This is a genomic window from Klebsiella sp. JN_Kp122 (genome assembly GCF_040062085.1).
Lineage (GTDB): Bacteria > Pseudomonadota > Gammaproteobacteria > Enterobacterales > Enterobacteriaceae > Klebsiella > Klebsiella aerogenes.
Map to the genome: position 1 here is coordinate 1 of NZ_JBEAHW010000029.1, position 45,281 is coordinate 45,281.

Below are 45,281 nucleotides of genomic sequence, written 5' to 3' on the forward strand. Positions count from 1 at the left end.
GGGAAGTGTTGATGGTGATACCACGAGCTTTTTCTTCCGGCGCGTTATCGATCTGGTCGAATGCGCGAGCAGCACCGCCGTAGGTTTTAGCCAGTACGGTGGTGATTGCAGCGGTCAGAGTAGTTTTACCATGGTCAACGTGGCCGATAGTACCAACGTTGACGTGCGGTTTTGTACGTTCAAATTTTTCTTTAGACACGGCTATATTCCTTACTATAGTGCTCTCCCCTCAGGAGAGAGCACGGGACTTAGGTTTTAATCCTGTGGATTATTTACCACGGGCTTCAATAACGGCCTGAGCAACGTTGTTCGGCGCATCATCATACTTCAGGAATTCCATGGTGTATGATGCACGACCTTTGGTCAGAGAACGCAGCTGAGTTGCATATCCGAACATTTCAGACAGCGGAACTTCAGCGTGGATCTTAACGCCAGTTACTTCAGATTCTTGACCGCGCAGCATGCCGCGACGACGGCTCAAGTCACCGATTACGTCACCGGTGTTCTCTTCCGGAGTTTCTACTTCAACCTTCATGATCGGCTCAAGCAGAACTGGTTTCGCTTTCTTAAAGCCTTCTTTAAAGGCGATAGAAGCGGCCAGTTTAAACGCCAGCTCAGAGGAGTCAACGTCGTGGTAAGAACCGAAGTGCAGACGGATACCCATATCAACTACCGGGTAGCCAGCCAGCGGACCAGCTTTCAGCTGTTCCTGGATGCCTTTATCAACGGCCGGGATGTATTCGCCAGGGATTACACCACCTTTAATGTCGTTGATGAACTCGTAACCTTTCGGGTTAGAGCCCGGCTCCAGCGGGTACATGTCGATCACAACGTGACCGTACTGACCACGACCACCAGACTGCTTGGCGTGTTTACCTTCAACATCGGTAACTTTCTGGCGAATCGCTTCGCGGTAAGCAACCTGAGGTTTACCGACGTTCGCTTCAACGTTGAATTCACGCTTCATACGGTCAACGATGATGTCGAGGTGCAGTTCACCCATACCGGCGATGATGGTCTGGTTAGACTCTTCGTCAGTCCATACGCGGAATGACGGGTCTTCTTTAGCCAGACGACCCAGAGCCAGACCCATTTTTTCCTGGTCAGCTTTGGTTTTCGGCTCAACGGCGATGGAGATTACCGGCTCAGGGAATTCCATACGCTCCAGAATGATCGGCGCATCCGGGTCACACAGGGTGTCACCAGTGGTTACGTCTTTCAGACCGATAGCGGCAGCGATATCGCCCGCGCGAACTTCTTTGATCTCTTCACGTTTGTTAGCGTGCATCTGAACGATACGACCGAAACGCTCACGTGCAGCTTTCACGGAGTTCAGTACGGTATCACCAGAGTTAACCACACCGGAGTACACACGGAAGAAGGTCAGGTTACCAACGAACGGGTCGGTAGCGATTTTGAACGCCAGTGCAGAGAACGGCTCTTCGTCGCTTGCGTGACGCTCAGCCGGGGTATCTTTACCGTCGTCCAGGATGCCGTTGATTGCCGGAACATCGATCGGGGATGGCAGGTAATCAATTACCGCATCCAGCATCGCCTGAACACCTTTGTTCTTGAACGCAGAACCACAGGTTACCAGGATGATTTCGTTGTTCAGAACGCGCTGACGCAGAGCTTTTTTGATCTCTTCTTCAGTCAGTTCTTCGCCACCCAGGTATTTTTCCATCAGCTCTTCGGAAGCTTCCGCAGCGGACTCGATCAGGTTCTGGTGCCATTCGTCAGCCAGTTCCTGCATGTCAGCCGGGATATCTTCGTATTCAAAGGTAACGCCTGCATCAGCTTCGTTCCAGTTGATGGCTTTCATTTTCACCAGGTCAACAACACCGGTGAAACCTTCTTCAGCACCAATTGCCAGCTGCAGCGGAACCGGGTTCGCGCCCAGACGGGTTTTGATCTGACCAACAACTTTCAGGAAGTTCGCACCCATGCGGTCCATTTTGTTAACGAACGCAATGCGTGGAACTTTATATTTGTTTGCCTGACGCCATACGGTTTCAGACTGCGGCTGAACACCACCAACTGCGCAGTAAACCATTACCGCACCATCAAGAACACGCATGGAACGTTCTACTTCGATAGTGAAGTCAACGTGCCCCGGGGTGTCGATGATGTTTACACGGTGCGGTTCATACTGTTTAGCCATACCAGACCAGAATGCAGTAGTCGCAGCGGAAGTGATGGTGATACCACGTTCCTGCTCCTGCTCCATCCAGTCCATGGTAGCGGCGCCGTCATGAACTTCACCGATTTTGTGGTTTACACCGGTGTAGAACAGAATACGTTCGGTAGTAGTGGTTTTACCGGCGTCGATGTGCGCACTGATACCGATGTTACGGTAGCGTGCGATGGGTGTTGTACGAGCCATTTGATTCCTCGTTTATTTCTTTAGGCGTTCAGTTAAGTTATCCAGAGCGGGCGACTCATCTGAAACGCCCGCCTGGTGACTATGACTCCGAAGGGATTACCAACGGTAGTGTGCGAACGCCTTGTTGGCTTCGGCCATACGGTGAACGTCTTCACGTTTCTTAACTGCAGTACCTTTGTTGTCTGCAGCGTCAGTGAGTTCGTTCGCCAGGCGCAGAGCCATGGATTTATCACCGCGTTTACGAGCAGCTTCAACGATCCAACGCATTGCCAGGGCATTACGACGAACCGGACGTACTTCAACTGGAACCTGATAAGTAGAACCACCTACGCGGCGGGACTTAACTTCGACAGTCGGGCGCACGTTTTCGAGCGCAACTTCGAAGGCTTCCAGTTCAGTTTTACCAGAGCGCTGAGCCAGGGTCTCCAGCGCGCTGTATACGATAGTTTCTGCAGTAGATTTTTTACCATCTACCATCAGGATATTTACAAATTTAGCCAGCAGTTCTGATCCGAACTTCGGATCCGGCAGAATTTTACGCTGACCAATGACGCGACGACGTGGCATGGAAATACTCCGTTGTTAATTCAGGATTGTCCAAAACTCAAAGAGTTTAGTTTGACATTAATATAAAACGTTTGGCCTTACTTAACGGAGAACCATTAAGCCTTAGGACGCTTCACGCCGTACTTGGAGCGAGCCTGCTTACGGTCTTTAACGCCGGAGCAGTCAAGCGCACCACGAACGGTGTGGTAACGAACACCCGGAAGGTCTTTAACACGACCGCCACGGATCAGGATCACGGAGTGCTCCTGCAGGTTGTGACCTTCACCACCGATGTAGGAGGTGACTTCGAAACCGTTAGTCAGACGCACACGGCAAACTTTACGCAGTGCGGAGTTCGGTTTCTTAGGAGTGGTGGTATATACGCGAGTACATACGCCACGTTTCTGCGGGCAGGCTTCCAGCGCCGGCACGTTGCTCTTTGCAACTTTGCGCGCGCGTGGTTTGCGTACCAGCTGGTTAACTGTTGCCATTAAATAGCTCCTGGTTTTAGCTTTTGCTTCGTAAACACGTAATAAATCGCCTCATATAATATGAGGACGCAGAATTTTAGGGCGGTGCCGAAAAGGTGTCAAGAAATATACAACGATCCCGCCATTACCAGGCCAACTGACCTTCATGTTTGACCGTAAGACTGACGAAATCAGTATAGCCAACCCTGACGACACTGTCCGCAATTTGACCAGCCAGCCCGCGGGCTTCGATATCGTCTTGCAGAGCATGTAGGGTTATGGGGGCGGATTGCAGGATTTCAAGGAAACGGCCGCCGTCAATCGCCGCGACCACGCCATCGGAGAGCAGGAGCAGATCGTCGCCTGGCTTCACCAGACGCAGCATCGCGTCGATATCGACATGCCAGGGAGAGACGCTTAGAGTGTGGAGCATCTGGGCCTCAGAATCGTAGAATCACGTTGAACTCATCAAGCCGGGCGCGCAGCGCTTCTGGCTCGAGGCTTTCTACATCCACCACCCACGGCGTATCGGCGGCCAGGCCGCGCTCGCGGGCAGACGCCGCGCATAACCAACACTGTTCGATGTCATACAGCGATAACAGCTTGAAGGTGGCGATATAATCACGGGCGAGGATTTTTCCCGGCTGCTGGCCAGGGATAATCTGAAACACGCCGTCGCCGACAAAAAAGACGCCGAGGTCGTCGGTAAGCGCCGAGGTCGCCAGTAAGGCGTCCAGCCCTTCCCTGCCGGCTGCGCTGCCGTGCGGCGCGGAAGAAAATACGAAAGCCACGCGTTTCATCAGAACTGCACCATTCTATCGCAGGTTAACGACGCTTCAGCCAGCGCGCCTAACCCGCTTAAGGTAAATCCCGTCTGCAGATTATGCGCCGGCAAACCAAGCTGCTGCGCTTCGCGTTCATCGGTCACGCCGCGGCGTAGCGCCGCTGCCACGCAAATGTGCAGCGCAACGGCATGTTCATCATGCAGGCGCTGCCAGTGACGCACCAGGTCTACCTCATCGCTGGCGGGAGCCGTCAGCTGATTGGCGTTGTAGACTCCTTCACGATAGAAAAATACGCAGGCCAGTTCATGTCCTGCGTTAATAACCGCCTGCGCAAACTGCCACGCGCTACTGGCCTGCTGAGTACCGTAGGCAGGCCCGGTTACGGTGATGGCAAAACGCATTACTTATCGAGCCCCTGGAAATCTCCGCTTTTAAACTGGCGGATGTAGAGGTACACCGTGTGTTTAGAGATATTCAGGCGATCGGCTACCTGGTTAATCGCATCTTTGATATCGAAGATGCCTTTCTCGTATAGATTCAGTACGATTTGGCGGTTTTTCGCGTTATTCGATACGTTGCGATCGGCATTCACCTCTTCAATGGTGAACTCCAGCGTTTGCGCCACCAGATCATCCACCGACGAGGCGAAGTTGACCTGCGAGTTGACTTCCGGCGTCTCCGGCGGAATGAAAGTGCTCATAATCTGCGAGAACGGAACATCAAGGTTCATGTTGATACAAAGCAGACCAATCACCCGATGTTCCCGGTTGCGAATGGCGATAGTCACCGATTTCATCAGCACACCGCTTTTCGCGCGGGTAAAATAGCACTTCGATACGCTGCTATCCGCTCCCGTCATATCGTGCAGCATACGTAACGCCAGATCGGTAATCGGCGAGCCAATTTGGCGGCCGGTGTGTTCACCGTTAGCGATACGAATAGCGGAGCATTTTAAATCCTGCAGTGAGTGCAGCACGATTTCACAGTGGGAACCAATGAGCATCGCTAACCCGTCCACCACCGCTTCATAGGATTTTAGGATATCGAAGTCGGTCTGGTCGAAAGGACGTTGATCCAGCAGGTCAAGCTCGCTGGTTTCGTTGGTTAAAAGCGACCTGGACATGTAAAAAAGCACTCCTTTTCAGGAGCCTGTCGTTATCGTCAGGGCAGGCTCATCATCATTATTAAGCTATCTAAAGTAATACAGCGCCTGAGGAATTTTCCAGTTTTAATTATATCTGCAGCCAATAAAAAAGCCGCCGCCCCTGAAGGCGGCGGCTTATAGCAGATTACTTCTTAGCGTCTGCAGCCGGTGCTTCGGCAGCGGCTTCTGGCTTAGCATCAGCCTTCGGAGCCGGTTTGATGTCCAGCAGTTCTACATCGAATACCAGCGTAGAGTTAGCCGGGATACCCGGAACGCCAGTTTTGCCGTAGGCCAGATCTGGTGGGATAACCAGCTTGATTTTGCCGCCTTTTTTGATGTTTTTCAGGCCTTCGGTCCAGCCAGGAATAACGCCATCAAGACGGAAAGAGAGCGGCTCGCCGCGGGTGTAAGAGTTATCGAACTCTTTACCGTCGATCAGCGTACCTTTGTAGTTCACCACGACGGTATCGCTGTCTTTCGGCGCATCGCCAGTACCGGCTTTCTCGACTTTATACATCAGGCCGGATTTAGAGGTTTTCACGCCCTTCTCTTTAGCGAAGGCGTCACGGAACGCTTTGCCTTTGGCATCGTTCTCGGTCGCATCTTTTTCCATCTTCTGCTGAGCGGCGGTTTTCACGCGGGTCTCAAAGGACTGCAGAGTGGTTTCAATTTCTTTGTCGGACAGTTTGCTCTTATCGGCAAACGCATCCTGCACACCGGCGATCAGCTGGTCTTTATCCAGTTTGATACCCAGCTTCTCTTGTTCTTTCAGGGAGTTTTCCATGTAACGGCCGAGGGATGCACCCAGCGCATAAGCGGATTTTTGATCGTCATTTTTAAATGCCGATTTGCTGTCCGCCGCCGGTGCAGCTTTCGCTGCGGTATCGGCAGCAAAGGTCAGCGGTGCATTCAGGGCAACGGCCATCGTGGTCGCCAGCAGCGTTACTTTAAACAGTGATTTCATCCATTTCTCCAGGGCCGGGGCATCTCACCCCAGGGTTATCATAAAAAGCAAAAAACGTACTATAGAACGTTGCAGAACAAATCTACATACAGACCTACCTGAATATCGCCTCATTTCAGACTATTTTTGTATGAATTAGTTTCCTCTCTGACGTTACGATGCTGCGTTAACGCGGAAACTTGAGTAGAATCCGCCCGCAAACAAGACAGAAGAGGCGACCTATGAACGATAGCACAATGGAGACGCGTCTGGCGGAACTGGAAAGCCGACTGGCGTTTCAGGAGATCACCATCGAGGACCTCAACAAAACCGTCACGGCGCATGAAATAGAAATGGCCAAAATGCGCGAACATATGCGCTTGGTAATCGAAAAATTGAAAGCGACACAGCCGTCGCACATCGCGTCACAGTCTGAAGAGACGCCGCCTCCGCATTATTGAGACGTAAAAAAAGCGGGTTTCCCCGCTTTTTTGGCTATTCGCGCGAACGCGACGCCATTAGTGGCAACCGCAACCACCGTTACCGCAACCACCTTTGCCGTGTTCATGGTCGTGACCATGATCGTGGCCGTGGCCGCCGCAGCAACCGTCATGACCGTGGTCATGATCGTGATCGTGGCCATGAGCGCCGTGTACGTGACCGTGCTCCAGCTCTTCTGCAGTGGCTTCGCGCAGGGCGACAACTTCTACGTTGAACTTCAGATTCTGGCCAGCCAGCATGTGGTTGCCGTCAACCACCACGAAATCGTCGCCGACTTCGGTGATTTCTACCGGTACCGGACCCTGGTCGGTTTCAGCCAGGAAGCGCATGCCAACCTGCAGTTCGTCAACGCCCATGAAAACGTCTTTAGGAACGCGCTGAACCAGGTTTTCGTCATACTGGCCGTACGCGTCATTCGCGCCGACTTCGACATCAAATTTGTCGCCCACTTCGTGGCCGTTTAATGCGTTTTCCAGGCCGGAAATCAGGGAACCGTGACCATGCAGGTAGTCCAGCGGCGCACTCACCGGAGACTCATCAACCAACACACCGTCTTCTGTACGTACCTGATAGGCCAGGCTGACCACCAGGTCTTTTGCTACTTTCATGATATCTCCTGAGCATGGGAAGAATAGTGGCGCAGATTGTAGCGGAATTCTGCAGCCGTGTACCCTTTAGCTTAAAAAAAGGCGACAGATAACGCTAGTCCGGATGAAAAATGCCGATCACTTGCTCTTCTTTACGAACGTGCTCACGGACCTCTTTATCGGCCTCGCGCATCTGATGTCCGCACTTAACGCACTCAACAATATCGACATTATTCTCGCGCCACATCGCCAGTGAATCCTGCGCCTGGCACGCCGGGCATTTTGCGCCGGCAATAAAACGTTTACGTACCGCCATTTTGCTCTACCTTCTATTCAAACTCGTCCCAGCCGTCCAGCTGCCGGCTTTCTTTCTGCATTTCACGCTCAAAAATCTCTTCCAGCTCGCGCCGGGCTTCCCGCACGCGGGATATCTGTACGGTATCAGTATGCACCGGCATTAACTCGCGCAGCATTCGCATATCGAGGCGTCGAAAGTGCAACTGCGCGCGCTGCGCCTGATGCGGATGCATTCCCAGGGTCACCAGCGCCTTGCGCCCCAATTCCAGGGCGCTGGAGAAGGTTTCTCGCGAGAACTGCGTCACGCCCGCCTGTAATAGCTCATGCGCCTCTACGCGCCCCCGCGCACGCGCCAGAATATGGAGGTGGGGAAAATGCTGTTGGCACATCTCCACCAGCTTCATGGTATCTTCCGGCTCGTTGCAGGTAATCACAATAGACTGCGCCTCTTCCGCCCCCGCCGAACGCAGCAGCTCAAGCTGCGTCGCATCGCCGAAATAGACTTTGTAGCCATATTTGCGCATCAGGTTGACCGCGCTGATATCGCGTTCAAGCACGGTAATACGCATTTTATTGGCCATCAGCAGGCGCCCAATCACCTGACCAAAACGCCCGAAGCCGACGATAATCACCTGCGGCTTATCATCCTCGACCCATGGCGCCTCATCGGCATCCTCCGCCGGGTTAAGCCGTCGCGACAGCACTTTATCAATGACCTTCATCAGGAGCGGCGTGGTCATCATCGATAAGGTTACGGTAACTAGTAGCAGCGCCATTTGATCGTTATGGAACAGCTTCTGCGAAGCCGGCATGGAAAAGAGAACAAAGGCGAACTCGCCGCCCTGGCTCAATACTCCGGCGAACTGCGTGCGCTCGGAGCTGCGCAAACCATATACCCGGGCCAATACATAAAGCACCAGCGCTTTAACCGCCACCAGAGCGGCAACGCTCAGCGCGACCCACAGCAAATGGGTGTAGAGCACGCCAAGATTCAGCGCCATGCCGACGGAGATAAAAAACAGCCCCAGCAGCAAGCCTTTAAACGGCTCAATAGCGATTTCCAGCTCGTGGCGATATTCGCTTTCCGCCAGCAGCACGCCGGCGATAAACGTCCCCAGCGCCATTGACAGCCCCAGGGCGTCCATAAACAGCGCGGAGCCCAGCACCAGCAGCAGCGTGGCAGCGGTAAATACCTCACGCACGCCGGAACCGGCGATAAAGCGGAAAACCGGGCGCAGCAGAAAACGGCCGCCAATCAGCATGCCGGCGAAAGCCAGCACCTTCATCCCCACCGACATCCAGTTGAAGTTATCGTCGCCGTGTCCGGCGAGCAGCGGGACCAGCGCCAGCGCCGGGATCACCGCTAAATCCTGAAATAACAGAACTGAAAAGCCCAGCTGGCCGGATTCGTTACGGCTCATTCCCTTCTCGCGCATCAGCTGCAGCGCCATTGCGGTAGAGGACATTGCTAACCCAATACCGCCCACCACGGCCGCCTGCCACGAAAACCCGGTGACCACCAGCAATCCGCCGAGGATCGCCGCGCTAAACAGCACCTGCGCCGCGCCGACGCCGAATATCGAGTTGCGCAGTTGCCACAGTTTGGCCGGATTAAGCTCAAGGCCGATGATGAACATCAGGAATACAACGCCCAGCTCGGAAAAGTGAAGAATTTCATCCACATCGCTAATAAAGCCAAGCCCCCACGGGCCAATTGCAATCCCGGCCAGCAGGTAGCCGAGCACGGCGCCAATGCCCAGCCGGGCCGCCAGCGGTACCGCCACCACGGCGGCAAACAAAAACAGTACCCCTGCTAATAGCAAATCAGCTCCCGCCATTGACGCCTCCTGTAGCAACAGGATTCGCGAGCCAATCGCGATATGCGCGGGCGTGGCTTTGCAAATCTTCCGGCCGCTGTCGGCGCGCCCAGTAGACAATAATCGGACTCAGCCAGTGCATGCGGCACATGCCGGCCGTTAACTCAAAAGGGCGCAGAATATCATTCATCGGATAGCGATTAGCATCGCGGCGGTAAGCGCTCTCCGGCTCGCCGGTGGTGATCACGCTACGCCAGTACTTTCCCGCCAGTTGATTTCCTCCCGCGCCGCTGGCGAAGCCGCGGCTCAGCACCCGGTCCAGCCACTCTTTCAACAATGCCGGGCAGCTCCACGTATACAGCGGATGTTGGAAAACAATCACCTGGTGCTGACGCAGGAGATCCTGCTCATGGGCGATATCAATAAAAAAATCTGGATAGTGCGCATAAAGATCGTGCACGGTGACATTCGGCAACTGTAAGGCCGGTTCAAGCAAAACCCGGTTGGCCACGGAATCCTGAGATTCTGGGTGGGCATACAGCAGCAACACTTTCGCTGTCTGAGACATCATTCCCCTCCCGAACGTCATCTGGCGGCTTGCGAAGCGGCTGCGTCTCGACGCAACCAGAATGACTTTGTCTATCGTCTTCATTTTGGGCTACCATTGCGGCCCTATGGAGCGTTTCGCTTCCACACTACATTATCATAAAGACAAATTAACATAGTCTGAACATACGGCGCCTTATGATTGTTTTCTCCTCGTTACAAATTCGTCGCGGCGTACGCGTCCTGCTGGACAACGCCACCGCCACCATCAATCCTGGCCAGAAGGTCGGTCTGGTGGGTAAAAACGGCTGCGGTAAATCTACGTTGCTTTCGCTTTTGAAAAACGAGATAAGCGCCGACGGCGGCTCCATGACCTTCCCGAGCAACTGGCAGCTGGCGTGGGTTAATCAGGAAACGCCGGCCCTGCCGCAACCGGCTATTGATTATGTTATTGATGGCGATCGCGAGTTCCGCAAGCTGGAAGCCGATTTACAGCAGGCCAATGAGCGCGACGACGGCCACGCCATCGCTACCGTCCACGGTAAGCTGGATGCCATTGACGCCTGGACTATTCGTTCCCGCGCCGCCAGCCTGCTACACGGCCTTGGTTTCAGTAACGAGCAGCTTGAGCGCCCGGTCAGTGATTTCTCCGGCGGCTGGCGTATGCGCTTAAACCTCGCGCAGGCGCTGATCTGCCGTTCCGACCTGCTGCTGCTCGACGAACCGACCAACCACCTCGATCTTGATGCGGTGATCTGGCTGGAAAAATGGCTGAAAGGCTATACCGGTACGCTGATCCTGATTTCCCACGATCGTGATTTCCTCGATCCGATCGTCGATAAAATTATTCATATCGAACAGCAAACGATGTTCGAATACACCGGTAACTACAGCTCGTTTGAAATCCAGCGCGCGACCCGTCTGTCGCAGCAGCAGGCCATGTATGAAAGCCAGCAGCAGCGCGTAGCCCACTTGCAGAGCTATATCGACCGCTTCCGCGCCAAGGCCACCAAAGCGAAGCAGGCGCAGAGCCGTATCAAAATGCTTGAGCGCATGGAGCTTATCGCTCCGGCGCACGTCGATAACCCGTTCCACTTCAGCTTCCGCGCGCCGGAAAGCCTGCCGAACCCGTTACTCAAGATGGAAAAAGTCAGCGCCGGCTACGGCGAACGGATTATTCTCGACTCCATCAAGCTGAACCTGGTGCCCGGTTCGCGTATCGGTCTGCTGGGGCGCAACGGCGCCGGTAAATCAACGCTGATTAAGCTGCTGGCCGGTGAGTTACAGCCGCTGTCCGGTGAAATTGGCCTGGCGAAAGGGATTAAGCTCGGTTACTTCGCCCAGCATCAGCTCGAATTCCTGCGCGCCGATGAGTCGCCGATACAGCATCTGGCCCGCCTGGCGCCGCAGGAGCTGGAACAAAAACTGCGCGACTACCTCGGCGGCTTTGGATTCCAGGGGGATAAAGTCAGCGAAGAGACCCGCCGTTTCTCCGGCGGTGAAAAAGCGCGCCTGGTGCTGGCGTTAATCGTCTGGCAGCGCCCTAACCTACTGCTGCTCGATGAACCGACCAACCACCTTGATCTTGATATGCGTCAGGCCTTAACCGAAGCGCTGATCGACTTCGAAGGGGCGCTGGTCGTGGTCTCGCACGATCGTCACCTGATCCGCTCCACTACTGACGATCTGTACCTCGTACACGACGGTAAAGTTGAGCCGTTTGATGGCGATCTGGAAGATTATCAGCAGTGGCTGAGTGATTCGCAGAAGCAGGAAAACCAGGCCTCTGAAGCGCCGAAGGATAACGGCAACAGCGCGCAGGCGCGTAAGGATCAAAAACGCCGCGAAGCCGAACTGCGCACGCAAACGCAACCGCTGCGTAAAGAGATCGCCCGGCTGGAAAAAGAGATGGATAAACTCAACGCGCAGCTGGCGCAGGCGGAAGAGAAACTGGGCGACAGCGAGTTATATGACGCCTCGCGCAAAGCGGAATTAACCGCGTGCCTGCAGCAGCAGGCGAGCGCCAAATCAGGGCTCGAAGAGTGTGAAATGGCGTGGCTGGACGCGCAGGAACAGCTGGAGCGGATGCTGCAGGAAGGTTAATGCAAGACAGTGACAACAAAAGGCGGGATATCCCGCCTTTTTTCATTCGCCTGGCATCAACGCTGCGCCGCCAGCCGGGCGCGGATCTGTGACAATGATTCGTAACCAAACAGCTGGCCATCAAGGAAACGAGTGGTTAGCTCTCCCTGACCTTCTTGCTCCTGGCTTTGATCGTCATGCAGCCGTAGCTCGCCGCTGGCATCGCGCGCTACGCGTAACAGCCCGCGCGCAGAACGTTTCAGGCCGTTGTCGGTTTTTGGCTCCTTAAAGAGCGCTCTTCCTTCGCCATTCACTTCCCCCCAGGTGGCTTTCATCGCAAAGCCGAAAGTATCACGCGTATTGTACTGGTAGGTATATGAACCCACCCCGAATACCACGTTAGCGCTGGCAAAGCCTTTAGCTTCCAGGCGACGCAGGATCTCATCCGCTCTCGCAAGCGTAATAGAATCGCCATAAATCAGACCTACGTGGGGGTCCAGCACCTTATACCCCTTCTCGTTAATCGTCCCGCCAAAGATTTCCCACAGCACCTCAACCGAACCTTTCTCCTCGGCGCGACGATCGCTGCGGGTATCATCATCGGCGGCAGTGCCGCAGAGGATAGCCACCGGATCGCCGCTGTCCGGTCGGAATACCACACGTCCCTGGCGTTGCATAATGACGGCTTTCAGTTCGCGGGTATACTCGGTCAGTACCTGCCAGTAATCCCAGGTATCGGAAACAATAGAGACAAACCCCTGCGGGTGGACGTCAGCGATGAGCCGGCGAAAAGTTTCTATCTCCCGAGCCCGCTCGCCCATACACATCACGCTATGCTCGGTAGCGGGGATGCTGGCGCCGATCGTGTCTTCTTCACCCCGAGTATAGTAATCACGAGCGTAGAGCAGCGCAGGCAGGCTATCCGTCCCTTTAAAGCTAATCAGATGTCCGCTGCCAGACTGTGCGGCGTCATGTAGCCCGGACATGCCGCGAAACGAAAAGTCGTGGCATTGAAAATCCAGATGTGTCAAATCGCTACAGGTTTGCTCCGCCCAGCGTTCGCAGATCAGACGATAGTGATGCGCGATAGTGGCATTAGTTGACGTTTTCCACAGTTCTGCCGAAAGGACCGTCTCCAGATAGTTCACCAGCCAGAAAAACTGCGGCAGGGTATTGGTGATGGTTAAAACCGGTACCTTCATCGGCACTTTCGTGCCCTCATCCAGCGCTTTGATGTGCAGCGGCAGGTAGCCTAGCTGATGCAGCTCGCGGATATGATCTACCGCGACACTATCCCGTCCCAGGTAGCCGTCCATAACCTGCTTATACTCGCTGACCACTTCCTCTTCCGGACGAGCGAAAAAGCCCTCGTTAAACAGATCGATGAGGAACCACTGTAAAAAACCCTGTAAGCCGAAGAATACCAACTTGCCATCCGCTAGCGGCGACTGAAAGAAACGGTCGCCGCGCGGCGTAAAATTCGAATAGACCTTAGTCGTCCCCTGTGGATACTGAACGCGATGGGAAACTTTATAACCATCGATAGCCAGAATCGGATTCATTTTCATTTTGTTATCCCCAATAAGCGCGGTAAATGGTATCAATATCAATCAGTTCCAGCTGTGGATGGACTAAAGCCGCAGAGGCATAAGAGGTGGTGGAGTAAATAGCATCGATGCCATTATTCAATAGATGCGTAATGCCTTTAGAAAAGACGCCATGCGTCACGTACAGGCTAACGCTACGCGCGCCGGCGTCACGCAGGACCTGCGCCGAGCCGATAAACGTTCCACCGGCATCGCAAAGATCATCAACGATCAGTACCGCTTTACCCGCCACCTCTCCGGCCAGCAGCGAAAAGCCTGTTAACGCGCCGCTAGCGACATCTCGCTCCTTACTGAGGATCGCAAACTCGCTGGCGCCACAGGCTTTAGCGACATACTGAATTTTCTTTAACGCTCCAGCATCCGGCGCCACCAGCATTAACTCCCCGGCGGCGATGGCACGTCGCAGATGGGAGTTCTGCAGCAGGCACTGTTGTTGGCTAATCGCGACCAGGTTGTTTACCGCCGCCGCCGCGGCCTCACTATGCGGGTCGAGGACTACAATTTTGTCGAATCCCAGTGTATTCAGCTGCTGTGCAAAAACTTTCAGCGCAAAGCTGTCGCCTGGCACCATATGGCGATCCTGGCGCGCCCACGGCAGCCATGGCAGCTCCAGATGGCTGAAGGCGACATCGGTCACATGGCGAACGGCCTCCACCAACTGGGCCAGCAGCATAAAATCATTCATATCACGTAGCGCGACCGCCCGAATGCGCATTAACGCGGCGGAGGCCGGCAGCTCACCGGTCACTTTCAGCCAGCCTGCGCCATCAGGGAAGACGCCGCTGGCAAGGGTTACCGCTGTATCGTCCAGCAAAAGTGTGAATTTTTCGCTCATGATGGCCTCCTCGCCTAAATTATGTCTCTTGGACACAATTGATAATGTCCTTAAGACACTATTCATGCAAGCATTAAATATCGTTCCGCGATGAAAAAGAATTAACCCGTTGAAAGATAGAAGGAAAAAATAGCCACTTGCCGCTCTGAAGGGGGCTGGTACACTTGTCGGCGTTCTTATTGCGCAGCGAGCATGTTATGACCACCGACGCCGATTACCTCAACCACTACGACGCCAGCCGTTTTCCTTCACCGCTGGTGACCGTCGACAGCGTGCTGTTTACCCTTCATCAGGGAGCGCTGTGCGTACTGTTGGTTGAACGCGCGAATCCGCCACAGCAAGGCGCATGGGGGCTGCCCGGCGGATTTATCGATATGGCCCACGATGAGTCCACCCGCACTACGGCGCTGCGGAAGCTGACGGAAAAAACCGGCATTTCCCCGTCATGGCTGGAGCAGTTCGGTACCTTTTCCGGACCGGACCGCGATCCGCGCGGTTGGAGCCTGACCGTTGCCTGGTTCGCGCTAATCGCCTGGGTCGATTGTCAGCCGCATATCGCCAGCGTCAGCGACGCCCGCTGGGTGCCGGTCCAGCAGCTTGATGAGTATCACCTTGCCTTCGATCATCGGCAGATAGTCAGCGCCGCGCTGGAGCGCCTGCGCCAGAAAACGATGTATTCGTTATTGCCTGTTTACTGTTTGGGGGATACCTTTACCCACGGTCAGTTGCAGGAAGCGACCGAAATCATCCTCGGCCAGCCGATTCAGCGTAAAAGCCTAATCCGCCGTTTTGAGGCCTCCGGCATGTTCGAAGAAACCGGAGAAACGCTGGCGACAGGGGCGCGAAAGGCGCGATTGTGGCGGCTCAAGCCCGGTGCGGATATCCACCTCTTCTCGCGCAATCTGCTTGCCGATTAGCCGCAAGACCACATATTGGCTAACCGCCCACTTTTATGCGCGGTATAGTGTTCTAAAAGTTTCTTAATAATCCTGGTACTATGGTTGAAATAACCCCGACAGCAGTGACGCCCCCCGATAACGATTCGCGCGAATTCCATCCGATGCGCGGCGTGGGCAATCGTCATCTGCAAACCATGCTGCCGCGGATCATCCGCCGCAAGCTCCGATTTACGCCGCACTGGCAGCGTCTTGAGCTGCCGGATGGCGATTTCGTCGATCTGGCCTGGAGCGAAGACCCTGCTGGCGCGCGCCACAAACCGCGGCTGGTGGTTTTTCACGGTCTGGAAGGCAGCCTGCATAGCCCTTACGCCCACGGTTTAATTCACGCCGCCATGCAGCGCGGCTGGCTCGGGGTGGTGATGCATTTTCGCGGCTGCAGCGGCGAGCCGAATCGCAACAGTCGTATTTATCACTCTGGCGAAACGGAAGACGGCACCTGGTTCCTGCACTGGTTGCGGCGTGAATTCGGCGCCGCGCCGACGGCGGCGGTAGGCTATTCGCTTGGCGGCAACATGCTGGGCTGTCTGCTGGCGAAAGAAGGCGACAATATTCCGCTCGATGCGGCCGTGATTGTCTCGGCGCCCTTTATGCTGGAAGCCTGCAGCTACCATATGGATAAAGGATTTTCGCGCGTCTATCAGCGTTACCTGCTCAACCTGCTGAAAGCCAACGCCTCGCGCAAGCTGAAAGCCTATCCAGGCTCGCTGCCGGTGGATCTTCGCCAGCTCAAAAGCATGCGCCGCATCCGCGAATTCGACGACATGATCACCGCCAAAATCCACGGTTTCGCCGATGCGCTAGACTATTACCGACAGTGCAGCGCGATGCCGCGCTTAAGCGATATCACCAAGCCGACGCTGATCATTCACGCAAAAGACGATCCATTTATGGACCATCATTCAATACCGCCGCAGGAACAGCTGCCGGCTAACGTCGAATATCAGCTCACGGAACAAGGCGGCCACGTTGGCTTTGTCGGCGGTACGCTGCGAAAACCGCAAATGTGGCTGGAGCAACGTATTCCGGATTGGTTAACCCGCTGGCTGGGAGGACAAGCATGATTATTCCCTGGCAGGATCTCGATCCCGAAACGCTGGATAATCTGATTGAAAGCTTTGTGTTGCGCGAAGGCACCGATTATGGTGAACATGAACGTTCGCTTGCCGATAAAGTCGCCGATGTAAAACAGCAGCTTAAAACCGGGGAGGCCGTACTGGTGTGGTCAGAACTGCACGAGACGGTCAACATCATGCCCCGCAAGATGTTTAACGGCTAAGCGCCATGCCCCTCTAACCGCGAGAGCCTGGCGCGATACGGCGACACACCATCACTTAATCAGGGAGTTGTTATGTCTGCCAAACATCCAGTGATCGCAGTCACGGGCTCCAGCGGCGCGGGCACCACCACCACCAGCCTCGCGTTTCGCAAAATTTTCTCGCAGCTGAACCTGCATGCCGCGGAGGTCGAAGGGGATAGCTTCCATCGCTATACTCGCCCGGAAATGGACATGGCGATCCGCAAAGCGCGCGATCAGGGCAAACACATCAGCTACTTCGGCCCGGAAGCCAACGACTTCAGCCTGCTTGAACGCACCTTTTTAGAGTACGGCGAATTCGGCAAGGGCCAGTCGCGAAAATATCTCCATACCTATGATGAAGCGGTTCCCTGGAATCAGGTTCCCGGCACCTTTACCCCGTGGCAGCCGCTGCCTGAACCGACCGACGTGCTGTTTTATGAGGGGCTGCACGGCGGCGTGGTGACGCCGCAGCATGACGTGGCGAAACATGTCGACCTGCTGGTCGGCGTGGTGCCGATCGTCAACCTCGAATGGATTCAGAAGCTCATTCGCGATACCAGCGAACGAGGCCATTCGCGCGAAGCGGTGATGGACTCAGTGGTGCGTTCGATGGAGGACTACATCAATTTCATCACCCCCCAGTTCTCACGTACCCATATCAACTTCCAGCGCGTGCCGACGGTCGATACCTCGAATCCGTTTGCCGCCAAAGGTATTCCATCGCTCGACGAAAGCTTCGTGGTGATTCACTTCCGCAATTTGCAGGGGATTGATTATCCCTGGCTGTTGGCGATGCTACAGGGGTCGTTTATCTCGCATATGAACACCCTGGTGGTGCCGGGCGGTAAGATGGGGCTGGCGATGGAGCTCATTATGGCGCCGCTGGTCGAGCGCTTGATGGAAGGCAAAACCATTAGTTAAGGGCAAAATAAAACCCCGGTCGCCGTGCTGCCGGGGTTAGTGTCCCGCTACGTCAATTCGCCTCAGGCTTCGATGACTTCGTAAGAGTGGGTGATGTTGACCGCCTTTTCCAGCATCAACGCCACCGAGCAGTACTTCTCCGCGGATAAATCCACCGCACGGGACACCGCCGCATCCTTCAGCTCTTTACCGGTGACGATAAAGTGCAGATTGATATGAGTGAACAGGCGCGGCGCCTCTTCACGGCGTTCGGAGGTCAGCTTCACTTCGCAGTTAGTGACGTTTTGACGCCCTTTTTGCAGGATAGACACCACGTCAATTGCGCTACAGCCGCCCGCCGCCATTAACACCATCTCCATCGGGCTGGGCGCTTTGTCCCCGGAGTTGCCATCCATTAAAATCTGGTGGCCGGAGGCCGACTCACCGATGAAGGTTAGACCTTCCACCCATTTCACACGCGCTTGCATAAAATTTAACTCCGCTGTTGCAATTTTCCTGACAGATTACGCGCACATAACAAATCTCGCAACGGAAGGCGACCTGGGTCATGCTGAAGCGAGACACCAGGAGACATGCGGTGAAAGCTATGCTAAAACAGTCTGGATGCTACAGTAATACATTGATGTACCGCATGTATGCTGAGGAGTTCACATTACAGGCTGCATAAATTGAGCAGCCAGCTTCCCAGGCATAGGGAAAAAATACGATTGCATGCCCGGATGCCGTGTAGTGTCGGCGTCCGGAGATAGCTTATAACAGAGGATAACCGCGCATGGTGCTTGGCAAACCGCAAACAGACCCTACCCTTGAATGGTTCTTGTCTCATTGCCACATTCATAAGTACCCATCAAAGAGCACGCTGATTCACCAGGGTGAGAAAGCGGAAACGCTTTACTACATCGTAAAAGGCTCCGTGGCTGTACTCATCAAGGATGAAGAAGGTAAAGAGATGATCCTCTCTTACCTCAACCAGGGCGATTTCATCGGTGAATTAGGCCTGTTTGAAGAAGGTCAGGAACGTAGTGCCTGGGTACGTGCGAAAACCGCATGTGAAGTGGCCGAGATCTCTTACAAAAAATTCCGTCAGTTAATCCAGGTGAACCCGGACATCCTGATGCGCCTTTCTTCGCAGATGGCGCGTCGTCTGCAGGTCACTTCCGAGAAAGTCGGTAACCTTGCTTTCCTCGACGTGACGGGCCGTATCGCTCAGACCTTACTGAATCTGGCGAAACAGCCTGATGCCATGACTCACCCGGACGGGATGCAGATCAAAATCACCCGCCAGGAAATTGGCCAGATCGTCGGTTGCTCTCGTGAAACCGTCGGCCGTATTCTGAAGATGCTGGAAGATCAAAACCTGATCTCGGCACACGGTAAAACTATCGTCGTCTACGGTACCCGTTAAGTCGCTAAACGGCGTATTGCTCCGCGCAGTACGCCGTTTTTGTTTCTCCCATGTGGCGCAGGCTGATTTACCACCCGGAAGTCAACTATGCACTGCGGCAAACGCTGGTGCTGTGTCTACCTGTGGCCATCGGGCTTCTGCTCGGCCATCTGCAGCAAGGGCTGCTGTTCTCTTTAGTTCCCGCCTGTTGCAATATTGCCGGTCTCGACACCCCGCATAAACGTTTTTTCAAACGCCTGATCGTTGGCGGCTGCCTGTTTGCCGGCAGCAGCCTGATTGTGCAATTGCTTCTGGCGCGCGACATCCCGTTGCCGCTTATCCTCAGCGCGCTGGCGCTGATTCTCGGCGTGACGGCGGAAATCAGCTCGCTACACGCTCGCCTGTTGCCGGCATCGCTTATCGCCGCCATTTTTACCTTAAGCCTGGCCGGCAATATGCCCATCTGGGAGCCGCTGCTTATCTATGCGCTGGGAACCTTGTGGTACGGACTCTTTAACTGGTTCTGGTTTTGGCTCTGGCGAGAGCAGCCGCTGCGCGAGTCGTTAAGCCTGCTTTACCGCGAACTGGCTAATTATTGCGAGGCCAAATATAGCCTCCTGACGCAGCACACTGACCCGACGACCTCCCTGCCGCCGCTGCTTACCCGCCAGCAGAAGGTGGTCGATTTAATTACCCAGTGCTATCAGCAAATGCATATGTTAGCCGCCAACCAGCGTAGCGATCATAAGCGACTGCTGCGCGCGTTCCAGGTTGGGCTGGATCTGCAGGAACATATTTCAGTGAGCCTGCACCAGCCGGAAGAGGTGCAAAAACTGGTGGAGCGCAGCCATGCGGAAGCGGTCATCCGCTGGAACGCGCAGACCGTCGCCGCGCGTCTGCGGGTGCTGGCGGATGATATTCTCTACCACCGCTACCCGCGCCGCTTTCAGATGGATAAGCAAATCGGTGCGCTGGAAAAAATCGCCTATCAGCATCCCGATAACCCGGTTGGCCAGTTCTGCGCCTGGCACTTCAGTCGTATCGCCCGCGTGCTACGTACTCAGCGCCCGCTGTACGCACGTAACCTGATGGCGGACAAAGAACGACGCCTGCCGCTGCTACCGGCCCTGAAGAACTACCTGTCATTGAAATCCCCGGCGCTGCGCAACGCCGCGCGCATCAGCGTAATGTTGAGCATCGCCAGCCTGATGGGCAGCGCCCTGCACCTGCCGAAGCATTACTGGATCCTGATGACCGTGCTGTTCGTGACGCAAAACGGTTACGGCGCCACCCGCGTGCGGATTGTCCACCGGGCGGCAGGCACCCTGGCGGGCCTGGTGATCGCCTGGCTGACCCTACACTTCCACGTACCGGAGAGTTATACGTTAAGCGGTATGTTGTTCATCACGCTGCTGAGCTATCTCATCATTCGTAAACACTACGGCTGGGCGATGGTGGGCTTTACCGTCACCGCGGTATATACCCTGCAGTTGCTAACGCTTAACGGCGAGCAGTTCATCGTCGCCCGCTTTATCGATACCATCATTGGCTGTCTGATCGCCTTTGGCGGGATGGTCTGGCTATGGCCGCAATGGCAGAGCGGCCTGCTACGTAAAAACGCCCACGATGCCCTGGAGGCCGATCAGGAGGCTATTCGGCTGATACTTAGCGCCGATCCGCAGGCCCCGGCGTTGGCCTACCAGCGTATGCGCGTCAACCAGGCGCACAACGCCCTGTATAACTCGCTTAACCAGGCGATGCAGGAACCGGGTTTTAACTCGCACTATCTGGAAGATATGAAGCTGTGGGTAACCCATAGCCAGTTTATCGTTGAGCATATCAACGCCATGACCACGCTGGCGCGCGAGCATACGATGCTAACGCCTGACCTGGCGCAGCGGTATCTGGAATCTTGTGAAATTGCGCTGCAGCGCTGTCAGCAGCGTCTGGATTCAGACGGGCCGGGCAGCGCGGGCGATGTAAATATTATGGAATCCCAGGACGGGGAAGTGTTGCGTGGGCCGCTCAGCACCCTTGAGCAGCATCTGCAGCGGATCCTCGGCCATCTGAACACCATGCACACCATTTCGTCGGTGGCATGGCGTCAGCGTCCGCATCACGGCATCTGGCTACGCACGACTAGGCGCTAAGCACGTTTTTAACCGCCTGCGCAAAGCGCGCCATCCCTTCGGCGATATCGCTATCATCAATCACCAGCGACGGCACAAAGCGCATTACGTCCGGCCCGGCGTTTAACACCATCACCCCGGCCTCCGCCGCGGCATAGAGGAAATCGCGCGCGCGTCCATGATGCTGCGGCTTAAGCGCGGCGCCGATTAACAACCCCATGCCGCGGATGTCGCTGAACAGATCAAACTGCGCATCGATCTGCTGCAGGTGTTCGACAAACAGCGCCCGTTTGGCATTCACGCCCTCCAGCACCTGCGGCGTGTTAATCAGGTTGAAAGCCGCGGTCGCCACCGCGCAGGCCAGCGGATTGCCGCCGTAGGTGGAGCCATGGGAACCGGCATGGAAGGCGCTGGCAATTTCATTGGTGGTCAACATCGCGCTAATCGGGAAACCGCCGCCGAGCGCTTTCGCGCTGGTCAGGATATCCGGGGTCACGCCGTAATGCATATAGGCGAACAGCGAACCGGTACGGCCCATACCGCACTGCACTTCATCAAATACCAGCAGTGCCTGATACTGGTCGCACAGTTCGCGCAGCCCCTGCAGGAACGCCGGCGTCGCCGCCATCACCCCGCCCTCGCCCTGAATCGGCTCAACCACCACCGCGCAGGTATGGTCATCGATCACCGCTTTCACCGCCTCGAGATCGTTAAATGGGACATGCACGATATCTGCCGGTTTCGGCCCGAAACCGTCAGAGTATTTCGGCTGACCACCAACCGAGACGGTGAACAGCGACCGTCCGTGGAAGGCATTATGGAAAGCGATGATTTTGGTTTTGTACGGGCTATGGCGAGTGATTGCGTAATGACGCGCCAGCTTGAACGCCGTTTCATTGGCTTCCGTACCGGAGTTCATAAACACCACGCGTTCGGCAAAAGTAGCGTCCACCAGTTGGCGACCCAGGCGCAGCGCCGGCTCGTTGGTAAAAACGTTGCTGGTGTGCCACAGGGTTTCGCCCTGCTCGTGCAGCGCCGCCACCAGCGCCGGGTGGCAGTGGCCCAGCGCGGTCACCGCAATCCCGCCGGCAAAATCAACGTACTCTTTGCCCTGCTGATCCCAAACGCGGCTGCCTTTCCCCTTCACCGGAATAAACTCCGCCGGTGCATAAATCGGCAGAATGACTTCATCGAATGTGGCGCGGGTGATTGCCGGTTGCTCTGTTGCCATGTGATGCCCATCCTTCTGTGTAACGTGCAATGATTGCGATGTTTTAATCACAAAATATGCATAATAAATCAACCCATGGCAACTACAAATCAGCGTTTAAGGAAGTTTTCCAGCAGTTGGTGTCCCTGTTCGCTAAGAATACTCTCCGGGTGGAACTGCACGCCTTCGAGATCCCACTGGCGATGGCGGATACCCATGATTTCACCGCTGGCGCTGCGGGCGGTAACGATAAAATCCGCGGGAAGGGTTGGCGGGTCGATAACTAATGAATGGTAACGCGTAACGGTGAGCGGGTTGTTTAACCCCTTAAAAACGCCCTCGCCGTTGTGCTCAATAAGCGACGTTTTACCATGCATGACCTGAGCGGCGCGTACGATGGCGGCGCCGAAGACCTGGGCGATAGCCTGATGACCCAGACACACGCCGAGCAGCGGGGTTTTTCCGGCATAACGGCGGATAACGTCCAGCGAAATACCTGACTCATCGGGCGTGCAGGGGCCCGGCGAAATAACGATTTTCTCCGGCGCCAGCGACGCTATCTCTGCCAGCGTTAACTCATCGTTACGCTTAACCAGCACCTCCGCCCCCAGTTCGCAAAAGTACTGGTACAGATTCCAGGTGAAAGAGTCATAGTTATCGATTAGCAGGATCATAGCGGCTCCGGAAAAAACAAAACCGGGCTATTCTACTCAGATTCCCGCGCTTCGCTTACCACTTTACGAAAGATCCGCTCCAGCGGTTCCGGGTCGCCCATCGCGCCCAGCTGGTTAGCCTGACTCCACGCATCCGGATCGATGCCCCGCCAGTCAAGCAGGTAGCCGGCGTGAATGGCCAACTGTTCGAAGAAGATCCTTTGCGTCAGGCCGTTGCCAAGACGGAACGGGTGCAGGACATTGATTTCGCCGTAGTACCAGCTCAGGCGCTCGACGAACGTCTCCCGGGGTTGTTCACACAGATAGTCCTCTTCTTCCAGCTTGCGCATCAGCGCGTTACCCTCTTTCTCTATCCACGCGAAGTGGCAAAACGGCGTATCGCCCTGGTAGATATCGATTTCCCGCAGTTTGCCCGCCCAGTCAAAGAGATCCTGATAAAGTTGCCGGTGAATGGCGCACAGATGCGGTAAGCCGCGGCCGCGCGGGCCCAACGGGATCGTCGCCGCGCGCAGGGAAGTGAATTCCCAGGCCGTTTGTTCCAGCCGCTGTGCCTGACGAATACCCAGCCGATTACGCAACACATCCAGCGTCGGATAGAGATAGGGGTCGCGATCGTCGCCATATTTAGCGCTCATGACGCCTCCTCAGCTCGGCAAGACGCGCCAGCGCTTCCTCAGCCGTCAAGGTAATGAGCGGTACCGTCGCGCCTTCAAGGCGTCGGCTGGCCTGAAAATTGGCATTGCGGGTCTGTTCCCAGAGCCGGGATTTTTGTTTATCGGTGAGTAAACGCATGGTCGCCTCCCTTGTCGTCCCCTGTGTGCCACAAGTATAAGCAGCAATTTCAGGTTACGCAGAGAGGCAAGCTGGACGCAGGCGGACCGCCCGCGCCTGAAGAAGATTACGGCAGCACTTTCGCCGAGAGAATAACGACCGGTTTGGACGGAACATTTTGGTATGGGCCGACGTTGTGGGTCGGAACCTGAGAAATTTTGTCGGCGACGTCCATTCCCTTCACCACTTTACCAAATACCGCGTAGCCAAAATCACGCTGCCCGTGGTCGAGGAAAGCGTTATCAGCCACGTTGATGAAGAACTGGCTGGTCGCGCTGTCCTGATCGGCGGTACGCGCCATGGCGATTGTCCCGCGGGTATTACGCAGGCCGTTGTCGGCTTCGTTTTTAATCGGCGGGTTCGGCTGCTTTTGCTGCATCTGCTCGTTAAAGCCGCCGCCCTGCACCATAAAGCCTGGGATCACCCGGTGGAAGGTCGTGTTGTTATAGAAACCGCTGTTCACGTACTTCAGGAAGTTATCGACAGAAATCGGCGCCTTCTGGCTATTCAGCTCCAACTCGATGTTGCCAGCAGAAGTGGTCAGCAGTACGTGCGGGTCGCCCTTGGCCGCCATGGCGGGGGAGAATGCTGAAATGGCGAATACGGCAGCCATCGCCGCCAGAGTGGATTTGAGCATGGAAATTCCTTAACGGAGCAGAGTAAAAAGCAAGTGCCTTGATTCTAAAGAGCCTTTGCATAGCGGGCTAGCCTTTTACCTAATTTTACTTAGCTGAAACACTTGTTACGAACTGACTCAGGGGTGAGCAATCTTATTAATGTGATCAATGTCACACAAAACCATGCAATAAGCTCTACATTTCAATATAAACGTTTGCCTTCATCACTTGAATGAATAAAATCTGTGCGCCCGGCGCAGCGTCAACGCGCTTTACCTATCTATTCACAGGCCTGTCATGACTAACAGCAATCGTATCAAGCTCACATGGATCAGCTTTTTCTCCTACGCCCTGACCGGCGCGTTGGTGATCGTCACCGGGATGGTGATGGGGAACATCGCGGATTATTTCCATCTGCCGGTGTCCAGTATGAGTAACACCTTTACCTTCCTCAATGCCGGTATTCTGATTTCTATCTTCCTGAATGCCTGGCTGATGGAGATCGTGCCGCTGAAAACCCAGCTGCGCTTCGGCTTTATCCTGATGCTGTTAGCTATCGCCGGGCTGATGTTCGGCCACAGCCTGACGCTGTTCTCCGCGTCGATGTTCGTGCTCGGTCTGGTCAGCGGGATCACCATGTCGATCGGTACTTTCCTGATTACCCACATGTATGAAGGCCGCCAGCGCGGCGCGCGTCTGCTGTTCACCGACTCCTTCTTCAGCATGGCGGGGATGATCTTCCCGATGGTCGCCGCCGTTCTGCTAGCGCGCAGCATCGAGTGGTACTGGGTTTACGCCTGTATCGGCCTGGTCTACGTTGCTATTTTCGTGCTGACTTTCGGCTGTGAGTTCCCGGTGCTTGGCAACAAAGCGCTGGCGGAAAACAGCCAGCCGGTAGTGAAAGAGAAATGGGGCATCGGCGTGCTGTTCCTTTCCATCGCCGCGCTATGCTACATCCTCGGCCAGTTGGGCTTTATCTCCTGGGTACCGGAATATGCCAAAGGCCTCGGCATGAGCCTCGGCGACGCCGGTAAGTTGGTCAGCGATTTCTGGATGTCCTATATGATCGGCATGTGGTCGTTCAGCTTCATCCTGCGCTTCTTCGACCTGCAGCGCATCCTGACCGTGCTGGCGGGCCTGGCGACAGTCCTGATGTATCTGTTCATTAACGGTTCGCCGGAGCATATGCCGTGGTTCATCCTGACCCTTGGCTTCTTCTCCAGCGCCATCTATACCTCGATCATTACTCTGGGCTCGCAGCAGACTAAAGTCGCTTCACCGAAGCTGGTGAACTTCATTCTGACCTGCGGCACTATCGGCACCATGCTGACCTTCGTGGTGACCGGGCCGATCGTCGCGGCCAGCGGCCCGCTGGCCGCGCTGCACACCGCGAACGGCCTCTATGCCGTGGTATTCGTGATGTGTCTGCTCCTTGGCTTCGTTTCCCGCCACCGTCAGAACGCGTCGGCGCACTAAGCCTTAGGCCCCTTTGCTTCGGCAAAGGGGCTATTTTTGGTAAAAAACAACTCCTCGCCACCTTTATCGGTCTGTATCCACGTCTGCGCCAGCTGCGTAGTCGCAATGACCCTTCCCTGACGAATTGACCACCGTACCGGCACCTGGCAGCGTACGGCTTCAAAACCGTTTTCCGCCGGCAAGATCACCAGATTGGCCGGGTTGCCGGTAGCAATGCCGTAATCGTTGAGCCCAAAGGTTCTGGCGCTGTTGTGGGTAATCAGCTGCAGACTGTCGTTAATCTGCTGATAGCCCATCAACTGGCAAACGTGTAGCCCCATATGCAGTACCTGTAGCATGTTGCCGGTTCCCAACGGATACCATGGGTCGAACACATCATCGTGGCCAAAACAGACATTAATGCCGGCCGCCATCAGCTCCTTGACCCGCGTCACGCCGCGCCGCTTCGGGTAGTCATCAAAGCGCCCCTGCAGATGAATATTGACCAGCGGGTTGGCGACGAAGTTAATGCCCGAGAGTTTTAACAGGCGGAACAGCCGCGAGGTATAAGCGCCATTGTAGGAGTGCATCGCGGTCGTATGACTCGCGGTCACCCGGGGGCCGATTCCCTCTTTTAATGCCAGCGCGGCGACCGTTTCGACAAAGCGCGACTGTTCATCGTCAATTTCATCGCAGTGGATATCCAGCGGACGCTGGTATTTCTGCGCCAGACGGAAAGCGATATGCAGTGATTCCACACCATATTCACGGGTAAATTCGAAATGCGGGATCGCCCCAACCACATCGGCGCCCAGCCGTAACGCCTCCTCCAGCAAACTCTCACCATTGGGGTAGGATAAAATCCCCTCCTGGGGGAAGGCGACTATCTGCAAATCGACCCACGGCGCTACCTCTTGTTTGACTTCCAGCATCGCTTTCAGCGCGGTCAACGTTGGGTCGGAAACATCGACATGGGTGCGGACAAACTGGATGCCGTTAGCGATTTGCCAGCGCAGGGTTTTCCACGCGCGGGCTTTCACATCCTCATGGCTTAGCAGCGCTTTACGCTCGGCCCAACGCTCAATCCCTTCGAACAACGTTCCGGACTGGTTCCAGTTCGGTTCTCCCGCCGTCTGCGTGGTATCGAGATGAATGTGCGGTTCGATAAACGGCGGGATGGCCAATCCGCCGCGGGCGTTAAGCACTTCGTAGCTTTCGCTGCGCGCCTCTCCCATCGGCGTAATGTCGCCGAATCGCCCTTTATCAATCGCAATCTGCCACAACCCTTCCCTCTTCGGCAGATGGACGTTCTGAATTAACCACAGCGGCGTTGTCGACATAGTTTGCTCCCCTGAATATTGCTTATTTCTTCCGCTGTCTTTGTACATAAAAAGAACAAAACGGAAAAGCCTGATTTTTCCGCAACTTATAAAAATCATTATAAATCATGAATATACTCATTAAGTGGTAGGTAAGTTCTAAATTGATTTGTATCAATGAGTGTAGTAGCTGAATCGTTAAGGTAGGCGGTAATAGAAAAGAAATCGAGGCAAAAATGAGCAAAGTCAGAATCGCTATTATCGGTAACGGCATGGTCGGCCATCGCTTTATCGAAGAGCTTCTTGATAAGGCGCCTGCCGGACAATTCGACATTACCGTGTTCTGTGAAGAGCCGCGTATCGCCTATGACCGTGTCCACCTGTCGTCTTACTTCTCCCATCACACTGCGGAAGAGCTGTCGCTGGTACGCGAAGGTTTCTATGAGAAACACGGCGTCAAGGTACTGGTCGGCGAACGCGCGATTACCATCAACCGTCAGGAAAAGGTGATCCACTCCAGCGCTGGCCGTACCGTTTTCTACGACAAGCTGATTATGGCGACTGGCTCATACCCGTGGATCCCGCCGATTAAAGGCGCGGAAACCCAGGATTGCTTCGTCTATCGTACTATTGAAGATCTTAACGCCATCGAATCCTGCGCCCGTCGCAGCAAACGCGGCGCGGTGGTCGGCGGTGGTCTGCTCGGCCTGGAAGCGGCTGGCGCGCTGAAAAATCTCGGCGTGGAAACCCACGTGATCGAGTTTGCGCCGATGCTAATGGCCGAGCAGCTCGACCAGATGGGCGGCGAGCAGCTGAAGCGTAAGATTGAAAGCATGGGTGTGAAAGTTCATACCAGCAAAAACACCAAAGAGATCGTTCAGCAGGGCACCGAGGCACGCAAAACGATGCGCTTCGCCGACGGTAGCGAACTGCAGGTCGATTTCATCGTCTTCTCTACCGGTATCCGTCCGCGCGACAAGCTGGCTACCCAGTGCGGTCTCGCCGTCGCCCAACGCGGCGGCATCATGGTCAACGATAGCTGCCAGACCTCCGATCCGGATATCTACGCTATCGGCGAATGCGCCAGCTGGAATAACCGCGTATACGGTCTTGTCGCCCCGGGCTACAAAATGGCGCAGGTTACCGTTGACCATATCCTCGGCAACGACAATCTGTTCACCGGCGCCGACCTCAGCGCCAAGCTGAAGCTGCTCGGCGTTGACGTTGGCGGTATCGGTGACGCCCACGGGCGCACGCCGGGCGCGCGTAGCTACGTCTATCTCGACGAAAGCAAAGAGGTCTACAAACGGCTCATTGTCAGCGAAGATAACAAAACCCTGCTCGGCGCGGTACTGGTCGGCGACACCAGCGATTACGGCAACCTGCTGCAGCTGGTGCTGAATGCCATCGAGCTGCCGGAAAACCCGGATTCGCTGATCCTCCCGGCCCACGCCGGCAGCGGCAAGCCGTCCATCGGCGTGGATAAACTGCCGGACAGCGCGCAGATTTGTTCCTGCTTCGACGTCAGCAAAGGCGACCTGATCGCCGCTATCAATAAAGGCTGCCACACCGTGGCGGCGCTGAAAGCGGAAACCAAAGCCGGAACCGGCTGCGGCGGCTGTATTCCGCTGGTGACGCAGGTGCTCAACGCCGAGCTGGCGAAACAGGGTATCGAAGTGAACAACAATCTGTGTGAGCACTTCGCCTACTCTCGCCAGGAGCTGTTCCACCTGATCCGCGTCGAAGGCATCAAAACCTTCGACGAACTGCTGGAAAAACATGGTCAGGGCTACGGCTGTGAAGTCTGTAAGCCGACCGTCGGTTCCCTGCTGGCCTCCTGCTGGAATGAGTACATCCTCAAACCACAGCACACGCCGCTGCAGGACACCAACGATAACTTCCTCGCCAACATCCAGAAAGATGGCACCTACTCGGTTATCCCGCGCTCCGCAGGCGGCGAAATTACGCCAGAAGGCCTGGTTGCCGTCGGTCGCATCGCGCGCGAATTTAATCTGTATACCAAAATCACCGGCTCCCAGCGTATCGGCCTGTTCGGCGCGCAAAAAGACGACCTGCCGGAAATCTGGCGTCAACTGATTGAAGCCGGCTTCGAAACCGGCCATGCCTACGCCAAAGCGTTACGTATGGCGAAAACCTGCGTCGGCAGTACCTGGTGCCGCTACGGCGTCGGCGATAGCGTCGGCTTCGGCGTAGAACTGGAAAACCGCTATAAAGGTATCCGTACCCCGCACAAAATGAAGTTCGGCGTCTCCGGTTGTACCCGTGAATGCGCGGAAGCGCAGGGTAAAGACGTTGGGATCATCGCCACCGAGAAAGGCTGGAACCTGTACGTGTGCGGTAACGGCGGGATGAAACCACGCCACGCCGATCTGCTGGCCGCGGACCTCGATCGCGATACGCTCATCAAATATCTCGACCGCTTTATGATGTTCTACATCCGCACCGCCGATAAGCTGACCCGTACCGCGCCGTGGCTGGACAACATGGAAGGCGGTATCGACTATCTGCGCAGCGTCATCATCGACGATAAGCTGGGCCTGAACGATCACCTTGAAGAAGAGCTGGCTCGCCTGCGCGCCGCTTTTGCCTGCGAATGGACCGAGACCGTCAATAACCCGGCGGCGCAGACGCGCTTCAAACACTTTATCAACAGCGATCAGCGCGACCCGAACGTTCAGGTGGTGCCGGAACGTGACCAGCATCGCCCGGCCACGCCCTATGAGCGCATCCCGGTCACGCTGGTGGAGGAAAACGTATGAGCCAGTGGGTAAACATCTGCAAAATTGACGACATCCTGCCGGCGACCGGCGTCTGTGCGCTGCTGGGGCAACAGCAGGTAGCTATCTTCCGTCCGTACCATGACGACAGAGTGTTCGCCATCAGCAATATCGATCCGTTCTTCAATGCCAGCGTGCTGTCCCGCGGGATTATCGCTGAGCATGACGGCGCGCTGTGGGTTGCCAGCCCGCTGAAAAAGCAGCGCTTCCGCCTCAGCGACGGGCTGTGCATGGAAGATGAGAGCCACTCCATCGCCCACTACGAAGCCCGTGTTAAAGATGGCAAAGTGCAGCTGAAAGCCTGATGCCGCAAGGTTCCCTCCGCGCCGCGGGGGGAACCATATCATCAGCTTATGACCACTAATAAGTAGAGGCGGCAAAATTCATATCTCCGTGATTCCCTCTGCTGCTATGCTACGACCGCACTCCCTTTCCCCCCCTTGCCGTGAGGATCTGCCGTGGACCACTTACCTATTTTTTGCCAACTACGCGATCGCGACTGCTTGCTGGTCGGCGGCGGCGATGTCGCTGAACGCAAGGCGCGCCTGTTGCTCGACGCAGGCGCCCGGTTAACGGTGAACTCACGCCAGTTTACTCCGCAGTTTCAGGTGTGGGCCGAGGCGCAAATGCTGACGCTGGCGCAGGGCGATTTCAATCCTGCGCTGCTCGATAACTGCTGGCTGGCGATCGCCGCCACCGACGATGATGTCGTTAATCAGCAGGTCAGCGAGGCCGCTGAATCACGGCGTATTTTCTGCAACGTGGTGGATGCGCCCCGTCAGGCCAGCTTTATCATGCCGTCAATTATCGACCGCTCGCCGCTGATGGTCGCCGTGTCTTCCGGCGGTACCTCCCCGGTGCTGGCGCGCCTGCTGCGTGAAAAGCTCGAATCGCTGCTGCCGCTGCACCTCGGGCAAATCGCCCGCTATGCCGGGCAGTTGCGCTCAAGGGTGAAAAAACAGTTCGCTACCGTCGGCGAGCGCCGCCGCTTCTGGGAAAAGCTGTTTGTTAACGATCGTCTCGCCCAATCGCTGGCGAACGATGATCGTCAGGCCGTTGCCGACACCACGGAACAGTTATTGAATGAGCCGCTGGAACATCGCGGCGAAGTGGTGCTGGTGGGCGCCGGTCCGGGCGATGCCGGGCTGCTCACCCTCAAGGGACTGCAGCAGATCCAGCAGGCCGATGTAGTGGTTTATGACCGACTGGTCTCCGACGACATTATGAACCTGGTGCGCCGTGACGCCGATCGGGTGTTTGTCGGCAAACGTGCAGGCTATCACTGCGTGCCGCAGGAGGAGATTAACCAAATCCTGCTGCGCGAAGCGCAAAGCGGCAAACGTGTTGTACGTCTGAAAGGCGGCGATCCGTTTATTTTTGGCCGCGGCGGCGAAGAGCTGGAGACCCTCTGCGCGGCAGGTATTCCGTTCTCGGTGGTGCCGGGGATCACCGCCGCCTCCGGCTGCTCGGCCTACTCCGGCATTCCGCTCACCCACCGCGATTTCGCCCAGGGCGTACGCCTGATCACCGGCCATCTGAAAACCGGTAGCGATCTCGACTGGCAAAATCTGGCGGCGGAAAAACAGACGCTGGTGTTCTATATGGGGCTAAACCAGGCGGCGGCGATCCGCGAAAAACTGATCGCCAACGGCATGGCGGCGGATATGCCGGCCGCTATCGTCGAAAACGGCACCGCGGTCAACCAGAAGGTCGTCACCGGCACTCTGGATCGGCTGGATATCCTGGCGCAGCAGATGGCCAGCCCGGCGTTAATTATCGTGGGCCGCGTGGTGGCGCTACGCGACAAGCTGAACTGGTTTTCTCACCATTAAGCTAATGCGCTCTGACAAAGACAAAAAAACCGGGATAATCCGGTTTTTTTACCTTCAGCGAGCCTTATTACGGCTTAGCGACAAAGCCAATCGCTTCATATACCGCTTTCAGAGTCTTAGAAGCGTGCGCGCTGGCCTTCTCGGCGCCCTCTTTCATCACCTGATTAAGGAACGCTTCGTCGTTGCGGAAACGGTGATAGCGCTCCTGCAGCTCGGTCAGCATCCCGGAAACGGCTTCGGCGACTTCACCTTTCAGATGGCCGTACATTTTACCTTCAAAGTGCTGTTCCAGCTCCGGAATGCTCTGGCCGGTGACGGCGGAGAGGATATCCAGCAGGTTGGAAACGCCCGCTTTGTTTTGCACATCGTAACGGACAACCGGCGGCTCGTCGGAATCGGTCACCGCGCGTTTGATCTTCTTAACTACCGATTTCGGGTCTTCCAGCAGGCCAATGACGTTGTTGCGGTTGTCATCGGACTTGGACATCTTCTTGGTCGGCTCCAGCAGCGACATGACGCGCGCGCCGGACTTAGGAATAAACGGCTCAGGCACTTTAAAGATATCGCCATAGATAGCGTTAAAGCGCTGCGCAACGTCGCGGCTCAGCTCAAGATGCTGTTTCTGATCTTCGCCTACCGGTACCTGGTTGGTCTGGTACAGCAGGATGTCAGCGGCCATCAGTACCGGGTAGTCAAACAGACCGGCGTTGATGTTCTCGGCGTAGCGCGCGGACTTGTCCTTAAACTGGGTCATACGGCTCAGTTCGCCGAAATAGGTGTAGCAGTTGAGCGCCCAGCCCAGCTGTGCGTGTTCCGGCACGTGAGACTGGACGAAAATGGTGCTCTTTTGCGGATCGATACCGCAGGCCAGATACAGCGCCAGCGTATCCAGCGTTGCTTTACGCAGGTTCTGCGGATCCTGACGCACGGTGATCGCGTGCTGGTCAACGATGCAGTAAATACAGTGATAGTCATCCTGCATGTTTACCCATTGACGCAGCGCACCCATATAGTTGCCAATGGTCAATTCACCTGAGGGCTGTGCGCCACTAAAAACGATGGGCTTAGTCATTTTTTAATTCCTGAGTTTCACTGTACGGTAGCCCAAGAGCGGGCAAGAGTTCATTAAATTGGTCAAAGATAAAATCCGGCTCGCTCAGCGCTATCGGCTCGCCGTAGTTATAGCCGTAAGTCAGACCGATAGAGCGGCAACCTGCCGCTTTCGCCGCCTGAATATCATTGCGCGAATCCCCGACGAACAAGAGTTCGGCAGGCGTCAGAGAGAGCTTTTGCGCCACCAGCAGCAGCGGATCCGGATGCGGCTTTTTGTTCTTCACATCGTCGCCGCCGATCACCACGCTAAAGTATTTCGCGATATCCAGCGCCTCGAGCAAGGGCGCCACGAACGGCGTTGGTTTGTTGGTGACCAGCGCCAGCGGCAGGCCTTTGGCATGCAGCGCGCCGAGCGTATCGGCCACCGCCGGGAACAAGAAACTACCTTCTTCCGCCGCTTCGGCGTAATAGCGGTCGAACAGTTTACGCAAAACGCGTAGCTGTTCGTCTTGCGGTATATCATGATCGTCGACGGAAGGTTTCCCCATCGCCGCGCGTAACGTGGCGCGCTCCTGGCGAGCCCAGTTCAGCGCCCGCTCCATCAGGACGTCTGCGCCGTTGCCAATCCAGGTCACGACGCGTTCTTCACCTGCCACCGGCAGTTCCAGCGCATAAAGCGCGCTATCAACGGCGGCGGTTAGACCCGGCGCGCTATCGACCAGCGTACCGTCCAGGTCGAATGCCACGCCGCGGATGGCCTGTAATTTATCCATGACTAACCTTCGCTAATTCACTACGCATTTGATCAATAACTTTTTTGTAGTCCGGCTGGCCGAAGATCGCCGAACCCGCGACAAACATATCCGCACCGGCGGCGGCAATTTCACCAATATTGCTGGCTTTCACGCCGCCATCGACTTCAAGGCGAATGTCGTAACCGGATTGATCGATAAGCTGACGCACCTGACGCAGTTTTTCAAGGGTGTGCGGAATAAAGGACTGGCCGCCAAAGCCTGGGTTAACCGACATCAGCAGGATCACATCCAGCTTATCCATAACGTAATCGAGGTAACTCAGCGGCGTTGCCGGGTTGAATACCAGCCCCGCTTTACAGCCATGCTCTTTGATAAGCTGCAGGCTGCGGTCGACGTGTTCAGAGGCTTCCGGGTGGAAAGTGATAATGCTGGCGCCGGCTTCGGCAAAATCAGGAATGATGCGGTCGACCGGCTTTACCATCAGGTGCACATCGATCGGCGCGGTAATGCCGTAGTTGCGCAGCGACTTCAGTACCATCGGGCCAATCGTCAGATTCGGCACATAGTGGTTGTCCATGACGTCGAAGTGTACGACATCCGCACCCGCCGCCAGTGCCTTAGCGGTATCCTCGCCCAAACGGGCAAAATCAGCCGACAGAATCGAAGGGGCAATCAAATACTGCTTCATCCGCATCTCCTTGAAATTTATTTGGTCTTCGGTGGACGGTACAGCGCTAAGAGCTCGTCCACCTTTTTACGCGTACCACCATTGCTGCTGATGCTGCGCCGAACCTTCACAATATGCGTTTCCGCCGCGTTTTTATACCACTCCTGCGTCAGCGGCGTGCGGTGGTTTGAGATAAGCACCGGGATCCGCTTTTTCATCAACGATTCCGCCTTTTTCGCCAGCAGTACCTGCTGATCAAGGTTGAAACTGTTGGTGTGGTAGGCGGTAAAATTCGCCGTCGCCGTCAGCGGCGCGTACGGCGGATCGCAATAGACTACCGCCCGGCTATCGGCGCGCTTCATACACTCTTCATAAGATTCGCAGTAAAACTCGGCGTTCTGCGCCTTGGCGGCGAAGTGATAGAGCTCAGCCTCGGGGAAATAGGGCTTTTTGTAGCGGCCAAACGGCACGTTGAACTCGCCGCGCAGGTTGTAGCGGCACAGGCCGTTGTAGCCATGACGATTCAGATACAGGAACAGCACCGCGCGACGCAGGGGATCCTGACTCTGGTTGAATTCATCACGGTACTGGTAGTAGCGCTCCGCGGCGTTGTTTTCCGGCGTAAACATCTCACGTGCCGCGCTGACGTATTCGTCGGTGCGCAATTTGACGATGTTATACAGACCGATCAGGTCGCTATTGATATCCGCGAGGATATAACGAGAAAAGTCGGTATTCAGGAATACCGACCCGGCGCCCACGAAGGGCTCAATCAAGCATTCACCTTCCGGCAAATGCTTTTTAATATCGTCAAGCAGGGGGTATTTCCCCCCTGCCCACTTCAGAAAAGCGCGATTCTTTTTCATGCTGCCTAACTAATTACACTTTCTCCGGCTGTGGAGAAATCGCTCCGACAGCATCCTGCGCTTAAGACTACTCGCGGCATTACTTCAGGTCAGCTTGTACCTGATGCAGCGGTTTTGCCCATGGATTTTTCGCCTGAACATCCGCAGGGAGCGTGGCGACAGCACGTTTCGCTTCATCTTTCGAAGCGTAGATGCCGCTGACCAGCACATACCACGGTTGACCGTTGCGAGTCGTCTCATAGACAACATATTTTTCCAGCTTCTCTTTCTTCGCCCAGTTATTCAGGTTGTTGTAGTTAGAGGAGCTGCTGAGCTGCAACGTATAGTTGCCAGACGGCGCAGACTTCATCGAACCAACATCGCCAGCCGTTTTGCTGCCAGCCGCTGCGGTCGCCGCAGGCGCGGTGGCCGCCGGGGTGGAGGTCGTTGCGGCAGGCGCAGTCGCGGTAGCCGTTGGCGCGGTTGTCGCAGCCGGTTTAGTCTGCGCAGTGGCGACAGGCTTGCTGGCGGTAGCCGCCGGCGCGCTCTCTACGCGCTTAGGCTTAGTTTCAACCGGCGCTTTGGCGGTCGCCTGCGGCTTGCTTTGCGGTTTCGGTTCAATCACCACCTGTTTACGCTCGGCAGGACGCGGCGCGGCGGCCGTCTGGCGTTCGGTCGTTTGACGCGGCGCGGCGCCATTACGCATCGGCGCAACGGTCGCAGGTTCGGTCGGTAAGGTGGAGTTAGCAACAGCGCTATCCAGTTGACCCTGCTGTTGAGTCAGCGCATTGTTCAGGTCGCCCTGAACTTCCACACGCTGCTGGCCCTGCGGCTCGGAGGCGAGTTGACCCTGAGTCGGATTAGAGGCGATCGGCGGCAGAGAAACGTCCTGCGGCTGTTGTTGGTTGGTGTTGCCCGCAGTTTGATCGACCGGCTGCGCGGCATTGTTGTTCTGGTCAGCGGTCATGCTTTGATCGCCTGACAGATTAACGCTCTTTTCACCAGAAGCGGATTCATTGGAAGAAGATGGCGATTTCAGCGCCGAACCCACGCCGACAATCAGCAGCAGGAGTACCAGCACCCCGACGCCCATCATGACATACTGGCGGGAAGCCGGTTTAGCAGGGGCCTTTTTGCGTTTACGCGGGCGGCGTTCAACCTGCTGCTCTTCTTCTTCGGACTCGAGGTCCTCTTCGTACTCTTCTTCATCGCGTTCACGACGGGCTTTGTTCGCGCGCGTCGGACGGCCTTCATCGGCCTCAAGATCGAGATCGTCGAAATTGATCTGCGGATCGGCGTCACGCTCGGAAGACTGACGGGAACGACCAGCACGACGATCGTTGCGATCGGCTTTCATATCGTCTTCTGGTTTGAAATCATCCATTTAACACCCCACTAAAAGGCTTATGCTCACGATTATTGCATGTTGCCCGAAATGATAACGCCGCGCGGACGCGGCTAGACCTTCTTATTGTTGCGCCTGCTGAGTATCAGCAATCGCGCCAAGAACTACATCGTGCGACACTCCGCCGCGGACCTCGCTCTTTCCTATAGCGAGCGGTAATACCAGGCGCATTTCGCCTGCCAGTACCTTTTTATCACGCATCATGTGAGGCAAATACGCTTCTGCAGACATTTCCTGCGGCCCGCGTACCGGCAACCCTGCACGTTGCAACAGCGCAATCATACGCTGCGTATCCTGCGCGCTAAACTGCCCTAAACGCTCGGACGTATGCGCCGCCATGACCATTCCTGCCGCCACAGCTTCGCCATGTAGCCAGTTACCGTAGCCCATTTCAGCTTCGATAGCATGGCCAAATGTATGTCCCAGATTCAGTAAAGCACGTAACCCGGTTTCGCGCTCGTCAGCAGCGACAACTTCGGCTTTTAGCTCACAACAACGGCGAATACAGTACGCCATCGCTGATTCATCCAGCGCCATCAGCGCATCGATGTTGTCTTCAAGCCAGCAGAAGAACTCGCCGTCGAGGATAATGCCGTACTTAATAACCTCAGCCAGGCCGGAGGAGAGCTCACGCTTCGGCAAGGTTTTGAGACAATTAAGGTCGACGACCACGGAAACCGGCTGCCAGAAGGCGCCAATCATATTTTTACCGAGGGGATGGTTTACGGCCGTTTTACCGCCAACCGAAGAGTCCACCTGCGAAAGCAGCGTGGTGGGAACTTGAATAAAACGTACGCCGCGCTGATAGCTCGCAGCGGCAAAACCGGTTAAATCGCCAACCACGCCGCCGCCGAGCGCCACGAGTGTGGTGTCGCGGCCATGTGGTTTTTGCAACAGCGCGGTAAATACCGTATCCATCACCGCCAGGCTTTTATACTGCTCGCCATCCGGCAGGATCACGCTGTCAACGTTGACACCCGCTTGCTCCAGTACGGAGCGAACGGTATCAAGATAAAGCGGCGCCAGCGTTTCATTGGTGACCAGCATGACCTGGTCGCCTGATTTCAGTGGCAGAAAAGAAGCTGGATCGTTAAACAAACCAGCCGCGATGGTAATCGGGTAACTACGTTCCCCGAGAGTTACAGTCAGCTTCTCCATAACGCGACGTCCACCTCAGTTGCTTTACTCTGACGCACTTTATTAAGCCAGAATTAGTTGCTTTCCAGCATATGAATAATCTGGTTTGCAACGACTTTCGCGCTTTGATCGTCGGTGCGGATAGTGACATCGGCGATCTCTTCATACAGTGGATTACGTTCATCTGCCAACGCTTCAAGAACTTCACGTGGCGGCGCATCTACTTGTAATAAAGGACGCTTTTTATCGCGCTGCGTACGAGCAAGTTGTTTTTCGATCGTTGTTTCCAGGTAGACCACCACGCCGCGGGCGGAGAGACGGTTACGCGTTTCACGGGATTTTACTGAGCCGCCGCCAGTGGCGAGTACGATTCCCTGTTTTTCCGTCAACTCATTGATGATTTTTTCTTCACGATCGCGGAAGCCTTCTTCGCCTTCGACATCGAAGACCCAGCCGACGTCTGCGCCAGTGCGTTTCTCAATCTCTTGATCAGAATCGTAAAATTCCATGTTGAGCTGTTGGGCTAACTGGCGCCCAATAGTGCTTTTGCCGGCACCCATAGGCCCAACCAGAAAGATATTGCGTTTCTCTGCCATTTTTTCGGTACTACTAAGACTATTCGTTAATGATAAACCCGCTTCGCAGACACCCAGCGCAGCAGGACATGAACTGAAACCTCATATGCAATAGAGCGAGAGTCAGACTAAAAATTATCTCAATACTCCGGCTGGTTTGGCAACAGAATAAAATCGCCGGACATAAAGGGAGGATTGATGTCGTACCCGACTCTCAAATCGGTACCCCTTGTATGCTAAATCCGTCCCCGCGTCAAACACCTGAAACGTGTTTAGCATGAAAAACCCGCTTAATGTACTGCCAGAATACGCGGCGTGATGAAGACAACCAGTTCACGTCGTTCATTATCTTTACCATCATGGCGAAACAGCTGCCCGAGCAAGGGGATTTCGCCAAGCAACGGCACGCTGTCGCGCGCCGACTTATTCTTTTGCGAAAAAATACCGCCCAGCGCCAGGGTCTCGCCGCTTTTCACCTCGACTAAGGTTTCAATTTCTTGCTTATCAATTGCCAACGCTTCGCCATTCTCCTGCTGCAGTACCTGGCCTGGCGTATTTTCGCTAATGCGCAGCTTCAGGCGCACGCGATCCTGCTGTAGCACCGTCGGCGTCACTTCCATCCCCAGGACCGCCTCTTTAAACTCAACCGAGGTGGCGCCGCTTTCTCCGCTGGAGACCTGATAGGGGATTTCGCTGCCCTGTTTGATACTAGCGGGTTGCATATGCGACGCCAGCAGGCGTGGACTGGCGATGATGTCCACCTGCTGCTTTTGCTCCAGCGCGGAAAGCTCCAGCTCCAGTAATCGCCCGTTGATCCGGCCGATATTAAAGCCGCCGCGGGTGGTTGCATCTGACACCGCCAGGTTGCTACTCAGGTTGGTCATTTTCCCCATCCCCGGCGTACTGCTGGCCTCCGCCAGGCTCCACTTCACGCCAAGCTCACGCAGGCTGGTCGCGCTCATTGACACAATGTGCGCCGCCAGTTCCACCTGCCCGACCGGCAGATCCATCTCTTCAGCCCACGCCTTCAGCGCCGGCAAATGACGATCGTCGTCGCGGATTAGCAGACGATTAGTACGCCGATCGACAGTCATCGTGCCGCGGGCGCTCAACAGCTTGCCCCCGGATTTCGCCAGTTCGTCTGCGTCGGCATAGCGCAGCGGGATACTGTGGTTACGTAATGGCAGATTCTGCCAGCGTCTGGCCTGCTCGGCTTCCTGCTGCGCCCGTTTTGCTTGCTGCCACGCCTGTGTATGGATGTACAACACCGTGCCCTGCCGGGCCATTGTCAGCCCGGCGCTATCGACAACCGACTGGAGCGCCTGTCGCCAGGGAACGCTGTTTAAGTGGAGCGACAATGTACCACTGACCTCCGGCGCCACGATTACATTAAGATTTTGCATTTCCGCCAGGCTTTGCAGTACCTGGACCACCGGTACATCATCGACCACCAGCGACACCGGCGGTTCTTTTTTCGTCGCCGCGGCCAGCAACGGCAACAGCAGAAGTAGCAACGGGCTTATCCTTCGCATCATGTTGGCTTCCCTTACGTGACCAGACCCAGCTTGCGGGTTCACACCCGGCGCTGGCCTCCAGAGTTAATGTTTCTGCCGTTAGCTGTCGAATTCGCCAACCGCCAGGCAAAACGTCGTTGCGTCGTACACGCCGCCACTGACCGGTGTGATCCTGAATAAGAGCCAGCCACAGCGCCGGGTGGCCAGTTCCGCCGCCGTAGCGCCACTGTGTCAGTGGCGTGATCTGGCAGCGATCCTCGACGGGTAAAAAAGGATCCCGCGCCCCTGTCAGCAGAGGACAAACCAACAGCAGCATGTATCCTTTATGTTTCATCGTCCCTCTCCAGCTGCAGCGACAACTGCAACGCTCCTTTTTCGGCATTCAATGAAAAAGCGCCAGGATGTACCCCGCAATCGGCAAGCCAGGCAAACAGCGGCGGCACCGCCTGCCAGTCAACCACGGCAAGCATTTCGCCACCGCGCCCCCTCGGTTGCCAGGCCTGTAAGGCGACGCCGGCGACAGGCGGCTCCAGCGGCGAAAAATGCCGGGCCGTCCAACTATGGACTACGCGTTGCTGCAGCGTGGCGCGCAGCGGCAATATTCGCCGCCATTGCGCCTGTAGCGGCACATTCGCGGGCGGTGAAACGCTGACAGCAGCAAGCGAAAACGCCAGACACATTGCCGCAGCCAACACTGCGCCGCAGAGTAACATCAACGACCACCCACGCAGCGCCAGCAGGCGTTCAATCGCTACCCGCATCGGTGGTTTCTCCTGCAAGGAAAAAGCTGAATGACCAGCGCCCCTGTGCATCACGCCGCGTCGCCCCTGGCGTAACCGGTTGAAAATCCTCCAGCTTGCTGAGCGCTTTTTCCAGCGCCGCCACCGCCTTGAGGTTCAGCGCCAGGCCGTTGAGGGTGATGCCCTGTGGCTGGTAGTCCAGCCTGGTCAGCCACAGCGGCTCCGGCAATAGTGCAGCCAGCGATAACAGTCGCGGCTGCCAGGCACGCGTCTCCGCCCATCGCTGCGCTCGCCGTGCCTGCCGCGCACCGCGCTGTATTTCCTCACGCATCTCCCGCTCGCGTTGCAACAGCGCGGAATAAAGCAGATTGTCGGCCTGGGTGCGCATTACCTGCTGCGCCACATCCATCTGACGTAACGTGCGCGTCGCTATCGTCAGGGTGGCGATGCTTAGCGCCATCGCCGCCGCCAGCAGCCCGCCCAGGCGCAAGCATTGCCGCCGTCGCGTCTCGCGCCACGGCAGAAGATTAATCTGCTGCGCCATAGTTATTTACCTCCCAGCGCCAAACCAAGCGCGATAGCAAAGCGATCGCCGCAGGCGGGAAGCGGCGGCTGCAGGCGGTGGATCACGCTCCAGCAATCGAAGCTATTTTCCGCCAACGGCAGGCTGCTACAGAGCTGGAACTGTTCATCATTGAGGCGCGAGGTTAAGTGCGAGAAAGAGGGGGCTTCAGCGCATGGACAATAGCCCCAGCGCTCCTGGGTCGCCCATAACCACTGCGCGTCCCCCTGCCAGACCAGGCCCTGAGTCGCGTCTGCCAGCCAGGGAAAAAAAGAAGTGAGAGCAGCCGCATCCGGTACGATAGCCGCCAGGCGCAGCTTAAGCCTCCGCGCCAGCTGACGCAGGGCGTCGATATCTAAACGCTGAGCCGCCGTCGCCTGCCAGCCATCGTTTGCCGCGCGGGCGGCGTAATCGATACACAGCGAAGAGGCAGGCATTTCCAGCTGACGCGCCATCGTGCCCGCTATCCATGTCGCTCTTTCGCTTTCCCGCAGCGACACCTGTGGCGCGGGCAACTGCTTTTGCAGCGTACGGCTGGCAGGAAGCGCAATGCACACCTGATGCTGTAACGGCAGCTCGCGGCGCCATTCACGTAACCGCTTCACCATCTCATTAAGGTCAACGATGCTGCCCTGCGCCACCAGGCCGGGCGGCAGCGGAATTCGCCACCAGCGACGCAAAGCCCAGCGCCCGCGTTCGTATAACAGCGCCACGATGGCGACGCTATCCTGTTGAATGTGAATTCCTATACGCCAATTTCTGAAAGTCATGCTTAGATCTCCTTATCCGCGATTGCGATTCAAGGAGCAGCCTGGATATACCATGTGGCGACAGGGGGGCTTTTAGCGTCGATCGACACGCCGTCCGGAAGGCATAGCGCCAGCAAGCCGCCCCGTAGGGGTATATCAATGCTCCTGGCTTGCCTTTATACTACCGCGCGTTTGTTTATAAACTGCCCAAATAAAACTAAATGGGAATTCTCCGGTGAAGTTCGTAAAGTATCTTTTTATCCTTGCAGTTTGTTGCGTTCTGCTGGGAGCAGGCTCGATTTATGGCCTCTACAAATTTATAGAGCCGCAACTCCCCGATGTCGCGACCTTAAAGGATGTGCGCTTGCAGATCCCGATGCAGGTTTATAGCGCGGACGGCGAGCTTATTGCGCAATATGGCGAAAAGCGCCGCATCCCCGTCACTCTGCAGCAGATGCCGCCGGAGCTGATAAAAGCGTTTATCGCGACTGAAGATAGCCGCTTCTATGAGCATCATGGCGTCGATCCGGTGGGGATTTTCCGCGCCGCCAGCGTGGCGATGTTCTCAGGCCATGCCTCGCAGGGCGCCAGTACCATCACTCAGCAGCTCGCACGTAACTTTTTCCTCAGTCCGGAAAAAACGATAACGCGTAAGATCAAAGAAGTTTTCCTCGCAATCCGCATCGAACAGCTGCTGAATAAAGACGAAATTCTCGATCTTTACCTCAACAAAATTTACCTCGGCTACCGTGCCTATGGCGTCGGCGCCGCCGCGCAGGTTTACTTCGGTAAATCAGTCGATCAGCTGACGCTGAGCGAAATGGCGGTTATCGCCGGTCTGCCGAAAGCGCCTTCCACCTTTAACCCGCTCTATTCGCTGGACCGCGCGACCGCGCGTCGCAACGTGGTGCTGTCGCGAATGTTAAGCGAAGGCTATATCACTCAGGCACAGTACGATCAGGCGCGCAGCGAAGCGATTGACGCCAGCTACCATACGCCGGAAATCGCCTTCTCCGCCCCGTATCTGAGCGAAATGGTGCGTCAGGAGATGGTCAACCGCTACGGCGAGCAGGCCTACGAAGACGGCTATCGCGTCTACACCACCATCACGCGTAAAAATCAGCAGGCCGCCCAGCAGTCGGTGCGTAAAAACGTGCTCGATTACGACATGCGCCACGGCTATCGTGGCCCGGCCAATGTGCTGTGGAAAGTTGGCGAGACCCCGTGGGATAACAAAAAAATCCTCGATACGCTGAAAAAACTGCCGGGCGTCGGCCCACTGGCACCGGCGGTAGTCACCTCCGCGAACCCGCAGGAAGCGGTCGCGTTGCTGGGCAACGGCTCGTCGGTGGCGTTAACGATGGATGGCGTGCGCTGGGCACGTCGCTACGTTTCCGATACGCAACAAGGCTCGACGCCGCGCAAAGTGACCGACGTCATTCAGACCGGGCAGCAAATTTGGGTGCGCAAAGAGGGCGACAAATGGTGGCTGTCGCAGGTGCCGGAAGTAAACTCCGCGCTGGTATCTATCAACCCGCAAAATGGCGCGATTATCGCTCTGGTCGGCGGCTTTGACTTCAATCAGAGTAAGTTCAACCGCGCTACCCAGGCGCTGCGTCAGGTTGGCTCCAATATCAAGCCGTTCCTTTATACCGCGGCGATGGACAAAGGCTTAACCCTCGCCAGTATGCTTAACGATGTGCCGATCTCCCGCTGGGATGCCGGCGCGGGCTCCGACTGGCGGCCGAAAAACTCGCCGCCGCAGTACGCCGGCCCTATTCGTCTGCGTCAGGGATTAGGCCAGTCGAAGAACGTGGTGATGGTGCGCGCGATGCGCGCAATGGGCGTCGATTATGCGGCAGAGTATCTGCAGCGTTTCGGCTTCCCGGCGCAGAACATCGTCCATACCGAATCACTGGCGCTGGGTTCCGCTTCCTTTACCCCGCTACAGGTCGCCCGCGGCTATTCGGTAATGGCCAACGGCGGCTTCCTGATTAATCCGTACTTTATTAGCAAGATTGAGAACGATCAGGGCGGCGTGCTGTTTGAAGAGCGGCCTAAGATCGCCTGTCCGCAGTGTAATTCGCCGGTGATCTACGGCGATACGCCGAAATCCAATGTGCTGGAAAACCAGGATGTTGAAGAGGTCGCCACCTCTCAGGAGCCGCAAAACGGCGACGTTCCGCCGCAGCCGCAGCTTGAGCAGGCTAATCAGTCGCTGGTCGCGCAAAGCGGCGCGCCGGAGTATGCCCCGCATGTCATCAACACGCCGTTGGCCTTCCTGATTAAGAGCGCGCTGAATACCAATATTTTCGGCGAACCGGGCTGGATGGGCACCGGCTGGCGTGCGGGCCGCGACCTGCAGCGTCATGATATCGGCGGCAAAACCGGTACCACCAACAGCTCAAAAGACGCATGGTTCTCCGGCTACGGTCCTGGCGTCGTGACGTCGGTGTGGATTGGCTTCGATGACCACCGCCGCGATTTGGGCCGTACCACCGCTTCCGGCGCGATTAAAGATCAGATTTCGGGTTATGAAGGCGGCGCTAAAAGCGCCCAACCGGCCTGGGATGATTTTATGAAACGGGTACTGGAAGGCGTGCCGGAAGAGCCGTTAACGCCGCCGCCGGGTATTGTGACGGTGAATATCGACCGCAGCACAGGTCAACTGGCTAACGGCGGCAACAGCCGCGCCGAGTACTTCATCGAGGGCACGCAGCCTACCCATCAGGCGGTGCGCGAAGTTGGCACCACCATTACCGATAGCGGTGGCGAAACCCACGAGTTGTTCTAATGCAAGCCACCTTCTAAAAGGTGGCCTGAGAGCAGCAAAAAAACCACCGAAATGAACTGCACCCAAAAAGTTGGACACCCAACGAAGTAAGGTGCAGTTTTTTTATGAGCAAAGAATTCCAGCAGGCTCAGGTTGATGATGACCTTCTATCATTGCTATCTCAGACAAAAAAAGGCTTACTGTTCTAAAAAACTTCCGATGTCCCTTTCCATGGAAACAACTAAGACAAGGATTTTTTATGTCAAGAAAACTAGCTCCTGGTTACTGTATCGTCGAACAGCCGGGCTCTATATCTCTTCAGGCTGGGTTGTTATTCCGAAACCGCAATAGCAGTGCCGCGCGTTACTTTGAACAGCTAAATGCAGGTACGCCTTGGGTCAAACCTGGGCAAATACTCATTGTCGCCGACCCAAATAGCACGATGACAGAACAGACACTCCGTTTGCTCCATCAGGCAAAACTGATCTTGCCCACGTAATATGGACACGGTGCTAAGCGAGGTTCTGGTTTTCAAAT

At 55.9% G+C, this 45,281-nt stretch carries 47 protein-coding genes; 13 read left to right on the top strand and 34 right to left on the bottom strand.

Annotated elements, in window-relative coordinates:
* The 9 genes from ABLU78_RS12895 to fkpA all read right to left on the bottom strand — a co-directional run.
* Positions 1-199 (bottom strand): GTP-binding protein (locus tag ABLU78_RS12895; RefSeq protein WP_000031657.1); only part of this gene is annotated, 199 nt, incomplete at its 3' end.
* 69 nt (positions 200-268) lie between these two features.
* Positions 269-2,383, bottom strand: a complete 2,115-nt coding sequence (gene fusA / locus ABLU78_RS12900) for an elongation factor G (protein ID WP_015369417.1) — start codon at positions 2,381-2,383, stop codon at positions 269-271.
* Between the two features lie 96 nt (positions 2,384-2,479).
* Positions 2,480-2,950 carry a 30S ribosomal protein S7 gene (rpsG, locus tag ABLU78_RS12905; RefSeq protein WP_015369416.1) on the bottom strand — a complete coding sequence of 157 codons (471 nt, stop codon included), beginning with the start codon at positions 2,948-2,950 and terminating at the stop codon, positions 2,480-2,482.
* 95 nt (positions 2,951-3,045) lie between these two features.
* The gene (gene rpsL, locus ABLU78_RS12910) at positions 3,046-3,420 is read right to left on the bottom strand and encodes a 30S ribosomal protein S12 (protein ID WP_000246815.1); all 375 of its coding nucleotides are present in this window, start codon (positions 3,418-3,420) and stop codon (positions 3,046-3,048) included.
* A gap of 124 nt (positions 3,421-3,544) precedes the next feature.
* The gene (gene tusB, locus ABLU78_RS12915; RefSeq protein ID WP_015369415.1) at positions 3,545-3,832 is read right to left on the bottom strand and encodes a sulfurtransferase complex subunit TusB; all 288 of its coding nucleotides are present in this window, start codon (positions 3,830-3,832) and stop codon (positions 3,545-3,547) included.
* 7 nt (positions 3,833-3,839) lie between these two features.
* The gene (gene tusC / locus ABLU78_RS12920) at positions 3,840-4,199 is read right to left on the bottom strand and encodes a sulfurtransferase complex subunit TusC (RefSeq protein ID WP_015369414.1); all 360 of its coding nucleotides are present in this window, start codon (positions 4,197-4,199) and stop codon (positions 3,840-3,842) included.
* A complete protein-coding gene (gene tusD / locus ABLU78_RS12925; protein WP_015703643.1) occupies positions 4,199-4,585 on the bottom strand; it encodes a sulfurtransferase complex subunit TusD in 387 nt (128 codons plus the stop codon). The genes tusC and tusD overlap by 1 nt, the downstream gene beginning before the upstream one ends.
* On the bottom strand, positions 4,585-5,307 hold the full coding sequence (locus tag ABLU78_RS12930; protein ID WP_004868391.1) for a transcriptional regulator: 723 nt from the start codon (positions 5,305-5,307) through the stop codon (positions 4,585-4,587). Before ABLU78_RS12930 ends, tusD begins: the two co-directional genes overlap by 1 nt.
* Before the next feature lie 166 nt (positions 5,308-5,473).
* Positions 5,474-6,292 (bottom strand): FKBP-type peptidyl-prolyl cis-trans isomerase, encoded by an 819-nt coding sequence (fkpA, locus tag ABLU78_RS12935; protein ID WP_015369412.1) that lies wholly within the window; start codon positions 6,290-6,292, stop codon positions 5,474-5,476.
* Between the two features lie 221 nt (positions 6,293-6,513).
* Here fkpA and ABLU78_RS12940 point away from each other — a divergent pair, with 221 nt between their 5' ends.
* Positions 6,514-6,732 carry a protein SlyX gene (locus ABLU78_RS12940; RefSeq protein WP_015703644.1) on the top strand — a complete coding sequence of 73 codons (219 nt, stop codon included), beginning with the start codon at positions 6,514-6,516 and terminating at the stop codon, positions 6,730-6,732.
* Between the two features lie 57 nt (positions 6,733-6,789).
* On the opposite strand, the gene slyD is transcribed toward ABLU78_RS12940, so the two are convergent.
* From slyD to kefG, 4 genes are all read right to left on the bottom strand, one after another.
* Positions 6,790-7,380 carry a peptidylprolyl isomerase gene (slyD, locus tag ABLU78_RS12945; protein ID WP_015369410.1) on the bottom strand — a complete coding sequence of 197 codons (591 nt, stop codon included), beginning with the start codon at positions 7,378-7,380 and terminating at the stop codon, positions 6,790-6,792.
* Between the two features lie 94 nt (positions 7,381-7,474).
* Positions 7,475-7,675, bottom strand: a complete 201-nt coding sequence (locus ABLU78_RS12950; RefSeq protein WP_004106389.1) for a YheV family putative zinc ribbon protein — start codon at positions 7,673-7,675, stop codon at positions 7,475-7,477.
* Positions 7,676-7,688: 13 nt separating this feature from the next.
* Positions 7,689-9,494, bottom strand: a complete 1,806-nt coding sequence (kefB, locus tag ABLU78_RS12955) for a glutathione-regulated potassium-efflux system protein KefB (RefSeq protein WP_045361156.1) — start codon at positions 9,492-9,494, stop codon at positions 7,689-7,691.
* Positions 9,481-10,044: a glutathione-regulated potassium-efflux system ancillary protein KefG gene (gene kefG / locus ABLU78_RS12960; protein WP_015369408.1), complete on the bottom strand. Its 564-nt coding sequence runs from the start codon at positions 10,042-10,044 to the stop codon at positions 9,481-9,483. The genes kefB and kefG overlap by 14 nt, the downstream gene beginning before the upstream one ends.
* Before the next feature lie 173 nt (positions 10,045-10,217).
* Here kefG and ABLU78_RS12965 point away from each other — a divergent pair, with 173 nt between their 5' ends.
* The gene (locus tag ABLU78_RS12965) at positions 10,218-12,122 is read left to right on the top strand and encodes an ABC transporter ATP-binding protein (RefSeq protein ID WP_015703646.1); all 1,905 of its coding nucleotides are present in this window, start codon (positions 10,218-10,220) and stop codon (positions 12,120-12,122) included.
* 56 nt (positions 12,123-12,178) lie between these two features.
* On the opposite strand, the gene ABLU78_RS12970 is transcribed toward ABLU78_RS12965, so the two are convergent.
* A complete protein-coding gene (locus ABLU78_RS12970; protein WP_042893925.1) occupies positions 12,179-13,669 on the bottom strand; it encodes a nicotinate phosphoribosyltransferase in 1,491 nt (496 codons plus the stop codon).
* Between the two features lie 4 nt (positions 13,670-13,673).
* Positions 13,674-14,543 carry a ribose-phosphate diphosphokinase gene (gene prs / locus ABLU78_RS12975; protein WP_032715190.1) on the bottom strand — a complete coding sequence of 290 codons (870 nt, stop codon included), beginning with the start codon at positions 14,541-14,543 and terminating at the stop codon, positions 13,674-13,676.
* Positions 14,544-14,740: 197 nt separating this feature from the next.
* On the opposite strand from prs, the gene ABLU78_RS12980 reads away from it, so the two are divergent.
* The 4 genes from ABLU78_RS12980 (at position 14,741) to ABLU78_RS12995 (ending at position 17,720) form a co-directional block, all read left to right on the top strand.
* Positions 14,741-15,460, top strand: coding sequence for an NUDIX domain-containing protein (locus ABLU78_RS12980; RefSeq protein WP_047043185.1), 720 nt, complete (start codon positions 14,741-14,743; stop codon positions 15,458-15,460).
* Positions 15,461-15,540: 80 nt separating this feature from the next.
* Positions 15,541-16,563, top strand: coding sequence for a hydrolase (locus ABLU78_RS12985; RefSeq protein ID WP_015703647.1), 1,023 nt, complete (start codon positions 15,541-15,543; stop codon positions 16,561-16,563).
* Complete coding sequence (locus ABLU78_RS12990; protein ID WP_015369405.1) at positions 16,560-16,778, top strand: YheU family protein; 219 nt, start codon at positions 16,560-16,562, stop codon at positions 16,776-16,778. Before ABLU78_RS12985 ends, ABLU78_RS12990 begins: the two co-directional genes overlap by 4 nt.
* Positions 16,779-16,850: 72 nt before the next feature.
* Complete coding sequence (locus ABLU78_RS12995; protein WP_015369404.1) at positions 16,851-17,720, top strand: phosphoribulokinase; 870 nt, start codon at positions 16,851-16,853, stop codon at positions 17,718-17,720.
* A 62-nt stretch (positions 17,721-17,782) separates the two neighbouring features.
* Here the strand turns inward: ABLU78_RS12995 and ABLU78_RS13000 are convergent, their stop codons facing one another.
* On the bottom strand, positions 17,783-18,187 hold the full coding sequence (locus ABLU78_RS13000; RefSeq protein WP_015703648.1) for an OsmC family protein: 405 nt from the start codon (positions 18,185-18,187) through the stop codon (positions 17,783-17,785).
* Positions 18,188-18,492: 305 nt separating this feature from the next.
* Here ABLU78_RS13000 and crp point away from each other — a divergent pair, with 305 nt between their 5' ends.
* Together crp and ABLU78_RS13010 are read left to right on the top strand one after the other, a co-directional pair.
* Positions 18,493-19,125 (top strand): cAMP-activated global transcriptional regulator CRP, encoded by a 633-nt coding sequence (gene crp, locus ABLU78_RS13005; RefSeq protein ID WP_000242758.1) that lies wholly within the window; start codon positions 18,493-18,495, stop codon positions 19,123-19,125.
* 50 nt (positions 19,126-19,175) lie between these two features.
* Complete coding sequence (locus ABLU78_RS13010; RefSeq protein ID WP_048230005.1) at positions 19,176-21,254, top strand: YccS/YhfK family putative transporter; 2,079 nt, start codon at positions 19,176-19,178, stop codon at positions 21,252-21,254.
* Here ABLU78_RS13010 and ABLU78_RS13015 read toward each other — a convergent pair.
* From ABLU78_RS13015 to ppiA, 5 genes are all read right to left on the bottom strand, one after another.
* Positions 21,244-22,464 carry an aspartate aminotransferase family protein gene (locus ABLU78_RS13015; RefSeq protein ID WP_015369401.1) on the bottom strand — a complete coding sequence of 407 codons (1,221 nt, stop codon included), beginning with the start codon at positions 22,462-22,464 and terminating at the stop codon, positions 21,244-21,246. The two genes, ABLU78_RS13010 and ABLU78_RS13015, sit on opposite strands and share 11 nt — an antisense overlap.
* Before the next feature lie 89 nt (positions 22,465-22,553).
* A complete protein-coding gene (gene pabA / locus ABLU78_RS13020; protein ID WP_015369400.1) occupies positions 22,554-23,117 on the bottom strand; it encodes an aminodeoxychorismate synthase component 2 in 564 nt (187 codons plus the stop codon).
* A 32-nt stretch (positions 23,118-23,149) separates the two neighbouring features.
* Positions 23,150-23,752: a putative adenosine monophosphate-protein transferase Fic gene (locus tag ABLU78_RS13025; RefSeq protein WP_015369399.1), complete on the bottom strand. Its 603-nt coding sequence runs from the start codon at positions 23,750-23,752 to the stop codon at positions 23,150-23,152.
* Positions 23,742-23,909 carry a YhfG family protein gene (locus ABLU78_RS13030; protein WP_064506480.1) on the bottom strand — a complete coding sequence of 56 codons (168 nt, stop codon included), beginning with the start codon at positions 23,907-23,909 and terminating at the stop codon, positions 23,742-23,744. Before ABLU78_RS13030 ends, ABLU78_RS13025 begins: the two co-directional genes overlap by 11 nt.
* Positions 23,910-24,015: 106 nt before the next feature.
* Positions 24,016-24,585: a peptidylprolyl isomerase A gene (gene ppiA / locus ABLU78_RS13035; RefSeq protein ID WP_015369397.1), complete on the bottom strand. Its 570-nt coding sequence runs from the start codon at positions 24,583-24,585 to the stop codon at positions 24,016-24,018.
* A 277-nt stretch (positions 24,586-24,862) separates the two neighbouring features.
* On the opposite strand from ppiA, the gene tsgA reads away from it, so the two are divergent.
* The gene (gene tsgA / locus ABLU78_RS13040; RefSeq protein ID WP_015369396.1) at positions 24,863-26,041 is read left to right on the top strand and encodes an MFS transporter TsgA; all 1,179 of its coding nucleotides are present in this window, start codon (positions 24,863-24,865) and stop codon (positions 26,039-26,041) included.
* Here tsgA and ABLU78_RS13045 read toward each other — a convergent pair.
* Positions 26,038-27,360 (bottom strand): cytosine deaminase, encoded by a 1,323-nt coding sequence (locus tag ABLU78_RS13045; RefSeq protein WP_045361162.1) that lies wholly within the window; start codon positions 27,358-27,360, stop codon positions 26,038-26,040. The genes tsgA and ABLU78_RS13045 overlap by 4 nt on opposite strands.
* Before the next feature lie 215 nt (positions 27,361-27,575).
* On the opposite strand from ABLU78_RS13045, the gene nirB reads away from it, so the two are divergent.
* The 3 genes from nirB to cysG all read left to right on the top strand — a co-directional run bounded on the left by nirB (position 27,576) and on the right by cysG (position 31,969).
* A complete protein-coding gene (gene nirB, locus ABLU78_RS13050) occupies positions 27,576-30,119 on the top strand; it encodes a nitrite reductase large subunit NirB (protein ID WP_015369394.1) in 2,544 nt (847 codons plus the stop codon).
* The gene (gene nirD, locus ABLU78_RS13055) at positions 30,116-30,442 is read left to right on the top strand and encodes a nitrite reductase small subunit NirD (RefSeq protein ID WP_015369393.1); all 327 of its coding nucleotides are present in this window, start codon (positions 30,116-30,118) and stop codon (positions 30,440-30,442) included. The genes nirB and nirD overlap by 4 nt, the downstream gene beginning before the upstream one ends.
* Before the next feature lie 153 nt (positions 30,443-30,595).
* Entirely contained in the window at positions 30,596-31,969 is a 1,374-nt protein-coding gene (gene cysG / locus ABLU78_RS13060; protein ID WP_045361164.1) for a siroheme synthase CysG, read from the top strand.
* 67 nt (positions 31,970-32,036) lie between these two features.
* Here the strand turns inward: cysG and trpS are convergent, their stop codons facing one another.
* The 12 genes from trpS to pilM all read right to left on the bottom strand — a co-directional run bounded on the left by trpS (position 32,037) and on the right by pilM (position 41,992).
* Complete coding sequence (trpS, locus tag ABLU78_RS13065) at positions 32,037-33,041, bottom strand: tryptophan--tRNA ligase (protein ID WP_015369391.1); 1,005 nt, start codon at positions 33,039-33,041, stop codon at positions 32,037-32,039.
* Positions 33,034-33,795 (bottom strand): phosphoglycolate phosphatase, encoded by a 762-nt coding sequence (gene gph / locus ABLU78_RS13070; protein WP_020077804.1) that lies wholly within the window; start codon positions 33,793-33,795, stop codon positions 33,034-33,036. Before gph ends, trpS begins: the two co-directional genes overlap by 8 nt.
* Complete coding sequence (gene rpe / locus ABLU78_RS13075) at positions 33,788-34,465, bottom strand: ribulose-phosphate 3-epimerase (RefSeq protein ID WP_015369389.1); 678 nt, start codon at positions 34,463-34,465, stop codon at positions 33,788-33,790. The genes gph and rpe overlap by 8 nt, the downstream gene beginning before the upstream one ends.
* A gap of 17 nt (positions 34,466-34,482) precedes the next feature.
* Positions 34,483-35,310 carry an adenine-specific DNA-methyltransferase gene (gene dam, locus ABLU78_RS13080; RefSeq protein WP_015369388.1) on the bottom strand — a complete coding sequence of 276 codons (828 nt, stop codon included), beginning with the start codon at positions 35,308-35,310 and terminating at the stop codon, positions 34,483-34,485.
* A gap of 79 nt (positions 35,311-35,389) precedes the next feature.
* Positions 35,390-36,673 carry a cell division protein DamX gene (gene damX, locus ABLU78_RS13085; protein ID WP_048230002.1) on the bottom strand — a complete coding sequence of 428 codons (1,284 nt, stop codon included), beginning with the start codon at positions 36,671-36,673 and terminating at the stop codon, positions 35,390-35,392.
* Positions 36,674-36,757: 84 nt separating this feature from the next.
* On the bottom strand, positions 36,758-37,852 hold the full coding sequence (aroB, locus tag ABLU78_RS13090) for a 3-dehydroquinate synthase (protein WP_015369386.1): 1,095 nt from the start codon (positions 37,850-37,852) through the stop codon (positions 36,758-36,760).
* 53 nt (positions 37,853-37,905) lie between these two features.
* Complete coding sequence (aroK, locus tag ABLU78_RS13095; protein ID WP_002920267.1) at positions 37,906-38,427, bottom strand: shikimate kinase AroK; 522 nt, start codon at positions 38,425-38,427, stop codon at positions 37,906-37,908.
* A gap of 269 nt (positions 38,428-38,696) precedes the next feature.
* A complete protein-coding gene (hofQ, locus tag ABLU78_RS13100) occupies positions 38,697-39,941 on the bottom strand; it encodes a DNA uptake porin HofQ (RefSeq protein ID WP_047054560.1) in 1,245 nt (414 codons plus the stop codon).
* On the bottom strand, positions 39,847-40,254 hold the full coding sequence (locus ABLU78_RS13105) for a HofP DNA utilization family protein (RefSeq protein ID WP_072044747.1): 408 nt from the start codon (positions 40,252-40,254) through the stop codon (positions 39,847-39,849). Before ABLU78_RS13105 ends, hofQ begins: the two co-directional genes overlap by 95 nt.
* Positions 40,244-40,681, bottom strand: a complete 438-nt coding sequence (locus ABLU78_RS13110; RefSeq protein WP_048230000.1) for a hypothetical protein — start codon at positions 40,679-40,681, stop codon at positions 40,244-40,246. The genes ABLU78_RS13105 and ABLU78_RS13110 overlap by 11 nt, the downstream gene beginning before the upstream one ends.
* Entirely contained in the window at positions 40,665-41,204 is a 540-nt protein-coding gene (locus tag ABLU78_RS13115; protein ID WP_048229999.1) for a PilN domain-containing protein, read from the bottom strand. The genes ABLU78_RS13110 and ABLU78_RS13115 overlap by 17 nt, the downstream gene beginning before the upstream one ends.
* 2 nt (positions 41,205-41,206) lie before the next feature.
* Complete coding sequence (gene pilM, locus ABLU78_RS13120; protein ID WP_048229997.1) at positions 41,207-41,992, bottom strand: pilus assembly protein PilM; 786 nt, start codon at positions 41,990-41,992, stop codon at positions 41,207-41,209.
* 214 nt (positions 41,993-42,206) lie between these two features.
* Between pilM and mrcA the strand changes: the two genes are divergently transcribed.
* Positions 42,207-44,765 (top strand): peptidoglycan glycosyltransferase/peptidoglycan DD-transpeptidase MrcA, encoded by a 2,559-nt coding sequence (gene mrcA / locus ABLU78_RS13125; protein ID WP_048229994.1) that lies wholly within the window; start codon positions 42,207-42,209, stop codon positions 44,763-44,765.
* Positions 44,766-45,281 lie beyond the last annotated feature (516 nt).

Bases quoted from the DNA above. Each gene is read 5' to 3' on its own strand.
- ABLU78_RS13010 (WP_048230005.1), top strand. From the start codon at position 19,176: ATGTGGCGCAGGCTGATTTACCACCCGGAAGTCAACTATGCACTGCGG.
- pabA (WP_015369400.1), bottom strand. From the start codon at position 23,117: ATGATCCTGCTAATCGATAACTATGACTCTTTCACCTGGAATCTGTAC.
- ABLU78_RS13045 (WP_045361162.1), bottom strand. From the start codon at position 27,360: ATGTCGACAACGCCGCTGTGGTTAATTCAGAACGTCCATCTGCCGAAG.
- ABLU78_RS13115 (WP_048229999.1), bottom strand. From the start codon at position 41,204: ATGGCGCAGCAGATTAATCTTCTGCCGTGGCGCGAGACGCGACGGCGG.
- rpe (WP_015369389.1), bottom strand. From the start codon at position 34,465: ATGAAGCAGTATTTGATTGCCCCTTCGATTCTGTCGGCTGATTTTGCC.
- ABLU78_RS12930 (WP_004868391.1), bottom strand. From the start codon at position 5,307: ATGTCCAGGTCGCTTTTAACCAACGAAACCAGCGAGCTTGACCTGCTG.
- ABLU78_RS12980 (WP_047043185.1), top strand. From the start codon at position 14,741: ATGACCACCGACGCCGATTACCTCAACCACTACGACGCCAGCCGTTTT.
- ABLU78_RS12950 (WP_004106389.1), bottom strand. From the start codon at position 7,675: ATGGCGGTACGTAAACGTTTTATTGCCGGCGCAAAATGCCCGGCGTGC.
- prs (WP_032715190.1), bottom strand. From the start codon at position 14,543: ATGAGCGAAAAATTCACACTTTTGCTGGACGATACAGCGGTAACCCTT.
- slyD (WP_015369410.1), bottom strand. From the start codon at position 7,380: ATGAAAGTAGCAAAAGACCTGGTGGTCAGCCTGGCCTATCAGGTACGT.
- ABLU78_RS12965 (WP_015703646.1), top strand. From the start codon at position 10,218: ATGATTGTTTTCTCCTCGTTACAAATTCGTCGCGGCGTACGCGTCCTG.
- ppiA (WP_015369397.1), bottom strand. From the start codon at position 24,585: ATGCTCAAATCCACTCTGGCGGCGATGGCTGCCGTATTCGCCATTTCA.
- ABLU78_RS13015 (WP_015369401.1), bottom strand. From the start codon at position 22,464: ATGGCAACAGAGCAACCGGCAATCACCCGCGCCACATTCGATGAAGTC.
- pilM (WP_048229997.1), bottom strand. From the start codon at position 41,992: ATGACTTTCAGAAATTGGCGTATAGGAATTCACATTCAACAGGATAGC.
- fkpA (WP_015369412.1), bottom strand. From the start codon at position 6,292: ATGAAATCACTGTTTAAAGTAACGCTGCTGGCGACCACGATGGCCGTT.
- tusB (WP_015369415.1), bottom strand. From the start codon at position 3,832: ATGCTCCACACTCTAAGCGTCTCTCCCTGGCATGTCGATATCGACGCG.
- crp (WP_000242758.1), top strand. From the start codon at position 18,493: ATGGTGCTTGGCAAACCGCAAACAGACCCTACCCTTGAATGGTTCTTG.
- kefG (WP_015369408.1), bottom strand. From the start codon at position 10,044: ATGATGTCTCAGACAGCGAAAGTGTTGCTGCTGTATGCCCACCCAGAA.
- ABLU78_RS13025 (WP_015369399.1), bottom strand. From the start codon at position 23,752: ATGAGCGCTAAATATGGCGACGATCGCGACCCCTATCTCTATCCGACG.
- nirD (WP_015369393.1), top strand. From the start codon at position 30,116: ATGAGCCAGTGGGTAAACATCTGCAAAATTGACGACATCCTGCCGGCG.
- nirB (WP_015369394.1), top strand. From the start codon at position 27,576: ATGAGCAAAGTCAGAATCGCTATTATCGGTAACGGCATGGTCGGCCAT.
- ABLU78_RS13000 (WP_015703648.1), bottom strand. From the start codon at position 18,187: ATGCAAGCGCGTGTGAAATGGGTGGAAGGTCTAACCTTCATCGGTGAG.
- aroB (WP_015369386.1), bottom strand. From the start codon at position 37,852: ATGGAGAAGCTGACTGTAACTCTCGGGGAACGTAGTTACCCGATTACC.
- rpsL (WP_000246815.1), bottom strand. From the start codon at position 3,420: ATGGCAACAGTTAACCAGCTGGTACGCAAACCACGCGCGCGCAAAGTT.
- ABLU78_RS13110 (WP_048230000.1), bottom strand. From the start codon at position 40,681: ATGCGGGTAGCGATTGAACGCCTGCTGGCGCTGCGTGGGTGGTCGTTG.
- kefB (WP_045361156.1), bottom strand. From the start codon at position 9,494: ATGGCGGGAGCTGATTTGCTATTAGCAGGGGTACTGTTTTTGTTTGCC.
- ABLU78_RS13105 (WP_072044747.1), bottom strand. From the start codon at position 40,254: ATGAAACATAAAGGATACATGCTGCTGTTGGTTTGTCCTCTGCTGACA.
- ABLU78_RS12985 (WP_015703647.1), top strand. From the start codon at position 15,541: ATGGTTGAAATAACCCCGACAGCAGTGACGCCCCCCGATAACGATTCG.
- aroK (WP_002920267.1), bottom strand. From the start codon at position 38,427: ATGGCAGAGAAACGCAATATCTTTCTGGTTGGGCCTATGGGTGCCGGC.
- ABLU78_RS12940 (WP_015703644.1), top strand. From the start codon at position 6,514: ATGAACGATAGCACAATGGAGACGCGTCTGGCGGAACTGGAAAGCCGA.
- tusD (WP_015703643.1), bottom strand. From the start codon at position 4,585: ATGCGTTTTGCCATCACCGTAACCGGGCCTGCCTACGGTACTCAGCAG.
- gph (WP_020077804.1), bottom strand. From the start codon at position 33,795: ATGGATAAATTACAGGCCATCCGCGGCGTGGCATTCGACCTGGACGGT.
- hofQ (WP_047054560.1), bottom strand. From the start codon at position 39,941: ATGATGCGAAGGATAAGCCCGTTGCTACTTCTGCTGTTGCCGTTGCTG.
- fusA (WP_015369417.1), bottom strand. From the start codon at position 2,383: ATGGCTCGTACAACACCCATCGCACGCTACCGTAACATCGGTATCAGT.
- ABLU78_RS13030 (WP_064506480.1), bottom strand. From the start codon at position 23,909: ATGCGTTTACTCACCGATAAACAAAAATCCCGGCTCTGGGAACAGACC.
- ABLU78_RS12990 (WP_015369405.1), top strand. From the start codon at position 16,560: ATGATTATTCCCTGGCAGGATCTCGATCCCGAAACGCTGGATAATCTG.
- trpS (WP_015369391.1), bottom strand. From the start codon at position 33,041: ATGACTAAGCCCATCGTTTTTAGTGGCGCACAGCCCTCAGGTGAATTG.
- tusC (WP_015369414.1), bottom strand. From the start codon at position 4,199: ATGAAACGCGTGGCTTTCGTATTTTCTTCCGCGCCGCACGGCAGCGCA.
- rpsG (WP_015369416.1), bottom strand. From the start codon at position 2,950: ATGCCACGTCGTCGCGTCATTGGTCAGCGTAAAATTCTGCCGGATCCG.
- dam (WP_015369388.1), bottom strand. From the start codon at position 35,310: ATGAAAAAGAATCGCGCTTTTCTGAAGTGGGCAGGGGGGAAATACCCC.
- ABLU78_RS12970 (WP_042893925.1), bottom strand. From the start codon at position 13,669: ATGAAAATGAATCCGATTCTGGCTATCGATGGTTATAAAGTTTCCCAT.
- tsgA (WP_015369396.1), top strand. From the start codon at position 24,863: ATGACTAACAGCAATCGTATCAAGCTCACATGGATCAGCTTTTTCTCC.
- damX (WP_048230002.1), bottom strand. From the start codon at position 36,673: ATGGATGATTTCAAACCAGAAGACGATATGAAAGCCGATCGCAACGAT.
- ABLU78_RS12995 (WP_015369404.1), top strand. From the start codon at position 16,851: ATGTCTGCCAAACATCCAGTGATCGCAGTCACGGGCTCCAGCGGCGCG.